54 protein-coding genes are annotated in these 57,671 nt (G+C 68.9%); 24 read left to right on the top strand and 30 right to left on the bottom strand.

Annotated features, from left to right (window positions below; translation table 11 throughout):
• Positions 1 to 45: 45 nt before the first annotated feature.
• From BLU81_RS31210 to BLU81_RS31220, 3 genes are all read right to left on the bottom strand, one after another.
• On the bottom strand, positions 46 to 507 hold the full coding sequence (locus BLU81_RS31210) for an ATP-binding protein (RefSeq protein WP_231953602.1): 462 nt from the start codon (positions 505 to 507) through the stop codon (positions 46 to 48).
• Positions 508 to 611: 104 nt separating this feature from the next.
• On the bottom strand, positions 612 to 1,895 hold the full coding sequence (locus BLU81_RS31215; protein ID WP_092549297.1) for an ABC transporter ATP-binding protein: 1,284 nt from the start codon (positions 1,893 to 1,895) through the stop codon (positions 612 to 614).
• A gap of 493 nt (positions 1,896 to 2,388) precedes the next feature.
• A complete protein-coding gene (locus BLU81_RS31220) occupies positions 2,389 to 4,377 on the bottom strand; it encodes a DUF5941 domain-containing protein (RefSeq protein ID WP_092549300.1) in 1,989 nt (662 codons plus the stop codon).
• A 616-nt stretch (positions 4,378 to 4,993) separates the two neighbouring features.
• Here BLU81_RS31220 and BLU81_RS31225 point away from each other — a divergent pair.
• A complete protein-coding gene (locus BLU81_RS31225; protein WP_373873360.1) occupies positions 4,994 to 5,194 on the top strand; it encodes a PspC domain-containing protein in 201 nt (66 codons plus the stop codon).
• A gap of 139 nt (positions 5,195 to 5,333) precedes the next feature.
• On the top strand, positions 5,334 to 6,530 hold the full coding sequence (locus BLU81_RS31230) for an ISAs1 family transposase (protein ID WP_092541649.1): 1,197 nt from the start codon (positions 5,334 to 5,336) through the stop codon (positions 6,528 to 6,530).
• A gap of 282 nt (positions 6,531 to 6,812) precedes the next feature.
• On the opposite strand, the gene BLU81_RS31235 is transcribed toward BLU81_RS31230, so the two are convergent.
• The 7 genes from BLU81_RS31235 to pdxH form a co-directional block, all read right to left on the bottom strand.
• A complete protein-coding gene (locus BLU81_RS31235; RefSeq protein ID WP_373873289.1) occupies positions 6,813 to 7,682 on the bottom strand; it encodes a DUF4230 domain-containing protein in 870 nt (289 codons plus the stop codon).
• 127 nt (positions 7,683 to 7,809) lie between these two features.
• The gene (locus BLU81_RS31240; RefSeq protein WP_092549306.1) at positions 7,810 to 8,985 is read right to left on the bottom strand and encodes an acyl-CoA dehydrogenase family protein; all 1,176 of its coding nucleotides are present in this window, start codon (positions 8,983 to 8,985) and stop codon (positions 7,810 to 7,812) included.
• A gap of 24 nt (positions 8,986 to 9,009) precedes the next feature.
• Positions 9,010 to 9,306, bottom strand: coding sequence for a type II toxin-antitoxin system VapB family antitoxin (locus BLU81_RS31245; protein ID WP_092549309.1), 297 nt, complete (start codon positions 9,304 to 9,306; stop codon positions 9,010 to 9,012).
• A gap of 52 nt (positions 9,307 to 9,358) precedes the next feature.
• A complete protein-coding gene (locus tag BLU81_RS31250; RefSeq protein ID WP_092549312.1) occupies positions 9,359 to 9,982 on the bottom strand; it encodes a nitroreductase family protein in 624 nt (207 codons plus the stop codon).
• Between the two features lie 13 nt (positions 9,983 to 9,995).
• Positions 9,996 to 10,910 carry an aldose 1-epimerase family protein gene (locus BLU81_RS31255; protein ID WP_092549315.1) on the bottom strand — a complete coding sequence of 305 codons (915 nt, stop codon included), beginning with the start codon at positions 10,908 to 10,910 and terminating at the stop codon, positions 9,996 to 9,998.
• Positions 10,911 to 10,920: 10 nt separating this feature from the next.
• Positions 10,921 to 12,186, bottom strand: coding sequence for an MFS transporter (locus BLU81_RS31260; RefSeq protein WP_092549318.1), 1,266 nt, complete (start codon positions 12,184 to 12,186; stop codon positions 10,921 to 10,923).
• Between the two features lie 29 nt (positions 12,187 to 12,215).
• Positions 12,216 to 12,851 carry a pyridoxamine 5'-phosphate oxidase gene (pdxH, locus tag BLU81_RS31265; RefSeq protein WP_092549321.1) on the bottom strand — a complete coding sequence of 212 codons (636 nt, stop codon included), beginning with the start codon at positions 12,849 to 12,851 and terminating at the stop codon, positions 12,216 to 12,218.
• 216 nt (positions 12,852 to 13,067) lie between these two features.
• Here pdxH and BLU81_RS31270 point away from each other — a divergent pair, with 216 nt between their 5' ends.
• The 5 genes from BLU81_RS31270 to BLU81_RS31290 all read left to right on the top strand — a co-directional run bounded on the left by BLU81_RS31270 (position 13,068) and on the right by BLU81_RS31290 (position 18,021).
• On the top strand, positions 13,068 to 14,174 hold the full coding sequence (locus BLU81_RS31270) for a citrate synthase 2 (protein ID WP_092549323.1): 1,107 nt from the start codon (positions 13,068 to 13,070) through the stop codon (positions 14,172 to 14,174).
• Positions 14,171 to 15,298, top strand: a complete 1,128-nt coding sequence (serC, locus tag BLU81_RS31275) for a phosphoserine transaminase (RefSeq protein WP_092549326.1) — start codon at positions 14,171 to 14,173, stop codon at positions 15,296 to 15,298. Before BLU81_RS31270 ends, serC begins: the two co-directional genes overlap by 4 nt.
• A gap of 220 nt (positions 15,299 to 15,518) precedes the next feature.
• Positions 15,519 to 16,574, top strand: a complete 1,056-nt coding sequence (gene sepH, locus BLU81_RS31280; protein WP_092549329.1) for a septation protein SepH — start codon at positions 15,519 to 15,521, stop codon at positions 16,572 to 16,574.
• On the top strand, positions 16,571 to 17,044 hold the full coding sequence (gene thpR / locus BLU81_RS31285) for an RNA 2',3'-cyclic phosphodiesterase (RefSeq protein ID WP_269461114.1): 474 nt from the start codon (positions 16,571 to 16,573) through the stop codon (positions 17,042 to 17,044). Before sepH ends, thpR begins: the two co-directional genes overlap by 4 nt.
• 29 nt (positions 17,045 to 17,073) lie before the next feature.
• The gene (locus tag BLU81_RS31290) at positions 17,074 to 18,021 is read left to right on the top strand and encodes a calcium-binding protein (protein ID WP_172890654.1); all 948 of its coding nucleotides are present in this window, start codon (positions 17,074 to 17,076) and stop codon (positions 18,019 to 18,021) included.
• Between the two features lie 571 nt (positions 18,022 to 18,592).
• Here BLU81_RS31290 and BLU81_RS31295 read toward each other — a convergent pair.
• The 3 genes from BLU81_RS31295 to BLU81_RS52155 form a co-directional block, all read right to left on the bottom strand.
• On the bottom strand, positions 18,593 to 19,939 hold the full coding sequence (locus BLU81_RS31295) for a DUF6745 domain-containing protein (protein WP_157751848.1): 1,347 nt from the start codon (positions 19,937 to 19,939) through the stop codon (positions 18,593 to 18,595).
• A gap of 136 nt (positions 19,940 to 20,075) precedes the next feature.
• Complete coding sequence (locus tag BLU81_RS31300; RefSeq protein ID WP_092549342.1) at positions 20,076 to 22,211, bottom strand: WD40 repeat domain-containing serine/threonine protein kinase; 2,136 nt, start codon at positions 22,209 to 22,211, stop codon at positions 20,076 to 20,078.
• Between the two features lie 314 nt (positions 22,212 to 22,525).
• Positions 22,526 to 22,750: a DUF6928 family protein gene (locus BLU81_RS52155; protein WP_092549346.1), complete on the bottom strand. Its 225-nt coding sequence runs from the start codon at positions 22,748 to 22,750 to the stop codon at positions 22,526 to 22,528.
• Positions 22,751 to 22,757: 7 nt separating this feature from the next.
• On the opposite strand from BLU81_RS52155, the gene BLU81_RS31310 reads away from it, so the two are divergent.
• Entirely contained in the window at positions 22,758 to 23,177 is a 420-nt protein-coding gene (locus BLU81_RS31310; RefSeq protein WP_092549349.1) for a hypothetical protein, read from the top strand.
• 163 nt (positions 23,178 to 23,340) lie between these two features.
• Positions 23,341 to 23,628 (top strand): hypothetical protein, encoded by a 288-nt coding sequence (locus tag BLU81_RS31315; protein ID WP_157751849.1) that lies wholly within the window; start codon positions 23,341 to 23,343, stop codon positions 23,626 to 23,628.
• Positions 23,629 to 23,712: 84 nt separating this feature from the next.
• Here the strand turns inward: BLU81_RS31315 and BLU81_RS31320 are convergent, their stop codons facing one another.
• The 4 genes from BLU81_RS31320 to BLU81_RS31335 form a co-directional block, all read right to left on the bottom strand.
• Entirely contained in the window at positions 23,713 to 24,255 is a 543-nt protein-coding gene (locus BLU81_RS31320) for a hypothetical protein (protein WP_092549356.1), read from the bottom strand.
• 149 nt (positions 24,256 to 24,404) lie between these two features.
• Positions 24,405 to 25,811, bottom strand: a complete 1,407-nt coding sequence (locus tag BLU81_RS31325; RefSeq protein WP_092549359.1) for an MFS transporter — start codon at positions 25,809 to 25,811, stop codon at positions 24,405 to 24,407.
• Positions 25,812 to 25,876: 65 nt separating this feature from the next.
• On the bottom strand, positions 25,877 to 26,311 hold the full coding sequence (locus tag BLU81_RS31330) for a MarR family winged helix-turn-helix transcriptional regulator (RefSeq protein WP_092557884.1): 435 nt from the start codon (positions 26,309 to 26,311) through the stop codon (positions 25,877 to 25,879).
• A gap of 116 nt (positions 26,312 to 26,427) precedes the next feature.
• On the bottom strand, positions 26,428 to 27,858 hold the full coding sequence (locus BLU81_RS31335) for an NCS2 family permease (protein WP_092549362.1): 1,431 nt from the start codon (positions 27,856 to 27,858) through the stop codon (positions 26,428 to 26,430).
• Between the two features lie 133 nt (positions 27,859 to 27,991).
• Between BLU81_RS31335 and BLU81_RS31340 the strand changes: the two genes are divergently transcribed.
• Positions 27,992 to 28,300, top strand: a complete 309-nt coding sequence (locus BLU81_RS31340; RefSeq protein WP_373873286.1) for a DUF2530 domain-containing protein — start codon at positions 27,992 to 27,994, stop codon at positions 28,298 to 28,300.
• Here the strand turns inward: BLU81_RS31340 and BLU81_RS31345 are convergent.
• Positions 28,297 to 29,118, bottom strand: coding sequence for a DUF3027 domain-containing protein (locus BLU81_RS31345; RefSeq protein ID WP_172890655.1), 822 nt, complete (start codon positions 29,116 to 29,118; stop codon positions 28,297 to 28,299). The genes BLU81_RS31340 and BLU81_RS31345 overlap by 4 nt on opposite strands.
• A 129-nt stretch (positions 29,119 to 29,247) precedes the next feature.
• Between BLU81_RS31345 and BLU81_RS31350 the strand changes: the two genes are divergently transcribed.
• The 6 genes from BLU81_RS31350 (at position 29,248) to BLU81_RS31375 (ending at position 36,653) form a co-directional block, all read left to right on the top strand.
• A complete protein-coding gene (locus BLU81_RS31350; protein ID WP_092557888.1) occupies positions 29,248 to 31,152 on the top strand; it encodes an MFS transporter in 1,905 nt (634 codons plus the stop codon).
• Complete coding sequence (locus tag BLU81_RS31355) at positions 31,149 to 31,781, top strand: futalosine hydrolase (protein WP_092549368.1); 633 nt, start codon at positions 31,149 to 31,151, stop codon at positions 31,779 to 31,781. Before BLU81_RS31350 ends, BLU81_RS31355 begins: the two co-directional genes overlap by 4 nt.
• Before the next feature lie 132 nt (positions 31,782 to 31,913).
• On the top strand, positions 31,914 to 33,083 hold the full coding sequence (locus BLU81_RS31360) for an MFS transporter (RefSeq protein WP_092557890.1): 1,170 nt from the start codon (positions 31,914 to 31,916) through the stop codon (positions 33,081 to 33,083).
• Positions 33,084 to 33,118: 35 nt separating this feature from the next.
• Positions 33,119 to 33,715, top strand: a complete 597-nt coding sequence (locus tag BLU81_RS31365; protein WP_092557892.1) for a TetR/AcrR family transcriptional regulator — start codon at positions 33,119 to 33,121, stop codon at positions 33,713 to 33,715.
• Between the two features lie 150 nt (positions 33,716 to 33,865).
• Entirely contained in the window at positions 33,866 to 35,128 is a 1,263-nt protein-coding gene (locus tag BLU81_RS31370; protein ID WP_092549371.1) for an ATP-binding protein, read from the top strand.
• Between the two features lie 10 nt (positions 35,129 to 35,138).
• On the top strand, positions 35,139 to 36,653 hold the full coding sequence (locus BLU81_RS31375; protein ID WP_092549374.1) for a hypothetical protein: 1,515 nt from the start codon (positions 35,139 to 35,141) through the stop codon (positions 36,651 to 36,653).
• 42 nt (positions 36,654 to 36,695) lie between these two features.
• Here the strand turns inward: BLU81_RS31375 and BLU81_RS31380 are convergent, their stop codons facing one another.
• From BLU81_RS31380 to BLU81_RS31390, 3 genes are read right to left on the bottom strand one after another with little or no spacing between them, the layout of a single operon-like run.
• Entirely contained in the window at positions 36,696 to 38,051 is a 1,356-nt protein-coding gene (locus BLU81_RS31380) for a GH1 family beta-glucosidase (protein WP_092549377.1), read from the bottom strand.
• 11 nt (positions 38,052 to 38,062) lie between these two features.
• Positions 38,063 to 39,238: an MFS transporter gene (locus BLU81_RS31385; protein ID WP_231953604.1), complete on the bottom strand. Its 1,176-nt coding sequence runs from the start codon at positions 39,236 to 39,238 to the stop codon at positions 38,063 to 38,065.
• Complete coding sequence (locus tag BLU81_RS31390; RefSeq protein ID WP_092549380.1) at positions 39,235 to 41,262, bottom strand: amidohydrolase family protein; 2,028 nt, start codon at positions 41,260 to 41,262, stop codon at positions 39,235 to 39,237. The genes BLU81_RS31385 and BLU81_RS31390 overlap by 4 nt, the downstream gene beginning before the upstream one ends.
• Positions 41,263 to 41,425: 163 nt before the next feature.
• Between BLU81_RS31390 and BLU81_RS31395 the strand changes: the two genes are divergently transcribed.
• Positions 41,426 to 42,235 carry a 1,4-dihydroxy-6-naphthoate synthase gene (locus tag BLU81_RS31395; protein ID WP_092549383.1) on the top strand — a complete coding sequence of 270 codons (810 nt, stop codon included), beginning with the start codon at positions 41,426 to 41,428 and terminating at the stop codon, positions 42,233 to 42,235.
• Positions 42,236 to 42,255: 20 nt separating this feature from the next.
• Here the strand turns inward: BLU81_RS31395 and BLU81_RS31400 are convergent, their stop codons facing one another.
• Together BLU81_RS31400 and BLU81_RS31405 are read right to left on the bottom strand one after the other, a co-directional pair.
• Positions 42,256 to 42,642 carry a cold-shock protein gene (locus BLU81_RS31400; RefSeq protein ID WP_092549386.1) on the bottom strand — a complete coding sequence of 129 codons (387 nt, stop codon included), beginning with the start codon at positions 42,640 to 42,642 and terminating at the stop codon, positions 42,256 to 42,258.
• A gap of 165 nt (positions 42,643 to 42,807) precedes the next feature.
• Positions 42,808 to 43,008 (bottom strand): hypothetical protein, encoded by a 201-nt coding sequence (locus BLU81_RS31405; protein WP_092549389.1) that lies wholly within the window; start codon positions 43,006 to 43,008, stop codon positions 42,808 to 42,810.
• Positions 43,009 to 43,086: 78 nt separating this feature from the next.
• Here BLU81_RS31405 and BLU81_RS31410 point away from each other — a divergent pair, with 78 nt between their 5' ends.
• The 4 genes from BLU81_RS31410 to BLU81_RS31425 all read left to right on the top strand — a co-directional run bounded on the left by BLU81_RS31410 (position 43,087) and on the right by BLU81_RS31425 (position 48,865).
• Positions 43,087 to 45,444, top strand: a complete 2,358-nt coding sequence (locus tag BLU81_RS31410) for a helicase-associated domain-containing protein (RefSeq protein WP_092549392.1) — start codon at positions 43,087 to 43,089, stop codon at positions 45,442 to 45,444.
• A gap of 163 nt (positions 45,445 to 45,607) precedes the next feature.
• Positions 45,608 to 46,393: an RpnC/YadD family protein gene (locus BLU81_RS31415; RefSeq protein ID WP_092549395.1), complete on the top strand. Its 786-nt coding sequence runs from the start codon at positions 45,608 to 45,610 to the stop codon at positions 46,391 to 46,393.
• Between the two features lie 331 nt (positions 46,394 to 46,724).
• Positions 46,725 to 48,386, top strand: coding sequence for a DNA repair helicase XPB (locus BLU81_RS31420; protein ID WP_092549398.1), 1,662 nt, complete (start codon positions 46,725 to 46,727; stop codon positions 48,384 to 48,386).
• A 17-nt stretch (positions 48,387 to 48,403) separates the two neighbouring features.
• Positions 48,404 to 48,865 carry a YcxB family protein gene (locus BLU81_RS31425; protein WP_157751850.1) on the top strand — a complete coding sequence of 154 codons (462 nt, stop codon included), beginning with the start codon at positions 48,404 to 48,406 and terminating at the stop codon, positions 48,863 to 48,865.
• 3 nt (positions 48,866 to 48,868) lie between these two features.
• Here the strand turns inward: BLU81_RS31425 and BLU81_RS31430 are convergent, their stop codons facing one another.
• The 6 genes from BLU81_RS31430 to ligD (BLU81_RS31455) form a co-directional block, all read right to left on the bottom strand.
• The gene (locus tag BLU81_RS31430; RefSeq protein ID WP_092549404.1) at positions 48,869 to 49,093 is read right to left on the bottom strand and encodes a hypothetical protein; all 225 of its coding nucleotides are present in this window, start codon (positions 49,091 to 49,093) and stop codon (positions 48,869 to 48,871) included.
• Between the two features lie 370 nt (positions 49,094 to 49,463).
• Positions 49,464 to 50,174, bottom strand: coding sequence for a GntR family transcriptional regulator (locus BLU81_RS31435; RefSeq protein ID WP_092549407.1), 711 nt, complete (start codon positions 50,172 to 50,174; stop codon positions 49,464 to 49,466).
• A complete protein-coding gene (gene trpA, locus BLU81_RS31440) occupies positions 50,137 to 50,934 on the bottom strand; it encodes a tryptophan synthase subunit alpha (protein WP_172890656.1) in 798 nt (265 codons plus the stop codon). Before trpA ends, BLU81_RS31435 begins: the two co-directional genes overlap by 38 nt.
• The gene (trpB, locus tag BLU81_RS31445) at positions 50,931 to 52,076 is read right to left on the bottom strand and encodes a tryptophan synthase subunit beta (protein WP_092549410.1); all 1,146 of its coding nucleotides are present in this window, start codon (positions 52,074 to 52,076) and stop codon (positions 50,931 to 50,933) included. Before trpB ends, trpA begins: the two co-directional genes overlap by 4 nt.
• Positions 52,077 to 52,246: 170 nt before the next feature.
• The gene (gene ligD, locus BLU81_RS31450) at positions 52,247 to 53,155 is read right to left on the bottom strand and encodes a non-homologous end-joining DNA ligase (protein WP_092557898.1); all 909 of its coding nucleotides are present in this window, start codon (positions 53,153 to 53,155) and stop codon (positions 52,247 to 52,249) included.
• Positions 53,145 to 54,086 (bottom strand): non-homologous end-joining DNA ligase, encoded by a 942-nt coding sequence (ligD, locus tag BLU81_RS31455; RefSeq protein WP_092549413.1) that lies wholly within the window; start codon positions 54,084 to 54,086, stop codon positions 53,145 to 53,147. Before ligD (BLU81_RS31455) ends, ligD (BLU81_RS31450) begins: the two co-directional genes overlap by 11 nt.
• A gap of 63 nt (positions 54,087 to 54,149) precedes the next feature.
• Here ligD (BLU81_RS31455) and ku point away from each other — a divergent pair, with 63 nt between their 5' ends.
• Genes ku through BLU81_RS31470 form a run of 3 tightly spaced genes read left to right on the top strand, consistent with a single transcriptional unit; the run spans position 54,150 to position 56,862 of the window.
• Positions 54,150 to 55,013 (top strand): non-homologous end joining protein Ku, encoded by an 864-nt coding sequence (ku, locus tag BLU81_RS31460; RefSeq protein WP_092549416.1) that lies wholly within the window; start codon positions 54,150 to 54,152, stop codon positions 55,011 to 55,013.
• Between the two features lie 39 nt (positions 55,014 to 55,052).
• The gene (locus BLU81_RS31465) at positions 55,053 to 55,538 is read left to right on the top strand and encodes an NUDIX domain-containing protein (protein ID WP_092549419.1); all 486 of its coding nucleotides are present in this window, start codon (positions 55,053 to 55,055) and stop codon (positions 55,536 to 55,538) included.
• Between the two features lie 25 nt (positions 55,539 to 55,563).
• On the top strand, positions 55,564 to 56,862 hold the full coding sequence (locus BLU81_RS31470; protein ID WP_307833790.1) for an MFS transporter: 1,299 nt from the start codon (positions 55,564 to 55,566) through the stop codon (positions 56,860 to 56,862).
• Here BLU81_RS31470 and BLU81_RS31475 read toward each other — a convergent pair.
• Positions 56,849 to 57,610 carry a hypothetical protein gene (locus tag BLU81_RS31475; RefSeq protein WP_092549422.1) on the bottom strand — a complete coding sequence of 254 codons (762 nt, stop codon included), beginning with the start codon at positions 57,608 to 57,610 and terminating at the stop codon, positions 56,849 to 56,851. The genes BLU81_RS31470 and BLU81_RS31475 overlap by 14 nt on opposite strands.
• Between the last annotated feature and the right edge of the window lie 61 nt (positions 57,611 to 57,671).

Below are 57,671 nucleotides of genomic sequence, written 5' to 3' on the forward strand. Positions count from 1 at the left end.
ATCCGCGACGAGACCTGAAGGGCAGCTTCACATTTCCAGGATGTTTCAGCGAGCGGAGCGCCGGACGGCGTCCAAGCTGATCCGCAATCCGATCGAGGTACCGATCGGGCCGGTGGCCGTCGTGACCTCGTCACACAGCTGGTGCGCCAGCCACAGGCCGCGGCCGCCGACCTCGAACGCCTCCGGGGTGTGCGGGCCGTCCAGATAGGCACCCGGGATGCCGGGGCCGGAGTCGGTCACCACGCACCACACCGAACCGTCCTCGATCTTGAGAACGATCCGGCCCTCACCACCGGCGTGCAGCACGACGTTGGTGATCACCTCGTTGACGGCGAGCACGAACCCGTCCAGACGATCTCCGCCGAGACCCGCGGCCACCATCACCCGGGTCGACTCGTGCCGCAGGATGGTGATGTCGTCCGGGCCGAACGCGCGGTCCAGCAGCACCGGCCACTCCCGTGGCGGGGCGGCATCGACCCTCGGCTCCCCGTCGAGAGTCGAGCGCACTCTTTGGCCGATCCTGTCCTCCACCGTGGTGCAGCTTACTCGCTGTGGCCGATCGATGGCAGGAGGCAGACTGGAACCTGCCCGGAAGTGGTGTCCCTCATTCATCAGCGCCACCCCACGTCGATCCGGTCACCGCGTTCGTCGAAAAAGTGCAGAGCGTCCAGCCGGACCGCCACCGCAAGCGAGTGACCAGGAGATACTTGCGGATAAGGGGCTAGCCGGACGGAGAGTTCGGCCGGTTTGCGATGGTGCCGAGCCGGGCCGTTCCGCAGGTCATCCTGGCCCTCCGGGGCCGAATCGGCCGTGGCGTTCGCCCGAGAAAGTCGCTGCAGCGCACGCTTGAAAGCGCCACTGCCCGCCTCCGGCGAGACCGCCGGGGAGCCTGCCTCGTCCACCACGATCGCGGTGGCGCCGATGTCGAGGTAAGCCAGCGACTCGTGCCCGTGGTGCTCCAGATACCGGATCCGGCCCTGGAAGACCGGCCCCTGCGTGTCCGGGGTGACCGGGGTGAGCGCCTCGGCCCGGATCCCGACCACGATCCGCTCGCCGTGATAGCGGGCCACCGCCCGGGCCCGCGGGTCGTTCCACGGCATGTACAGCGCCTGCTCGCCGAACTTCAGCGCGATGTACTGATCCAGGTGCACATAGACCGCGGCTTCCAGCAGGTTCATCTTCGGCGAGCCGAGGAAGGCCGCGACGTAGAGCGTGGCCGGGCGCCGGTAGACCTCGGTCGGCGTGCCGAGATCCTGCAGCACGCCACGGCGCATGATCGCCACCCGGTCCGCCATGGTCAGCGCCTCGGACTGGTCGTGGGTCACATACATCGTCGTCACACCCAGCTCACGGGTCATCCCGGTGATCTCCGCACGCAGCTCGGCACGCAGCCCGCTGTCGAGATTGGACAACGGCTCGTCCATCAGGAAGATACCCGGCCGGCGCACCATCGCCCGCCCCATCGCCACCCGCTGCCGCTGGCCGCCGGAGAGCTGCCCCGGACGGCGCGCCAGCACCTCACCGATGCCGAGCGCCCCCGCGATCGCACCCACTCGATCCTGCCGCGGCGCCGGCTCGACACCGGACAGCTTCAGCGGGAACCCGATGTTCTCCGCGACCGTCATGTGCGGATAGAGCGCGAAGTCCTGAAACACCATGGCGATGCTGCGGTCCCGCGGCGGCAGTTCCAGCACCGGCTCACCATTGAGGAGGATGTCCCCCCGCGTGGGATCCTCCAGCCCGGCGATCATCCGCAGCACGGTCGACTTCCCGCACCCCGAAGGTCCGAGCAGGACCATGAACTCGCCGTCCTTCACCTCCAGGCTGACGTTGTCGACGGCATACGTGCCATCCGGCCAGATCTTGGTGACGTCCTTGAGTGCGACGGTGGACACCGTCAACCTCCCGCATCGAGTGCGATCCCGAAGCCCACGACGGTCGGCGATCGGTCCCTAACTCTGCGAGGGGTGTCAATGCTTCACCATCGGGCGAAAGTGCCATTTGCACATAGTGATCATTCAATTACGGCAAGCTGAACGCCGCAGGTCATCCGTGTGCACGTTCACACCCAAAACCGTATGATCGTACGGTTCACGGCTCCCCACAAGCAGCACACACCGCATGCCCGGTCCCCGCGAGAGGCACCCCACGCAAGGCCGCCGACGCGACCGCCGGGCCGAATGCGGTGCCCACGGCCAACCCCAACGACTGCGTGCCGACTTGGGGTTCGATCCGCACCACAGCTCACCACGCCAGGCGCACCAGCCCACCGCGTGGTGAGTTCGGGTTCGATCCGCACCACAGCTCGGCACGCCGCGTGCGGTCGGCTACGGCGTGGTGAGTTCGGGTTCGGTTCGCACCACGGCTCGGCACGCCGCGTGCGGTCGGCTACCGCGTGGTGAGTTCGGGTTCGGGGCGGCGGGAAGCTTTCCAGTCCCTGACTGCGGTCAGCGTGAACGCGCCGGCCACCAGAGCCGCCAGCACCGCCGTGCCGGCCGTGGCCCAGCCGAGCAGTCCGGCGAGCACCAGGAGCAGTACCCGGCCGTCCCAGCCCAGCCGAGCACCACCCGCACCGGTCACCGGCGCGCCCTTCTCCATCCGGGCGGTCAGGTCGTAGTGCCGCAGCGCGAGCGTGAACAACAACAGGAAGATCAGAGCCGGAGGAACCGAGCCGTAGAGCCCGACCGCGACCACCATCAGGTACTCGGCGGCCCGCAGCGCAGCCGGCACCAGCCAGTCCAGGGCGCCACCGTGCCGGATCCGGGCCGGGAACCCGGTGACCAGCACCGGAATCACCACCAGCGCGAGCAGCCACGGGTAGCGCGACACCTCACCGGTGGCCAGGAGCGCGACCGTGGCCAGGGCGTACACCACGAAGATCGCAGCGAACGGCAACGGCCGCCCAACGTCGACCCGGCTCAGCATGGCCCGCACCAGCGGCCCGTCGTCGCGGTGCCGCAAGGTGTCGACCGTGTGCAGCACCCCGACCCGCATCGACAGCGCCCGCAACGACCGCAGCGCCAGCGTGTAGGCGGCGGCCAGCAACCCGAACCCGACGACCGCGGCCATCGTGACCCGGCCGTTCGAGACCGCCGCGAGCACCGAGATCAGGGCCCAGCGCTCACCGATCGGGAAGACCACGATCCGCTTGGCCCAGTAGATCAGCGAACCACGCTGGCTCTGCGCCTTCACCGAAGCTGCACTCAGCCGAGCGCCGACGCCTCCGACTCGACCACTCGCGGCTCCCCCGCCAGCGACGCCGCCACCAGCTGCGTCTCCGCCGTTTGCCGCACCGCCCGCGATGCCTCCACTTGCGGTGCCCCCGCCCGCTGCGGCCTGAGCCGGGCGGGACGCGGCCTCGTCGTGCAGAGCGCCGTACCAGGTGTCGGTCATGTGCCGGGCGGTCTGCAACACGATCGCGGTGATCGCCAGCGGCCACGCGTAAGGCAGCCCCATCCGGTCGGCACCGGCGGCCAGACCGGCATAGACCGCGTACTCCTTGGCCCGGTCGGCCATCGTGTCCAGCCAGCCGCCGAAGGCGTCGAAGTTCCGGGTGTACCGGGCCAGCTGACCGTCCACACAGTCGAGCACGAACCCGAGGTAGAGCAGGATCCCGCCGAGGATCATCGCGGGCCGGGACGCCTGCCAGAACAGCAGCGCCGCACCGACCGCGAACAGCACCGAGAGCCCTGTCACCCCGGTCGGCGTGAGACGGAGACGGGCGGCCGTCCGGGTCACCAGCGGCGACCAGGAACTCACCGCGTACGTGGTGAAGAAGTCGTCCTGTTCCTTGACGGCCAGCCGGAGTCGCGCGGCGTCCTCGTCGACCGCGGCGATCGCGTCCCGGGCAGCGGCGAGCCGTTCCGGGCCGTCGACCTGTTCGGCGTGCAGCAGCCGAACCCGGGTGGCCACCGGCACGAACCCGTCAGCGAGCATCTGAGCCAGCGGGTCCGGCTCGTCGGCGGCCTTCTCCAGCAGCGGCAGGTCGGCCGGGGCGATACACATCGCACCCAGGTAGCGCACGGTTCCACCGCCCGGCGGCGCGGCGATCACCCGGCCCCGGTCCTCCTTGAGGGCACCCTCCGCGGCGGCGACCACCAGCACCGTGCTGCGGCCGGCCGGCTCGGTGGCCAGCGTCCAGAGCAGGCTGTCGTGGGCGACCAGATTGTCGGCACAGATCAGTAGCGACTCACCGGAGTCGCGAGCACGACGGGCCAGTTCACGGAGATGACCACCCTCGTCGGCGCCGGGGGCGAGCCGGACTGTCGAGGAGACGCCCGCCGCCCGAAGGGCACCGGTGAGATCACCCGCGAGCCGGTCGGCTTCGCTGTCCGGTATGTCGCGGCTGGTCCGGGGAGTCAACACAGCCAGCGTCACCCGAGCACCACCGCTTGCCTCCTCAAAGCCACGCAGGCTTCTCACCAGCCCGGTACCGCCACCAGCGACAGCACCCGGTTCATCAACGATCCCAGCCCCACCGAAGCGATCCCGGCCTCACCAGAGCGTCCCCGGCACCGCCGAAGCGATCCCGATTCACCGATGACACCGGCCTCACAGCACTTCCCGGCAGCACCGGCCGCACAGCGCTCGCCGGTGAAGCACGCGGCCGTGAGACCGACCTCACAGTCGAATCACTCGACCGGCGACCCGGCGAATCGATAGCTCAGCGTGGCCGAAGCCACACCCGACCCCGACGTCAGCGGGCCGGGAAAGTCTCGTCTCCGGGCTCGGTTCCGGCCGGCTCACCGGATCGTCCGCATCATCGATGGCCAGGACTTTCTCCTGACGGAACGGCAAGCGGCCGACCGGGCGGGCCAGCGGGCCCGAAACCGCCTCAGGTTAACAGTGGGCGTCCACCGGGTACGGGAGACCCTTACGGGAGCTTGCCCGCCGGCATCCAACCTCAGAATGAGGGAAGGCCGGGCTCCTGTGCTTACCGTCGAAGTAGTCCGGGAAGAGAAACACCGGACTACCGCCGAAGGAGTGGATGAAAGTGACCAGCCCCCTCAAGAGCCGCACGTTCTCCCGCCCCCGCCACAACCGCATGATCGCCGGTGTCTGCGCCGGTCTGGCGCAGCGTTTCGGGATGCGCCCCGGCACCGTCCGGCTGCTGTTCGTGGTCTCGTGTCTGCTGCCCGGCCCGCAGTTCCTGGCCTACGTGGCCCTCTGGTTCCTGATGCCGAACGAGCGCTGACCCCTCACGTGGTGACCCACGGCCGTTTCAAGATCGATAGTTGCGGTGAGTGATGGTGGCGGCTTCAGCGTGTCGGATATGGACGAAGCTCCGTTGAGACCAGGTCTTTCCACGGAACTGGTTCAAACGGAGCTTCGTCGTGCCGCAGTCTGTCATCCCCACCACCGATCCAGCATCGTCGGCGACCGTCGGCGAGGCCTCGTTCACGCCTTCGTGTCACGGTCTGCTGGAGTTGTTCCTCGCCGTTTCTGACGGCCGTTCGGACCAGGGCCGTGATCATCCGGTCGCGGTCGTGCTCGCGCTGGTCGCGGCGGCCACGGTAGCCGGTTTGAAGGGCTACAGCGCGATGAGCGGCTGGGTCGCCGACGTGCCCTGCCACATCCTCGACGGCCTGTACACGCGGGCCGAAGCCCGCCCGGCAGGGCGGCCATCACGCTCGACACTCTGGCGGGTCTGCACCGACACCGACACCGATGTCCTGGACGCGGTGATCGCCGAGTGGACCACCACCCAGCAGACCGCCACCAGCACCGACACCCCGATCCAGGTGCGCCTGGACGGCAAGACCGTCCGCGGCGCCGTCGACATCGACGGTGAACAACTGCACCTGCTGTCCGCTCTGGCCGGCCCACCGCACCAGGGATCAGCGGCCGTCGTCATCGCCCAAGCGCCGACCGACGGCGCCAAGACCCGCGAACCGGCCACCGCCCGTGCCCTGCTCGAGTCTCTCGACCTACGCGACGTCACGGTCACCGCCGACGCCCTGCACACCGTCAAAGCCACCGCCGAACTCATCCACCAGCAGGGTGGCCACTTCGTCCTACCGGTCAAAGAGAACCGGCACGCCCTGTTCGACGCCCTCGACGCCCTGCCCTGGACCGACACTCCGATCGGCCACGAGAGCACTGACACCGGGCACGGCCGCACCACCCGCCGCACCATCCGGGTCCTACCCACTCCACCCGGCCTGCCGTTCCCGCACGTCAAACAGGTCTGGCTGATCGAACGCTACGTCACCCACAGCAACGGCAAACAGTCCGCAGCCGCACAACTCGGCGTCACCAGCCACCCCGCCGACCAAGCCGGACCCGCCGAACTGGCCGCGTTCAACCGCGGCCACTGGGCCATCGAAACCCTGCACTTCATCAGGGACACCTGCTACCGCGAGGACCACTCCCACGTCCGCACCCGCTCCGGACCCCGCGTCCTCGCATCGCTACGCAACCTCGCCATCAACGCCCTACGCCTGGCAGGCCGCACCGACATCACCGAAGCCACCCGCTGGGCCAACCGCGACATGACCAGGCCATTCACCATCCTCGGTCTCACCAGATGATGTTGAAACGACCGTGCGTGGTGACCTCAGGCGGCCCCCAGCCCCAGGTCACCACTCAAAGCCCTCACCAACCAAGCGTGGTGACCTACGGCGCGAATCGCACCCGAAGTCACCACGCAAGGCGCCGCGAAACGCCGCGTGGTGACTTACGGCGCGATTCGCACCTCAGGTCACCACGCAAGGCTTCTCGACGTCGGGTGCGGATCGCGCCCGACGTCACCACACCAGCACAGGACAGCGTGGGACCGCCGGTTCGGGGGTCCCACGCTGTCCTTACGTGGGTCACGGGGCCGCGAACGTCACCGTGACCGTTGTGTAGCCGAGACGGGCGAACAGGCTCTCCAGCATGCGCTCGGTGTTGTCACGGGCCCGCTCGTCGAGGCCGCTGGCCCGGGCCGCCTCGGTGATCCGGTCCTGGGCGAGCTTGTAGACCTGCTGCTGTTTGCCGGGGTCCTTGCTGAAGGCGTCGCCGATCCGGTTGAACAGGCCACGCTCCTCGGCGACCACATAGCTGCGCTGCATGTCGAGCGCGGCCGTGGACTGTTGCGGTGCCGGCAGGGTCAGCTCGATCGTCTTCTTCTCCTCGTCGATCTTCAGGGCATCACCGGCGAGGGTGCTGAAGTCGACGTAGGTCTCGACGGTGCCGGACCCGACGAACAGCGTGCGCCGGTTGATCAGGAAGTCGGGGATGTTGTCCTTGTTCTCCTGCAGGTCGACGATGACCTGGAAGGTGCCGTCGGCCGCGACGTAACGGTTCAGGTCGCGCATGGACTCCAGAAGCACCGGCTGGCTGCGGTCGGTGGTCTGGGCAGCGAACGGGTTGTCGAAGGTGGGCAGCACGTTGATCGCGCGCAGCCCGAAGCAGCTGAGCACCATCAGCGCGAAGATGAAGAAGACGAAGATCAGCAGCCGGGCGAAGGTGCTCGGCTTGTGCACCACGGCCGGCTCAGCGAACGGCGCGACGGCCGGCCCGGCGAAGGGCGCACCCGGCTCACCACCCGGCTCACCACCGGGTGGAACCGGCCCGGCACCTGACGGGACCAGCGCGGCGCCGGGCGGGACCGGCTCCAGGTCACGCACGGCCGGAAATTCGCTGGTGGGCTCGTGGGGAACGGACCCTGAGGGGTCAGCGGGGGAAGGCGATTCGGCCATGCCCTAAAGGTACGGAGGGGGTGCGACATTCCGCACGCCGAGAGCACACCGAGAGCACACCAAGAAAAACCCCGAGAGCACACCGGAAGAAGCGCTGAGAGCCTCAGAAGACCCCTGCCGCCGACCCTCAGCGCGCAAAAGCGTTCAGACCGGTCAATTTCTGCCCGATCGACAGCTGATGAATCTCCGATGTGCCCTCATATGTCAGCACACTCTCCAGATTGCTGGCATGTCTCATCACCGGATACGAGGCCAGGATCCCGTTCCCACCCATGATCGTCCGGCACTGCCGCGCGATCTTGAGTGCCTCTCGGACGTTGTTCAGCTTCCCGACACTGATCTGTTCGGGTCGCAGTGGCCCACTCATCGAGTCCCGCCGCCGCCCCAGATGCAGTGCGAGCAGGAACCCTTTCTGCAGCTCCAGAGTCATGTCGGCGAGCTTGGCCTGGGTGAGCTGGAACCCGGCGATCGGTCGGCCGAACTGTTCCCGGGTGGCGGCGTAGTCGAGGGCCGTGTCGAGACAGTCCCGGGCCGCTCCGAGCACTCCCCAGATGATGCTGAGCCGTGCCTCGGTCAGGCAGGAGAGCGGCGCCATCAGACTGCGGGCGCCGGGCAGACGGGCACTGTCCGGAAGTCGTACGCCATCAAGAAGGATCTCGCCCGTGCTGGACGCCCGCAGCGACATCTTGTCGCTGATGTCCCGGGTGGTGAAGCCGGCTACATCGGTCGGGACGACAAACCCGACCACACCTTTCTCGGCTTTCGCCCAGATGATCGCCACGTCCGCGATGGGCGCGTTGAAGATCCAGGTCTTGACGCCGTCGAGGATCCAGTCGTCGCCGTCCCGGCCGGCCCGGGTGGACATGCCGGTCGGGTCGGAGCCGTGGTCCGGTTCGGCGAGGCCGAAACAGCCGATCGAGCGGCCGGCTGCCAACTCGGGCAGCCATGCGAGTTTCTGCTCTTCGGAGCCGTACCGCCAGATCGCGTACATCACCAGGGAGCCCTGCACCGAGACGAGCGAGCGGACTCCGGAGTCGGCGGCCTCCAACTCCATGCAGGCCAGCCCGAGCGAGACGGCCGTCGAACCGCCGAGCCCGTAACCGCTCAGTTGCATCCCGAAGAGTCCGGCCTTACCGAACTCGATGGCCAGCTCACGGACGGGAGCACCGCCGGCCTCGAACCACCGGGCCACGTCCGGCCGAACGTGATCGTCAGCCACCCGGCGAGCCAGAGCGCGAGTGTCCCGCTCCTGTTCACTCAATAGGTCGTCAAGATCCAGCAGGTCAAGAGGCCTAACACCCATGGATTCAAGCTAACGGGTGTGGCCTCAGTCCTCCACAACCAATACACGTGCGTGGATCTGGTTGCGTTGCTGCAGGGCCGCGCGGAGGGCCCGGTGCAACCCGTCCTCCAGATAGAGATGGCCCTGATATTCCACGACATGGGGGAAGAGATCGCCGTAGAACGTGGAGTCCTCGGCGAGCAGCTTGTCCAATGCCAGCTCACGCTTGGTGGTGATGAGCTCAGCGAGCCGAATCGGGCGCGGTGGAATCTCCGCCCATGCTTTCAGCGTGGTCTGGTGATCGGGGTACGGGGCTCCGTCCCGGACCGCTTTGAAGATCACGGCGGTTGCCCCTTTCCGTGAGAACCGTGGTGTCAGCCTACCTACGGGCTGATCAGGCCTCGTCCTGCGAAGCCCATCGGCCATGATGCACCACATCGTCCACCGGCCGGTGACCGCGCCGGAGTGACGGTGACCTCTTGTCGGCACCCCGATAGCCGATCGTGAGTGTTCCGACCGGGCTGAACTCGGCCGGAACCCCGAACGCCTCCTTGAACGATTCCACCCCTGCGGCGGGCAGACCGATGAAACAGGAGCCGAGATCCTCGTTGACCGCGGTCAGGTGCATGAGCAGAGCGGCGAAACCGGTGTCGATGTCCCAGAACGGGGCAGACCACCGTGACTCGTCCCGATCCGTCCAGCCCTTGTCGGAATCCGCGTATCGATCAAGATAGGCGGATTTGTTGGAGAGCGCCACGATGATCAATGGCGCGGTCCGCATCCGGGTGAGCCACCCGTCGGAGGAGGACGAGGACGAGGAGAGCGCGGTGCTCTCCCAGTAGCGGGCCCGGTCGGCCGGTTCGGTCAGGACCAGAAAACTCCAGCCCTGGGAGAAACCGGCCGACGGCGCGCGCAGCCCGTGCCGAACGATCTTGTCGACCAGCTCGGGCGGGATCGGGCGGTCCGGGTCGTACCCGCGAACCATCCGCCGCCGGCGGATCACCTCGTCGAATTCCATGAAGTAAAGACCGTCAGAACCGGATGCCCCAGGACGTCGACCAGGTCTGTCCCGGAGTAAGGACGATCAGGTCACGACCGGTCCGGAAGGCGTCCGGCGGGCAGGTCATCGGCTCGACCGCGATCGACCGCCGGTGCCGCTCGCCGTGCAGGGTGTCCGCGGTGAAGACCTGCCAGTAGCGGAACTTGTCGTCGGCCCAGACCACGATGTCCCGGTCCCCGCCGGAGAGGGTGAGCGTGGTGATCCCGTCGGCGTCGAAGTCGATGTCACCGAAGGTGGTGTCGAGCACCAGGTCACCGATGCGGCGCGGCTCGGCGAAGTCGAACTCGGTCCCGGCGATCTTGGTGGCACCGATCGGCAGCAGCCGGCTGTCGGCCATCACCCGGGACTTGGCCGGCACCTGCAGCACGGTCTCGTCCACGGTCACGCCGGGCACCTTCAGGTACGGGTGCACCGAGTAGCCCCACGGCGCGTTCGTCTCGGCCGTGTTGACGACCTCCTGCACGCACTTCAGCCCGTCCGCCGAGACCGACCAGTGGCTGCGCAGGGTCAGCGCCCACGGGTAGCCGGGCTGCGCCGGCAGGTCGAACTCCAGCGTCACCGCGTCCGCCGACTGCGACACGAGGTGCCAGCGGGACCAGTTGACCAGGCCGTGGATGGCGTTGCTCCGCGGCGCCTCGGTGAGCGCGAGCTGGTAGGCACTGCCCTCGAACTCGTACTTGCCGTCCCGGATCCGGTTGGGCCAGGGCGCCAGGATCTGCCCGGCCGAACCGGGGGAGATCTCGTCCGTGCCGAACCCGTCGACGATCTCGACACCGTCGACGGAGTACGACCGGAGCGTCCCGCCGACCTCCACCAGGACGGCCCGGTGACCGTCCGCCTCGATCGACCACTGGACGCCGGACTTGGCGGTTGACTCTGCGCTCATACCCGCGACACTATCGGTCGTCCGTCTCGTCCCGCTCGGGCCGGTAGCGGATCAGTGCCGGCGAGGCGAGACCGAGCACCACTGCCAGTCCGGCGGCCACCAGTCCGCCACCCACCCAGGATGTTCCGACGCTGGTCAGGTCGGCGGTGGCACCGGCCCGCAGGTCGCCGAGACGTGGCCCGCCGGCCACCACGACGGTGAACACCCCCTGGAGCCGCCCGCGCAGGTGGTCGGGCGCGAAGGTCTGCATGATCGTCTGCCGGTAGACCGCGCTGACCAGGTCGGCCATTCCGGCCAGAGCGAGCAGCAGCACCATCAGCCACAGGCTGTGCGCCAGTCCGGCCAGGCCGATCGCCAGGCCCCAGCCGACCACCGCGACGATCAATGCGAGCCCCTGCCGTTTCACCCGGCCGATCCAGCCCGAGGTGAGGCCGCCGATCATCGCGCCGATGGCGATCGCGCTGTACAGCCAGCCGACCGCCGAGCCGCCGCCGAACTGTTCCTCGGCGACCACTGGGAACAGCGCCCGGGGCATCGCGAACACCATGGCGACCAGGTCGATCCCGAAGGAGAGCAGCAACACCGGCTGGGTGACCAGGAACTTCAGCCCGATCGCGATGCCGCGCAGCCCGACGCTCGGCTTCTCCTTCGAGGCGCCGAACGAGGAGGCGCTGGATGCGGCGGGCGGGATGGCCGGAAGACGCCAGGTGGCCCAGAACGTCACGGTGAACAACAGCGCGTCGAACGCATAGGCGACGATCACTCCGCTACCGGTCGACCAGACGCCCATGATCACTCCAGCGGCGAGCGGCCCGAGCACTCCACCGGCCGTGCTGGCGGTGTAGTTCAGCGTGTTCGCGGACGGCACCATCGGCTCCGGCACGATCCGCGGGACGATCGCCTGCCGGGCCGGTGAACTCACCGCGAACCCGGCCGCCTGGATCGCGGTGAGCAGCAGCAACAGGTGCCCGCTGCGTACTCCGAGCACCGCCTGCACCAGCAGCACCACCGTGGTCACCCAGGTCACCACCGAGCTGACCAGCAGCAGCTTGCGGCGGTCGACCACGTCGGCGGCGGCGCCACCCCAGAGACCGAAGATCAGCAGCGGTACGAGCCCGGCCACGCCCAGCAGCCCGACCCAGGTGGCCGACCCGGTGATGGCGAACATCTGCACCGGCACGGCCACCGCGGTGAACTGGAATCCGAAGTAGGACGTGCTGTTCCCGATCCAGGTCCGCCGGAACGTCGGGACGCTCAGCGGACGGGTGTCGATCATCCAGGACCGGGGTTGTCTGGTGCCCTGGCTCAAGGTGCCAGCCTTTCGACGACCCAGTCGCCCTCGGTGCTGCCGAAAGTGTTGCGGAACCGCAGCCGGTCGTGCAGACGGCTGCTACGGCCCTGCCAGAACTCCACCGTGTCCGGGCGTACCAGAAATCCGCCCCAATGCGGCGGAGCCGCGACCGGTCCGTCAGCGAACCTCTCAGCGGCCGCGGCCAGCCCCTGGTCCAGTGCTTCCGGGCCGGGCAGCACGGTCGACTGCGGGCTGGCCCACGCCCCCAACTGGGAGCCGCGGGGGCGGGACCGGAAATACTCCTCGGTCTCGGCCCGGCTCACCCGTTCCACCGCCCCGGACACGATCACCTGGCGTTGCATCGGAAACCAGGGAAAGACCAGGCTTGCGTACGGGTTGAGCGTCGCCTCCGCACCCTTGCGCGACTCATAATTCGTGAAGAAGACAAAACCCTTGCTGTCGTACGCCTTGAGCAGCACCGTCCGCGCCGACGGCCGGGCCTGCCGATCCGCGGTGGCCACGATCATCGCGTTGGGCTCCGGCAGACCGAAGGCCGTCGCATCGGCGAACCAGCTCGCGAACTGCCCGGTCCAGTCGGCGGCCAGGCTGTCCTCGGTCAGTGGCGGCCACTCGGTGTAATCGCGGCGCATTCCGGCAGGTGACGGCGGTTCGGTGACCACACCAGCTCCTTCGCTCAGGTGTCGGCTCTGCCCGTGGGGGCGGAAACGACGGTAAGTCCCGCGCCCGGAAACGTCAGGTGAACCAGGATGGGTGTCATCGAGAGCACAATCGCGGCGGGTCGACCGGGCGGTTACCCGGCGGGCAAGATGAATCACCCACCGCAGTTCGGTTCCACAGGGAGTGCCGTGACCGACTTCAAGCCAGGGCTCGAGGGCGTCATCGCGTTCGAGACTCAGATAGCCGAACCCGACCGCGACGGTGGCGCGCTGCGATACCGCGGCGTCGACATCGAGGATCTGATCGGACAGGTCTCCTTCGGCAACGTCTGGGGCCTGCTGGTCGACGGCAAGTTCGGGCCCGGGCTGCCACCGGCCGAGCCGTTCCCGGTGCCGGTGCACTCCGGAGACATCCGCGTCGACGTGCAGTCCGCCGTGGCCATGCTGGCGCCGTACTGGGGCCTGTCGCAGATGTTCGACATCGACGACAAGCAGGCCCGCAAGGACCTGGCCCGGGTGTCGGTGACCGCGCTCTCGTTCGTCGCGCAGGCGGCCCGCGGGCTGGGCCTGCCGGCCGTCCCGCAGAAGGACATCGACAAGGCCGAGACCATCGTGGAGCGGTTCATGCGCCGGTGGCGTGGCGAGCCCGACCCGCGGCACGTCAAGGCCGTCGACGCCTACTTCATCTCGGCCTGCGAGCACGGTCTCAACGCGTCCACCTTCACCACCCGCATCGTCGCGTCCACCGGCGCCGACGCGGCCGCCTGCATCTCCTCCGGCATCGGCGCGCTCTCCGGCCCGCTGCACGGTGGCGCCCCGACCCGGGTGCTGAGCATGATCGAGGCGGTCGAGCGCAGCGGCGACGCCGAGGCCTATGTGAAGGACGTGCTCGACCGCGGCGACCGCCTGATGGGTTTCGGCCACCGGGTGTACCGGGCCGAGGACCCGCGGGCCCGGGTGCTGCGCCGGATCGCGAAGGAGCTGAACGCGCCCCGGTTCGAGGTGGCCGCCGCGCTGGAGGTGGCCGCCCTGGCCGAGTTGCGCGAGCGCAAGCCCGGTCACGAGCTGTGGACGAACGTGGAGTTCTGGTCCGCCGTGGTGCTCGACTTCGCCGAGGTCCCGTCGCACATGTTCACCTCGATGTTCACCTGCGCCCGGGTCGCCGGGTGGAGCGCGCACATCCTGGAGCAGAAGCGCCTGGACCGGATTCTGCGCCCCGGCCTCCACTATGTGGGACCCGAGCCCCGGAAGCCGCAGGAGGTCGAGGGCTGGGATCAGCTGCCGCATAATGTGTGACCGTGACTGCTGACATCCGGATTCCTGACGCGATCAAGCCCGTCGACGGACGGTTCGGCTCTGGGCCGAGCAAGGTCCGCCCCGAAGGTGTCGAGGCGCTCTCCGCGGTGTCCCGCACGTTCATGGGCACGTCCCACCGGCAGAAGGTGGTCAAGGACCAGGTGGCCCGTCTGCGCCGGGGCCTGGCCGAGTTCTTCGCCGCGCCGGACGGCTACGAGGTGGTCCTGGCCAACGGCGGCACCAGCGCGTTCTGGGAGATCGCGACGTTCGGCCTGGTGCGGGAGAAAGCGCAGTTCGCCGAGTTCGGTGAATTCGGCGCCAAGTTCGTGCAGGCGGTCACGGACGCCCCGTTCCTGGCCGACCCGACGGTGCATCGCGCGCCCGCCGGTCAGGCGGCCTATCTGACCGGCGAGGCCGGTGTCGACGTCTACGCCACCGTGCAGAACGAGACGTCCACCGGGGTGGCCGTGCCGGTCCGCCGGGTCGCGGGCGCCGACCCGGGCGCGCTCGTGCTCACCGACGCCACCTCGGGCGGCGGCAGCCTCGACGTCGACCTGCGCCAGACCGATGTCTACTACCTGGCTCCGCAGAAGGCGCTCGGTTCCGACGGCGGCATCTGGCTGGCCCTGATGTCCCCGGCCGCGATCGAGCGGGCCTTCGAGATCAAGGCCTCGAAGCGCTACATCCCGCAGTTCCTCGACCTGGTCACCGCGATCGAACAGTCCCGCCTGGAGCAGACCTACAACACCCCCGCTCTGGCCACCGTCTTCCTCGCCGCCGAGCAGGTGGACTGGATGAACGCGCAGGGCGGCCTCTCCTGGGCGGTCAAGCGCAGTGCCGAGAGCGCGGCGGCGATCTACGGCTGGGCCGACCGGTCGTCGTTCGCGACCCCGTTCGTGTCCGATCCCGCACTCCGGTCCGCCGCGGTCGCCACGATCGACTTCGCCGAGGAGGTGGACGCGGCGGCGATCGCCAGGGTGCTGCGGGCCAACGACGTGGTCGACACCGAGCCGTACCGCAAGCTCGGCCGGAACCAGCTCCGGGTCGCTCTCTACCCGACGGTCGACCCGTCCGACGTAGCCGCTCTCACCGCCTGTGTGGATTACGTCGTCGAGCGGTTGTAGTCCACGAAAGTGGTTCATCGCAGTTGACTCAGGGGTACTCGTACCCCTAAAAGGTTTGCAGGAACGCGGCGTACGACAGCGAAGATCATCTCCGCTGGTCAGCACTTTGACGGCGTGGCTTACCCCCATTGGGTGACCTGGGCGCGTACCGTGTTCCGAAACGCGCCCCCGTGAATGACTCTCGGGGTCACAGGCCAACGCGACGAGACGGAGGCAACGCATGCGGCCGGTTCGCTTCGTCGCCCTCTCCGAGGACGGACAGGCTCTCGTGCTCGCCGACGAGGTCGGGCGCTTGCTCTCACTCCCCATCGACGACCGGGTCTCCGGGGTCCTGACCGAGGGCCCGCCGGCTCCCGGCACGGCGGTCGCGGTGCTCTCGGAGAACGCGACCCCCTCGCTGTCCCCGCGTGACATCCAGGCGCGGATCCGCTCCGGCGACTCCGCCGAGGAGGTCGCCCGGATCGCCGGTGTCCCCGTCGACCGGGTCCTCCGTTACGCCGGCCCGGTGCTGCAGGAGCGCGCCATGCTGGCGCAGCACGCCCGTCGCACCCGGCTGAAGACGTCCGACTCCGGTCAGCCGCTCGCCGAGGTCGTCGACAGCCGGCTCGCGCAGCACGGCATCGACACCGAGAAGATCTCCTGGGACGCGTTCCGCCGCGACGACGGCACCTGGCGCATCGTCGCCACCTGGCCGTCCGGCAAGGCCACCGCGCAGGCCATCTGGGACCTCGACAAGGGCCGCCAGGTGGTCGCGCCGCACGACGACATGGCGCAATACCTGTGCGCCGAGCGGCCCACTCAGATCCTCGGCCAGGAGCCGGCCCCCGAGCGTGGTGGTCACGGCCTGCCCGGTCCGGTCCGCAGCGCGGAGCCGACCCGTGGTGGTCACGGCCTGCCCAGCGCCGATCCCGCGGTCCGGGGCGCCACCCGCGACTCGATCCGGGCCAGCCGCGACGCTCTGCTCGCTTCGCTGGACCGTCCGCTCGAGGGCTCGTCCGGCCGCAGTCTGGAGAGTCCGGCGGCTCGCCGGGCGGCTTCCGGCGGTGCCGCGGCGCTGCTCGGCGGTGGTTCCGGCTCGGCCTTCGACGACGACAGTGACCTGCCCAAGGAGGTCCCGGCCGTCCCGTCGCTGGCGGTGCTGCGCCCGCGTCGCACGGTCGGTCAGACCCCCTCGACCGGCAACGAGTCCGAGGATGGCAACAAGCCTCGCAAGCGCCTGCCGAGCTGGGACGACGTGCTCTTCGGCGGCGGCCCGGCAGCCCGCGAGTCCTCCTGACCCGCCTTTTCGTCGCGGTCTTCCCGTCCGAGGAAGCCCGCGAGCACCTGCGCCATCGGCTGCGGCCCGTTCCCGCCCGGCGGTCCGAGAAATGGCACGTGACGCTGGTCTTTCTCGGCGACGTGCCCGACGACGCGGCGGTGGTGCGCGCGCTCAGCGAGACGCCTCCACCCGCCCCTTTCAGCCTTCGGCTGTCCGGCGGCGGTCGCTTCGGGCCGGTTGTCTGGGCCGGCCTGGAGGGTGACGTCCCGGCGTTGCACACCTGCCAAGCGGCGGTACGGTCGTCGCTGGCCACTGTCGGCTTCCCGTCCGATCCCCGGCCCTTCCGACCCCATTTGACGGTCTCCTACCGCTTCGACCGCCGGTTGGCCGCCGCTCTGACCGGATACACCGGCCCGCCCTGGACGATCGAAGAGTTCTCCCTGGTCAGCAGCGTTGACGGGGAATACCATCGGTTGTGGACCGGATGAAAGCCGGGCCGCAACCCGTGGGAGGTCCGATGTCACACATGACCCGGTTGTCCCTCATCGGGGCGGTGCTGGCCAGCGGGATGACGATGACCGCCTCCCCCGCTCAGGCCGCGTCCACGGGTCTGGCCCGTGTCTACACCTCCGGCGCGACGCAGTTCGTCGAGTTCACCGCCGGGACAGGCAAGGCCAACCAGGTCGAGGTCTTCCGCGCCGGCAACACGGTCACCTTCGACGACCGGCACCGAATCAGGGCCGGCAAGGGCTGCAAGGCGGTCAAGGGCGACTCGACGAAAGTGCGCTGCCCGGTGCGGTCCGGCAACGCGGTGACCGTCGACGTCCGGCTCGGCGACAAGAACGACGTCTTCGCCAACAAGACCGCGATGTACGCCGAAGTCCGCGGCGGCACCGGCAAGGATCGCCTTTACGGCGGCTCGGGTCCGGACCTGCTGAACGGCGACCGGGGCGCCGACCGGATCTACGGCGGCGTCGGCGACGACTTCCTCCTGGGCGGTGTCGGCGGCGACGACGTCCTACAGGGCGGTGTCGGTGACGACACTCTCCTGGGCAGCCCCGGAAACGACTACCTGAACGCCGGGGACGGCGACGACCTGGTCTTCCCCGGCACCGGCAAGGACTACACCTACGCCGGAGACGGCGACGACACCGTCCTGGACGCCGCGGGGAACGACATCGTCGACGCGGGTCTCGGCAACGACCGGATCTCCGGCGGCCCCGGAGCGGACCTGATCTACGGCGCCGAGGGCGACGACCGGATCCACGGCGGCCCCGGCGCCGACCGCCTCTACGGCGACGACGGCGACGACCTGCTGAACGGTTCAGTCGACCGGGCCGGCGGCACGTCCTACGACACCGTGCCGGACACGCTCGACGGCGGCCCTCACCGCCTCGGCGACACCGCCGAAACCCGGCCCGGCGACACCACGGTCGACTGCGAGACCATCACCCCCGTGCCCTGACAGCCCTACTCCCCCGACCGGCTCTCCCCGAAAAACCAGTCGGCCAACGCCGACGTTCCACGATCCGGCCTACCTCGCGCACCGGATCCCTCTCACGCGAGCATCCTCTGACCCGGTTACACCCCGACCTACCGCGCCCCACCCAACACGGCGTGGTGATTTACGGCCCGATCCACGCCCTGGCCTCCACCGTGCGCCGGAAAGCAGGGGGCGCCCGGTATGGCTACTGGTGGCATACCGACAACTCGCTCATCTTCGGCAGCCACCATAAGCCGATGGGGGCAGTGACCACCACGGCCGCCTTGGGCAGCCAAACCTTACGAGACATGCGTCTCCTCCCCATCACGTCGGGACGATACCGTCCCGTAGCCACAGCAGGGAGCCTGTCCCAGCCTTAAAGAAGCAAATACCTCTCAGCGGACGGAACTGTATCGTCCTGTTCATCAACTCATCAGCGAAGGCCGTTGCCTTGCGTACGCTCGGCGACCTCGGCTGCGAAGGCGAATCCGGCACCATCACCGTCGCGTTCAAGAAATCGAAGAACGGCTGATGACCGAGGCGAAGAGCGGGATCAGCGGAACGGGAAGTCGACGTGAGTGCCGATCCGGTATCCGTCGGGCCATTCGGCGGCGGGCCCATCGGTGCTGTCCAGCCGATTTCGCGAGTCGATGCGCAACACCGACGGCCGTTCGCTGATCACGACGAATCGGGTGTGTGGCCACCACCAGCCCAGCTGCGACGCGACGACGAAATCGCCCACGAGCGCGCCCGCATCGGCTGGTATCGGTGCGCCGGTCGCCACCAGCCAGGACGCCCCGACCAGCCGGTTGAGATCGTGGATGCCGCCGAAGTCGCCGCCGAAGTGACCGACCGGGTATCGCCAGTGGAGCGTGCGCCGGCCGGATCTTCCGGACAGCTCGACGGCGTCCGGCATGCCGGACAGTTTGGCAGCCAGCTCCCCGGCCCGACTTCCGGCCGGCTCGTGGCCTCGCTCGACGTCGGCGCGGCCAGTAAGGACAAAACTGCTGATGACGAGTTCGCTGTCCCGGTGAACGGCGTGTTCGATGGACTGGCTTACGGCGAAGGTCAACTCGCTGACAGATCTCCCAACGCTCGTATGCGCTGGTTTTCGCATTGACCGGCGGGCACAGGCATCGACTGTGATCAGCGCCGTGGCGAGGTTCTGGCGGATAAGGTCGAATGCCGGATCAGTGTGGCCCAGCACGGACCGACGTCTGCGCCACCCGATCACGACGCCGGCCACCGCAGTGAGCGTGGCGGCCGGCGTCAGCGTGGCGGCCAGCAGTGTCACGATCCATACCGACGACGGCGGACCTGCGGCCCGGCCCACGATGACGTCGGCGAGAAGTTCGCAGGGAAGCAATACCGCAAACGGGCCTGCACCCACGATCCCCACGATGTAGGTATTACGTAGCTCAGTGTCTTCCCACACGGACATGGTCATCGACCAGAGGATCGTGATCAGCAGGAGGCCGCCGACCACCCCGCCGATCCACGCGCTGCGCCAGTACTCCGGTCCAGGAGATGCCTCGCGGAGGAACCTGGACCCCACAGGGTTACCCGGCAGGATGAGTAGCTGCACCAGGGCCAGACCGGCGCAGAGCAGCGGCCCGGCCATCGCGAGCTTGACCGAGCTGGTCTGCGGCGGTTTCAAGGTACTTCGGAGAGACGCCTGAAGATCAACCGCGAGTAGTCGCCCGGCTATGGGCGACGGCACCCAGACCACCCGATCAGGCCAGGGCAGGCCCGCGTGCATGTAACAGCGCCGAACGGCACCCACCAACTCGCCCCGCTCGCCATCAGTAAGCGGAGAGGTGCTCAACAGGCGGTCGGCCCAGTCCCGGGCGAATCGATCCGCCTCGGCAGCCGGTCCCTCGGACGGCTTCACAAAGTCCATCGTGGCAGCTTGGTTCAACCAGGGCATTGACCCGGGCCGCCACCCTCATACACTAACGACGGCCATAGCGCGAAATACTCCGTCGACCAGATGATCACGGCATTCGTCCGCTGTTGCGGGCCTGTCGGGATGTCGGTCAGCTCGGTCGGTAGAGTTCGACGCCGCTGTAGCCGATGGGTGCCAGGAAGACGCTGCCGTCGTTATCGACCGCGCCGGCAGCAACCGGGTCTTCTCGGCTTGCCGGTTCGCGTGGGGTGAGCTCACCGGCCAACGTCCAATCGTCGGCGTGGAAGACGTGAATTCTCTGCCAGTCGACGGCCAGCAGGTAGTGGCCGTTCGCTGACCAGCGCAGGTCGAAGACTCTTGTCGGGCCGCGGAGGGTAGCCACCTGCTGCCCGGTGTCCGGATTCCATACCTCCACGCCGGAACCGGCGACCTCCACCGCTACGAGCGTGCCGGCCGGGTTGTAGGTGAGATCACCGGCCGTGCCGCCGCCGTATTTTCGGCCGACGGTGCGGACGATGGAGCTGTCGGCGAATCGGCGGACTTCGAACAATGGGCCGTCCTCGCGGCCGGTGTCGGTCCAATCGACGACGAAGGTGTCCCCCCGGGGTGAGATCGCGACGGATCTGAGGTCACGCCCAGCGGGTGAGACGGCTGACGCCGTGAACAACGACCGGCCGACGGTGCCGTCCTTCGCGACGATCACCAGACCGGCGCGCGCGGAGCGCAAAGCTACCGCCGATCCGGTCGAATCCCAGCTGGGAGCAGTGTACGGAAGGCCGATGGTCACGGGGGCGACGGCGCTCGTGCCGGTGTCTGCGTTGAAGAACCGAAGGTCGTTGGCGATGCCGAAGACGGCCACGGTGCTGCCGGCCGGATCCCAGAGGATGCCGGGCCGGTTGTGTCCGCAGTGTTCGGAGAAGAAGGAGACTTCGAACCGGAACTCGCGGACCGTGGCGCCGGATTTGTCGAAGATGTCCAGTCCGGTCCGGGCTCGGATCACGGCGTACCTCGTACCGGCAGGATTCCAGGCTGCCGAGCAGACCTCCTCACCGGGGAGAAGCGTGCGGACGTGGGCGTAGGTGAGCCGATGTGTCACGGAGGGACTCGGCGATGACACCGCGTTCTTGTCCCGGTCCTGGATTGCCGCCACGCCGAACGCGATCAGCAGGGCCAAGGCGACGACTCCGGCTGCCAGGCCCGGCCACACCCATCGTCGGCGCTCGCGCAGTCGCGCCGGCGCTGCGCGGGTCGATGCGGCGGGCGCCGGGACGGCGGCGGCCTGCGCGTACGGCTGAGGGGATGTAGTCGCGGCGACTGTCGGTGAAGGCGCCGCAACGGTCGCCGGCACGTGATCCGCGTCGGATCTCGTCGGTCGGCGGCGCGGCCGGCGGGCTGGCGTGCCCGGTTCCTGCCGGTCGGTCACCCTGACCAGCAGGTCGCGGGCCTGCTCCGCGGTCAAACGCCGATCAGGGTCCTTGCGCAGGAGTCCATTGATGACCGGCCAGAGCCGACCGGCGTGCGCCGGCGGGGCCGGCTCACTGGTGAGGACCGCGGCGAGAGTGGCCAGGGTGTCCTCGCGGTGAAACGGCGACCGGCCGGTCACCGCGGCGTAAAGAGTGACGCCGAGCGCCCAGAGGTCGGCCGCCGCAGTCGCGGGCCGGCCGTCGATCCGTTCCGGAGAGAGGTAGGCCGGTGAGCCGATCATCTGCCCGGGGGCGGTGAGCGCGGTGGCATCGCTGATGGCGGCGATACCGAAGTCGGTCAGCACGACTCTGTCGTCGTTGTCGAGCAGGATGTTGGCCGGCTTGACGTCCCGGTGCACGACGCCCGCACGGTGCGCGGCCCGGAGCGCGTCGAGCACCTGCAACCCGACCTCCGCGGCCCGTTGCTCGGTGAGCAGACCCCGCTCGCGGATGGCCTCGGCCAGCGAACACCCGCCGACGAGCTCCATCACGATCCACGGCCGCCCGTTGTCGGTAACCACATCGTGAACGGTCACGATGCCGGAGTGCCGCAACGCGGCCGCCGCCTGAGCCTCCCGGACCACCCGCCGTACGCCTGGATCAGCCGGATCGACGGGCCCGTCACCCGCAGCGGGAAACCACACCTCCTTGATCGCGACATCTCGGTCCAGCAGCGTGTCGCGCGCCAGCCACACCGCACCCATCCCGCCCCGGCCCAACACCCGCAGCAGCCGGTACCGCCCAACCAGCACTCGCCCCGCGTCCTCGGTCACCCCCAGGAATCTATCGACCACCACCAACATCCGGCCCCAACCGCCGAACGGCCTACCCGACCTCAGTGTCGTAGAAACCCGAGCAGCAGGTCCCGCCGCAGGCGGCGGCCCTACTGATGCACGTGGTAACCGCCGTGCCGAGCATCGAGCCGGCCAGGTCGTCCTGGGGCGACTTGATCATTGGTCCACCGCGATCCGGCATGTGGAGGGTGAAGGCTTTGACGGTGCGGGTCTCACAGCGGTCGTGACCGCGGTCACGGTTCCGGTCCCGACCGGGATCTGCGCCCAGGGCAGCCGTTTCACGTCGCCCTCACCGAAGAGCCAGCACGCCAGATCCGCCAAGGTCATCGGCCAGTAGGTCCTGCCCTCGCCACGCCACAGGCAGGCCTGTCCACTATGTAACAACTGAAGTTCCACCTTCGAGCCGGGCACCTTGAAACCAGACAGCGGTCTGGGGAAGGATGAAACGGCAACGGATACGGTCCCTGAACAGGAAACATCGAGGTGACCGGATGCTCGCCGGCCAAGTACGGTCGCTCGAACGGGAAAGGCTCGCCGATATCCTCCACGATTCCGGTGTCCGGCGAAGCGCGCTATCGCCAGGAGCGCGGTGAGGAACTGCTCGATACGCTGCTGACCAGTGACGCCGGCCGCCGATGGCCCTCCGCACGGCAGGTCGCCGGGCTACTGCGCGGGGCTATGAGGGTTCGGGCCGGTGGGGCCGGTGGGAATCCCGTCGCGGTGGTCCGCTGGCAGGGTCTGCAGCTGACCGCCGTAGCGGTGACGGCCTACGGCACGGCCCACGCGATCTCGGAGGTCTGGCCCCTGTGGGCTGCGGACGAACAGGTGCCGTGGCGTCTTGCCGACACCGCCACGGCGGGTCTCATGGTTGCCACACTGCTGCTGCTCACGCTCGGGTTTGCCCATAGCGCGCTCGTGGCCGGGTCTCTGGCCGTGATCGTGCCGCTGGCAGCGACGCCGGGGGCCGTCAATTGATCGGACCGGCTCGGCTGTGTGGTGGTCTGCGGTACTGGCGGTGGCACTGATCGCAGCAGGGCTCCGGCGCCCAGCGGCTGTGCCGTCCCTGAGCTGGACGGCCAGAGGCCTGACCACTACGGCGATCAGTGGCATCGTCCTGGCCACCCCAACCGGATTGGTCATGCCGTTCGGGCTGGAGCTGCCCACGGCCGTCGTTCTCGGCGGCGCGGCGGTCGGCCTGCTCGCCCTGTTCTGGTTCGGCGGCGCCGATCCGCGACTGTTGATGGCCGCCGCCGGCTTGTTCGGAGTGAAGGCCCTGAAGGGACTCTGCAGTGCCTATGTGTACAACGTAATCAGCGGCACTTGGCCTTCCTCGGAGGCGCTACCGCAGATCACAGTGTATGTGGCCATCGTGGCGGCCCTGATCATCTCCACAACCGTCCAGACCCGCCGGCTCGCTCAGATCTGACAAGCCTGGCCCGTGCCGGGAGACGTCACGGGCAGTGGCAGGCCGCCCTCCACGCCTATCGGGAGGTCGCGGCATTGAGGTTGGTCAGGGGGCAGGGTCGTGGCGGAAGAGCAGGCCGGCGGCGGTGAGTTCGCATTCGACGCGGAAGCGTTCCGCCTCGCGGTCGAGGCCGGTCAAGGGCTCCAGGAAGTCCTGGATGCCCAGACAGCGGCAGGCCAGGCTGAGCCGGTCGTCGTAGCTGCGCATCGTCGCGGCCAGTAGCACCTCGGAGTGGAACGCCGGGTTGCGGCGCTGGCGGTCGAGGCGGCGCAGTTCGAAGGCGATCTCTTCGATCGCGGGGGGCTTCAGGCCGGCCAGGCGGACCTGGTCCCAGGAGCGCATGCCGCGGTCGAGGCGCCGCCACTTGCCGCGGGGAACCTGGTCGATGTGACGTTGGTTACGGTGGGACCGGACGTGAGTGCCGGACCGGTTTCGGGGTGCGCGGGACCGGAGTTCTTCGCGGCCGTCTCGGGTGAGGACGCGGCGGAGGTCGGACGGATTGCCGCTGAGAAGGATCGTTGCGGCACATGGAAAGATCAGCAGCACGGAGAGCGCTGCGGAGAGCACGGCTATGTGCGCGATCGCCACGGTTAGACGCTAGGCCCTGATCGGCCGGGTCGGAATACCCGTTCGGTGGAGCCGAATGTGCCAACATCACCTGCGCTGACCTCGGGATACACCTCCCACCGCAGTGATCTTGAGCAATGGGAGGCACTTCCCGTCTTTTCCCGGAATGTTCAGACTTTGACGCCGGTCCGGTCCGTGACACGCATTCGGGGAATACCGGCGGCGGAAAGCGGAACATCGGCCAGAACGGGGTCCGTCAGAACAGCGGCGGACAGATCCGGGTCCGCCAGAACCGGGGCGGCCGGAACGGGGCCCGCCGAGGCCGGGCTGATCAGGCTGACCCGGGGGCGAGGGCGTAGCCGCACCCGAATCCGGTCCCCGCTCGCTTTCAGCTCCCAGATCAGGGCGCCGATCGCGGCCAGGAAACTCACCAGGCCCGCCGCCCAGATGCTCGACGACACCCCGAAGTGTTCGCCCCACCAGCCGGACAGGGACGCTCCGATCGGGGTGGTGCCGAGGAAGACCAGCACGTAGAGGGCCATCACCCGGCCCCGGAACTCAGGGGCGACGCCCATCTGGACGCGGTGGTTGCAGCCCTGGGCCAGGTAGATCGAGAAGAAGCCGGTCGGCACCAGCAGCAGTGCGGCGACCACGAAGTTCGGCGCGAACCCGACGGCGATCTCGAAGAGGCCGAAGAGCAGCGCGGCCCCGATGATCAGATAGGGGCCGGGGCGGGAGCTGCGCCGGGTGCCGGCCAGCGCGCCGCCGAGGGAGCCGATGGCCAGAGCCGTGGTGAGCAGGCCGAACGTGGACGGGCCGGCGTTGAAGTCGATCTTCGCGAGGGCGGCCAGGGTGACCGGGAAGTTGAAGCCGATCATGCCGATGACGGCCATCATGCAGATCGGCAGCAGCAGGTCGCGGCGTTTACCGACGTAGCGCAGGCCGTCGATCACCTTCGCGTTGCCGCGGTTCTTGCGCTCGGTCCGGTAGAGGTCGGCGGGCCGCATCCGCACGTAGGTGAAGACCGGGGCGATCGCCAGCACGGTCGAGATCAGGAACACCGCTGGCGTGTTGAGCAGCGCAAGCAACACCCCGGCCAGGGCGGGGCCGCTGATCCGGGCCACGTTGAAGGTGGCCGCGGAGAGGGCCAACGCGTTGGGGAGCAGGTGCAGTTCGACCAGTTCGGAGACGAACGACTGCCGGACCGGGGTCTCGACGGCGTTCGCGATGCCGAGGAACAGCGCGGAGACGAACACGTGCCAGAGTTCGACCACCCCGGCGGCGACGATGATCGCGAAGATGATGGCGAACAGTGCGAACGCCGCGTTCGCCCCGATCAGTAGCTTGCGCTTGTCGTACCGGTCAGCGAGGCGACCGGACCAGAGCGTCAGGACCATGACCGGTACGAACTGGAGCGCGGTCACCATGCCCAGCGCGGCCGGGGAGTCGCCGGAGAGTTCGAGGACCAGCCAGTCCTGTGCGGTGAACATCATCCACACGCCGACCAGCTTGACCAGCTGCCCGATCGTGAAGAGCCGGTAGTTCGGAACCCCTAAGGATCGGAAGGTGGTACCCAAGATCGCCCCTCTTCGTCGTACGCGTCATCGTCGTGTGACGAAGCGGAACGGCGGGGGGCTCGGTGTCAGCCGCGGGCGACCCGCTGCAGGATTTCCGCAGCGTGTGCCAGTGTCTCCCGTTCCTCAGGGGTGAGCCGGGCCAGCTCGACGGCCAGCCACTCGTTGCGGGCTCGCTCGTGGAACGCGTAGACGGCCCGGCCCTCGTCGGTGGGGGCCAGGATGACCTGGCGACCATCGGTGGGGTGGGGGGTCCGCGCGACGAGACCGCGCTCCTCCAGCTTGCCGACGATCTTGGTCATCGTCGGGGGCTGGACCCGCTCCATGTCGGCGAGCTCACGAGGAGTCAGCGCACCGGCCAGTTGGAGGCTGGTCAGCGCGGAGAGCTGACTGAACGTCAGATCGCCGACGGGGCGGGCCTGCCGGACTCGCCGGCTGAACCGGATGATCGCATCCCGCAGCGTTTTGGCCAGCGTGTCGGCCGTGGTGCGCTCCGTCGTCATCACCCGCTCCATCACGGTCCTTAGCCTAGCTAATGAGCATGGCTAACGACATCTGTTTACTCGTATGACAGCCGTCACCGGGCTTGAGCACCCGGTGACGGCTGATAGATCAAAACTCAGAGGATCCAGGATTCCAGGGGGCCCCGGGCGAAGTACAGGACGAACAGGGCGGCGATGCCGTACATCAGGGGGTGGATCTCCTTGATCCGGCCGGTCGCCAGTTTCAGGATGACGTACGTGATGATCCCGGCCCCGATGCCGTTCGAGATCGAATATGTGAACGGCATCAGCGTGACCGTCAGGAACGCCGGCACCGCGATCATGTAGTCCGTCCAGTCGATCTGCCGGACCGTGGTGATCATCAGGAAGCCGACCACCACCAGCGCGGTCGACGCCGCCTCGAACGGAACCACCTTCACCAGCGGCGCGAAGAACATCGCCACCAGGAACAACACACCGGTCACCAGGCTGGCGACACCGGTCCGGGCGCCCTCGCCGACACCGGAGGCACTCTCCACGTACGACGTGTTGCTCGACACGCTCGCCACGCCACCGGCAGCCGCGGCGACCGAGTCGACGAGCAGGATCTCCCGGGTACGCGGGGGCATGCCCTCGGCGTCCAGCAGCTCACCCTCCTGCCCGACCGCGACCATCGTGCCCATCGTGTCGAAGAAGTCCGTCACCAGCAGCGTGAAGATGAACATCAGCACGACCAGCGGACCGGCCGTCGACCACGAGTCGAGCACGTTGAACTCACCCAGCAGCGACAGGTCCGGGGTGTCGATGATCCGGTCGGGCAGCGCCGGTGTGTTCAGCGACCAGCCGCCCGGCTTCGCGACCGCCTCGACGATCATCGCAATCACCGTGGTGCCGAGGATGCCGATCAGGATCGCGCCCTTGACCTTGCGGACGAACAGCACCAGCGTGATCAGCAGACCGATCACGAAGACCACGATCGGCCAGGTCATCAGCTTGCCGCCGGAGCCCAGCTCGACCGGGACGGTGGTGTTGGCGGCGTCCGGCACCCGGTGCACGAAACCCGCGTCGACCAGACCGATGATCATCAGGAAGAGGCCGATGCCCACCCCGATCGCGGTCTTCAACTGGGTCGGTACCGCTTTGAAGACAGCCGTCCGCAGACCGGTCAGCACCAGGATCCCGATCAGCACACCCTCGATGACGACCAGGCCCATCGCGTCGGCCCAGGTCATCTCGGGAGCGATCTCGTAGGCGACCAGCGCGTTCACGCCGAGACCCGCGGCCAGCGCCAGCGGGAACCGGCCCACCACGCCCATCAGGATCGTCATCAGGCCGGCCACCAGCGCGGTTCCCGCGGCCAGGGCCGTGATCGGCAGCTGCGCCCCGGTCTTGTCGGCACCACCGGCCAGGATCAGCGGGTTCAGGACCACGATGTAGGCCATCGTGAAGAACGTGACGACACCGCCACGGACCTCGCGGCTCAGGGTCGAGCCGCGCTGGGATATCTCGAAGTACCTGTCGAAGGCGTTCTTCGCTGAAGAGGCGTCGGTGGAGGCGTTAGTGGACATGAGACCCTTCCGGGTTATGCGCGAGGGAACGCGCGCATGTTGTCAGACCCGGCTGACCTCGGCAAAAACGGGACGATGTTACAACTCTCACGTGCTGCTCGGATGCGATGCGTAGTGGCCGTACCCTGACGGAGTGACTGACCTGTCTCCCGCCACGCAAACCGGGCATACGCTGCCGGCGGCTCTCGCCGTGGTGACCGGGACGAAACCGCGCCCCGCACCACTCGACCCGCCGATGGTCCCGTTCGCACTGACCGGGGCCGCCGCCTTCGCCGTGGCCCTGCTGTCCACCTGGCTGGGCGGGGCGCCGGACTCCATCGTTCAGATCTGCCTGGCCGGCCTGCTCTGGGGCATTCCGGGCACGCTGACGATGGTCGTGCACGATCGGAACCGGAAACGCCGCCGGGCTCTGACCCACCCGGAGTTCCACACCACCGACTAGCTGTGGCCGTAATCCTCGGCCGGCTCGCCCGACTCCACTGAGCCGTGCCCGCGACTGACCGCGACCGCCTCGACCTCGCTGTCGTCATAGACCGTGGGCAGCTCGTCGACCGGCTGCTCGGCCGCGCTGAGCAGCGCCTCCGAGTGGGCGCCGCAACCGTGGTCGGCGGCGACCGCACGACCGTCGTCGGGCGCGTAGAGGTTGCCGCAGACACCGAACATCAGCCGCATCGAACCGGCCAGCGGAAGATAGAAGCCGCAGGCGCCGCAGCGCGCGTTCCGCGGGGCCGCCGTCGAGATCGGGGCCTCGGGGCCGGCGTCGCCGTCATACCACCGCTGGGCGGTCTCCATCCGGCCGTCCTGCGACATCACCCGGGACCGGCCCAGGCCCAGCTCCCAGGAGACCTCCTCGACCGCGGCGTCGTCGCTGAGCACGTAACCCGGGGCCAGCCGGTCGTCGTCGGCCGCGGTCGGCATGAGATCGCCGACACCGAGGTCACCGGGCTGGACCCGCTCGTTCCACGGCACCCAGCCGGGCGCGAGCAGCGCGTCGGAGCCGGGCAGCAGCACCGTCTCGCAGACCGTGACGTGCCGGCTGCGCGGGACACGGGTCACCGTGACCGCCCACCGCCAGCCCTTGTATCCGTCGAGGTGACTTTCAAAGAAGTGAGTGACCACACGGTCACCCTCGGCAACGACTTCCAGATGGTCACCGATGTCGGTGGGGTCCACTTCGGTGATGGCTCCACGGGCCACCCCGACAGCATCGGCACAGACCTGGTCGAGTCGGGCGGCGCGGGCGGCGGTCCTCAGAGTCACCCACCCATTGTTGCCTACCGAACCCCGGAGCCCGCAACGACTCCCCAGATAACCCGGACAGCCAGGGCCTTGCGGATCGCCGGGCCCCGGAACGGGACGCGGGTCGCCCACATCAGTCAGGATGGTTCCATGCCGCTGCTTCCCACGCTCGGACGCACCGTCGGCACCGGCGTCAAAGCCGCCCGGCTGCTGGTGCGCGGCTCGGTGCGCGGTGGCGCCTGGGCCACCCGCCGGGTCGGCTCCGCCCGGGCCCGCGGAGCCGCCAACGAGGTCGGCATGATCCGCCTCTTCGACCTGCACGCGGTCTCCTGCGCCGGTGACGCGCTCATCGCGATCGGCCTCGCCGGGACGATCTTCAGCGTCCCGCTCGGTGAGGCCCGCAGCCAGGTCGCGCTCTATCTGCTGATCACGATGGTGCCGTTCGCCCTGCTCGCGCCGGTGGTCGGTCCGCTGCTCGACCACTTCCGGCACGGCCGGCGGTACGCGCTCGCCGCCACGTTCCTCGGGCGGGCCTTCCTCGCCTACGTGATGGCCGACAACCTGCTCGGCTGGGGGCTCTATCCGGCGGCCTTCGGCGTGCTGGCCCTGTCCCGGGCCTACGGGGTGGCCCGCTCCGCCGCCGTCCCCCGCCTGCTGCCCGAGGGGGTCGGACTGTCCCAGGTCGGCGCCCGCGCCAGTGTCTACGGCACCTTCGCCGGCATCCTGGTCGCCCCGATCGGCCTGCTCGCCTTCAAGTTCGGGCCACAGTGGCCGCTGCGTGTCGCCGCCCTCATCTTCCTGGCCGGCATGATCGTGGCGCTGCGCCTGCCACCTCGCGCCGACTCGGATCCGCCGGAAGCCCTGCCCCTCGCCTGGCGCACCCTGCTGGGCATCGGCCGCGGCACCGACCGCCCCCTCTCCGGCAAGCTGGTCGTCGCCACCCTGATCGGCAGCACCAGCCTCCGGCTCCTCTACGGCTTCCTGCTGCTCTTTCTCACCTTCGCGATCATGGGTGGCCAGCTGGACACCTCCCTCGCGGGCTGGGAACCGGGCCGGGGCACCGCGGTCGGCCTGGTCGGCGGCGCCCTCGTCCTCGGCACGTTCCTGTCCACCGCGGCCGGCACCAGCCTGCGCATCCGCCGCCCGCTGGCCCTCCAGTCCGGCGGCATCGTCGTCACCGCCGCCGTGGCCGTCCTCACCACGATCTTCTTCAACCTGGCGATGGTGACAGTGCTCGCGCTGGTCACCGCGATCTTCAGCGGCATCGCCAAACTGGCCGTCGACGCCAGCATCCAGGAACGCGTCAGCGAACGGCAGCGGGCCACCGCGTTCGCCCACTCGGAAACCGCCCTGATGCTGGCGTGGGTGGCCGGCGGCGGGCTCGGCCTCATCCCTGTCGCCGGGCGGCTCGGCATCGGCTTTGCGGCCCTGCTGGCCGTCCTCGCGGCAGCCCGGGCCGTCTGGTCCGCCACCCGCCTGCACAACGAGCGCCTGGCTGGCCGCCCCGGAGCCGCCCCCACCGACGACCTCCTCTCCGAGGACACTTCTGCCGGTACGACGGAAGCCCACCCGTCCACACCCCAGGCCCAGCCCCGCGACCAGCACTCCGGCCCCGCTTCCCCCGCCGTCGACCCCTGGGCCACCGACCCCTGGGACGCCCCCGACGATCCGGGCTTCGCGACCCCGCCCCGAGCCGCCGACCCGCCACCCGCGCAGCGGGCCCGCACCGACGCCGAACGCACGCAGCGGCTGGACACCGAGCCGGAGCCCACCGAAAAGCGCTGGTGGCGAAGCAAGCGCAAGAGCACTGCCACCTCGCGACCGGGGATCGTCCGCGAACGACGTTCAGCAGAACGCGCAGCCGACGAGCCGACCTCCAGCCCCGAATCCGGCAGACGTGCCGGTGGCCGCGGTGCGGAGCCCGACACAGCGACCAGCCGGCCCGAGCCCGGCGGACCAGGCGGACCCGGCGGGCCGGCGGCGCCTCCCGGGTACCACGTCTACCGGCCCTCCTCCGTCGGCTCCGAAGACTCCGCGAAGGGCGAGGACCTGTGAGCCCGTACCCGATCCTGGTAGTGACCGCGGTGAACGCCGAGGCCGAAGCCTTCCGGGCCCTCCTCGACCCGGAGAAGATCGTGGTCGAGGCCGCCGGCGTCGGCCCGGCCGCGGCCGCCGCGGGAACCGCGCGCCTGCTCGCCTCCCGCCCGTACCGTGCGGTGCTGAGCGCCGGGATCGCCGGCGGTTTCCCGGGCCGCGCCGACGTCGGCAGCCTGGTGATCGGCGTCCGCAGTATCGCCGCCGATCTGGGCGCGGAATCCCCGGACGGTTTCCTGCCGATCGAGGAACTCGGCTTCGGCAGCAGCGTTCTGGAAGCCGATCCGTCCCTGGTCAAGGCCCTGTGTGCGGCTCTCCCCGAGGCGGCCCCCGGCGACATCCTCACCCTGGCCACCGTCACCGGCACAGCCGGGACCACCGACCGTCTGGCGGCCCGCTTCCCGCACGCGGTCGCCGAAGCCATGGAGGGTTACGGCGTGGCGGTGGCAGCCGAGGGCGCCGGAGTTCCGTTCGCCGAACTACGCGCGATCTCCAACCCGGTGGGCCCCCGCAACCGAGCCGCCTGGCGCATGGCCGACGCCTTCGCCGCTCTCCGAACCGCGGCCCCGGCCCTGAACACCCTCCCCTGACTTCTCGTCCCGGATTTGACGCGGGAAGCGTTTACACGGAAGTTGTTGCTGTTGACGATCTATGCCGTCATGCTGCGCTGAACGCGTGTGATCGGGGCCACCTTTCACCGCTCGTATCGGAGCGAGGCATCGATGGCAGACGTGAGCGCCGGCACCCGGGCTCGACTGATCGGCGCGGGTTACGCGGCGCAGGGCCTCGGTTATGCGGCTGTGGTCACGGCGTTGCCGACGTTCAAGGACCGGCAGGGTATCGACGACACGTTCGTCTCGGTGATCCTGCTGCTGGTGGTGCTGGCGGCGGCCGGTGGTTCAGTGCTGGCCGATCAGGTGGCCGCCCGCTGGGGCAGCCGGTACGCCCTGTCGTCCGGACTGTTCCTGGTCGGTGCGGGACTGGCGGGCACCACGTTCTGGTCACCCAACGCGGTCTTCGCGGCGATCTTTCTGGCGTACGGCGTGGGCCTGGGCGCGGTCGACGCGTCGCTGAGCATGCAGGGGGTGCTGGTGCAGGCCCAGCTGGGCCGCAGTGTGATGAGCCGGTTGTTCGCCGCGTACACGGCCGCCGCGATCGCCGCCGCACTACTGATGTCGGGCGCGCTGGAGACGGGTGCGGGCGCGTCGGTGGCGGTCGGTGTGGCTGCGATCTTCGCGGTGCTGGTGGGGCTGGTGGGCTGGCGATCGTTCGTACCCGGTCGTACCGAACGGTCCAGTGTGGTGCATGCCGAGGGTGGCCGCGCCGTACGGCCGATCGTCCTGATCTGTGGGATGTTGATCTTCACGGCGTTCCTGGTGGACTCGGCGATCAGCACGTGGAGTTCGGTCTACCTGCACGACTCACTGTCGGCGGCGGCCTCGGTGGCGCCACTGGGCTACGCCGCCTATCAGGGCGCCGTGCTGGTCAGCCGCCTGGTCGCCGACCACGTGGTGCCCCGAGCCGGCCGGGTGCCGGTCGCGATCGGCGCGCTGGTGGCGTGCGGCATCGGCTGCGCACTGGTGGTGACCCTGCCGGTGCTGGGCGCCGCGATGGCCGGTTTCACGATCGCCGGAATCGGGGTCGGCGTGCTGGTGCCACTGGCGTTCAGTGCGGCCGGCGAGGCGGCTCAGGGCAGCAGCGACGAGGTGATCGCGAAGGTGAACCTGTTCAACTACGGCGGGGCGCTGCTCGGCGCGGTGCTGCTGGGCGCCCTGTCCGAACCGATCGGCCTCCGGTGGGCGTTCCTGATCCCGGTGGTGGCGGTGATCGCGACGTTGCCGCTGGCCCGCCGCCTGCGAAACCTGACCGCACCCCAGCCCGCCGTGAGCTGACCGGCCGACTGGTCCGCGGTGGCTAAGCTGTGGCCGTGCCGAAGCTGGTGGATCACGACCTGAGACGGGCGGAGCTACTGGCGGCCGCCTGGCGGGTGGTCCGCTCACGCGGCGTCGAAGGCACCACGACCCGGGCGATCGCCGACGAGGCCGGCTGCTCGCTGAGTGTGCTGGCCCATTTCCTGGGCGGCAAGGACGACATACTGGTCGCGGCGCAGAAGGCGGTCTACGACCGAATAGTGGAGCGGGCCTTCGAGATCGGCGGCGACCTGTTCGGCCTGGACGGTCTGCGGGCAGCGCTGGAGGCGGTGCTCCCCCTGGACGAGGAGCGCGCCGCCGACGCCCATGTGAACGTGGCGTTCGCCGGCGCCGCCCTGTCCCATCCCCGGCTGGCCGAGTCCCGCCGCGACTCCCACCGCTCGATAAGGGTCCACCTGCTGAACTGCCTCCGCGAGGCCCGCGAGTTGGGCGAGCTGCGCTCCGGCGTGGACGACGAGGTGGTGATCGACGACTTCATCATCCTGGTCGAGGGCAGCACCCTGCTGAGCCTGGTGGACGGCTGGGCCGAGGAGGGCCGCTCCGAACGCCTCTCCCACCTGGCCGACCAGTTCACCGACCAGCTACGCACCTGACCGTCCCGCCCCCGGCCTCCGGCTCCCGTCACCCACCGGTTCCCCACGCCGCAAACCGAACACGGAACCCCACGCAAACCGAAAGCCATGTGCCCCGCAAACCGAAAGCCTAAGTTCCCGCAGATCGAAAGCCGACGGCTATCATGATGCGTGGCCACACCGCGCATCATTCCCCGCCGCGCCGCTGCCCAGGTGAACGCCGCGCTGGCTGATACCCGCGTGGTTCTGGTCAGTGGCGCACGCCAGGCAGGCAAGAGCACCCTCGTCCGCATCGTCGCCGGAGACCGGCTCGCCGAGCGTCGCGACCTGGACCGAGCACAGGACCGGGCTGCGGCATCCGCCGACCCGATCGGCTTCGTCGATGCTCCCGAGTTGCTGGTCATCGATGAGATTCAGCGTGACCCGGGGCTGCTGTTGGCGATCAAAGCCGCCGTCGACGAAGATCCTCGCCCCGGCCGGTACCTGCTCACCGGATCATCTCGGCTGTTCGGTCTGGCGGCAGCTCCGGACGCGCTACCCGGCCGGATGGAAACGGTCGAACTCTGGCCGTTCTCGCAGGGCGAACTCGACGACGAACCGGACGGTTTCATCGATGCGGTCTTCTCCGCCGGTCCTGGCCTAAGGCACGAGTCACAGGTCACCCGGGCCGACTATGCGGCCAGAATAGTGCGGGGTGGCCTACCCGAAGCCACGGTCCGCAACGATCCTCGACGGCGCCAACGGTTCTTCGATTCGTACATCCAGGCGCTCATCGATCGTGATGTCCGGCAGCTCTCCGACATCCAGCACAAAGGCGAGATGCGCAAGCTGGTACGGATACTGGCGGCACGCTCGGCGACCGTCATCGGCGCCAACTCACTCGAGTCCGCACTCGGACTGAGCAGGCCGACGATCGCGCGCTACCTTCAGGCACTCGAGGAGATCTTCCTCGTCAAACGGATCCCCGGCTGGTCACGCAATCTCGGCACCAGAGCCACCGCCGCCTCGAAGTTGATATTCGTCGACTCGGGCATCGCCGCCGGTGAACTCGCGACCGACGCGCGGGCCCTGCTTCGACCCGGAGCACCGTTCGGTCCGTTGCTCGAGTCGTTCGTGCTGTCCGAGTTGGCCCGTCAACTCACCTGGTCCGAACAGCTGGTGGATCTGTCGCACTACCGCGACCAGGCCAAGTACGAGGTCGACGCGGTACTCGAGAACAGATCGGGTCAGGTCGTGGGCATCGAGGTCAAAGCAGCCACCACCGTCGGTCCCGACGACTTCCGCGGGCTGCGCCGCCTCGCCGAACGCCTCGGCGACGACTTCATCACCGGCATCGTCCTCTACACGGGTTCCGCCACCCTGCCGTTCGGCGACAAACTCCGCGCCATGCCGGTCAGTTCCCTCTGGCAGATCCCCGCTCCGGCGACAGGCTGAGTAGTTGCTCATGGAGCTAAGTCGGGAACATCCCCTGGACGGGCTGGAGAACGTCCCATGGGCGGACCTCCTCGGCCCGGACGATGCGGCGGAGCTGGTAGCGGCGCTGCGTGAGCTGGCCGAGGAGGGCGGCAGCGACCACCGGATCTACGACGTCCTGGAGGACGGCGACAACTTCGACCACTACTGGTTCGCGACAGTGGCCGCCAAACCCGAAGGTCTCCGGCCCGCAGCCGTGCCCGCGCTCCGCTTTCTGGCCCGGATCGCGGCACAGCCGTCCGGAGTCGGGAGCTGGTCAGCGCTGGATCTGGTCGAGACCATCGTGGACGCGGCTCTGGACCGTCCGACCATGACCGGCGACGAGCTCGACGCGTTGGTCGACGGTCTGCGCGCGGAGTTCGACACGGCCCGGCCCGCGCTGGCCGAAGCGGACCGGCAGAGCCACGGTGAAGTGTCCATTCCCCGGCTGGTGGCCGAGGTGGACGCCGGGGTCCGGCTGGGGGGCGCCTACGAGCCGCGCTGGCGCGGGGTGGCCCGGCCGCTGGTGGAGAGCCCCACCGGCCGGCTTGTCACGGCTGGCGGGATGCTCGTCACCCAGGAGAAGGGCGGCCTGGTCTTCCGTTCGCTGGACGACGGCACGCCGATCCACGTGTTCGACTACCCCGGGGCCGAGAAGGCCTGGCCGTTCGCCGGTTCCCGTTCCGACCCGGGCCTGCGGGACGCCGAGACCGAACTCTGGGCCACGCCGTTCGCGGACGCCGACGGCCCCGGTGTGCTCACTGTGGAAGCCCGCGGTCGCGACGCCCTTCTGTGGCGGCTGGACGGCACCGGCTGGCGTGCGATTCCCCTGGTCCGCTCCGGTTGGCGGCTACGGTCACCGGCCCGGCGGGTGGACGTGGTCGCCGCGTACGGCGGCACCTGTTTTGTCGGTTACGCCGACAACGTGGTCCTCAGTTTCGACGCCCGCTCCGGCATGCTGTCCGGCGAGCCGATCACGCTGCCCCGAGGTGCGCGGCATCTGGCCGCCGACGGCACGCACATGACGGTTCTGCTCCACCATAGCGGGAGCGGGCCGAACCTGATCCGGATCGACCTCGCCACCGGCCGGCTCGTGGAACCTACGGCCGGCCCGGCCGACACGCTCCCCTTCGGCTATCACTCGCAGGGCCGTCCGCACCTGGTCTTCAAGAACGGGTTCACCCCCGGACCGCAGCTGCATCGGGTCGACGCAGGGTCGAATGCCGAGGTCGGGCAGCCGATCAGAGTCGGTGACCTGAACGGGTTCTGTGTCTACGAGGTGGGTGGACGGCCCTGCCTCGCGGTGGCGGGGCTCCGGCAGGTGCACCGGTTCGACGCAGAGACCGGGGAGCCGATCGGCCGGCCGCTGTTCGGGCATCGGCGGATCGTGCTGGACGTGGTGTCCGCGGTGGTGGACGGGCGGCCGACGCTCTATTCGGCGGACGGTGCGACCGTGCGCCGCTGGGACGCCGAGACCGGCATCCCCTGGCCCGCGCCGATCCCGTGACGACGTTCCGGGGCGCGGGCTGACGGTCCGCGCCCCGGCCGGTCAGCTGCCGGCCGACTGGGCGGTGATCAGGTCGCGGTACCAGAAGTAGGAGTCCTTCGGGGTTCGTTTCAGGGTGTCGAAGTCGACGTGGATCAGGCCGAAACGTTCGTCGAAGCCGGCTGCCCACTCGAAATTGTCGAGGGCCGACCACACGTAGTAGCCGTCCACTCGTACCCCGGCGGTGATGGCATCGGCCACCGCCCGCAAGTGGGCGTCCAGGTAGGCGATCCGCCGCTCGTCGTGGACCCGGCCGTCGGGGCCGGGGTCGGCGTCGTGGAACGACGCACCGTTCTCGGTGATGAACACCGGCGGCAGCCCGGGATAACGATCGCGCAGCGTCACCAGGATCTCGGTCAGGCCGGCCGGCACGATCGCCCAGCCGAAGTCGGTGCGCTCGTCGCTCTTCACCGGGACCGGCGAGAACGGCATGTCGGTCGGAATGTCCACTTCGAGCACACCGCTGTAGTCCTTGCCGGCCCGCGGTGCCTCGATCATCGTCGGCTCGTAGTAGTTCACGCCGTAGAAGTCGAGTCGCGCTTTGATCAGCTCCAGGTCCCGATCCAACTGGGCGCCCTCGGTCCCGACCCCGGCCCGGATCATCTCGTTCGGATAGTCACCGAGCAGGATCGGGTCGGAGAAGGTCCAGTTCGTCAGCTCGGAGAAGAGCGTCGCCGCGGCGACGTCCTCGGGGGCGTCGGTGGCGGGCGAGACCGGGAAGTGCTGGCTGGCGACGCCGACGGTCCGAGCGCCGTGGGTACGAAGGACCTGCACCGCCAATCCGTGGGCCAGCAGCTGGTGGTGCCCGGCCGGAAGCGCGCCGAGACCGAGGCCGCGAGCGGGGGCGTGGTCGGCGAGCGCGTACCCGTACAGGGTGTGCACGTTCATCTCGTTCATGGTGATCCAGTCGCGCACCCGATCACCGAGCCGCAGCACCAGCGTGCTGGTGTAGTCGGCGAGCCGGTGGGCGGTGTCCCGGTTCATCCAGCCGCCGGTGTCCTCCAGTTCCTGCGGGAGGTCCCAGTGGTAGAGCGTCGGCACGGGCCGCAGCCCGGCTTCGATGATCGTGTCGACGAGCCGGTCGTAGAAGCCGAGGTCACCGGCGAGCACCCGAGGCCACGAGAAGGAGAACCGGTAGTCCTGCACCCCGGCGCCGGCGATGAGCTGGATGTCCTCGGCGAACCGGTGGTAGTGGTCGATCGCCACCCGGCCGTCCTGCCCGTGCCGGACCGTACCGCCACCAGAGGTGAAGGTGTCCCAGATACTCGGGCCCTTGCCGGCGAGAGAAGCCGCGCCTTCGATCTGGTAGGCCGACGTCGACATGCCGAACCGGAAGCCGGGTGGAAACTGGGGGTACACAGTGGATCCTTTCAGCGGAGCGTTTTCAAGCGAGGGAGCAAGATCAGCGCGACCAGCGCAAAGGCAGCGGTGACCAGGTACAACGTCCGGTACCCGCCGAGTCCGGTGACGATCGGCGCGGCGAGGACCGGGGCGAGCAGCTGGGGCAGGGTGCCGGCGATGTTGGCGACGCCGAGCATGGTGGCCCGGGTCTCGGCGTCCGGCAGGACTCCAGTGATCACCGCCATGTCGACCGCGATGTAGGCGCCCCAGCCCACCCCGACCAGCGCCGAGGCCACCAGCACCACGGGCACGGTCGGGGCGAGTGCCATCAGGGTGGTCCCGGCGGCCAGGAGGATCGCCCCGGCCACCACGAAGACCTTCCGGCGTTCCCAGCGGTCCGACAGCATGCCCCCGACGAAGCCGCAGATGCCGGCGAAGAGCACGTTCACCACGGTCAGGACGAGCACCCAGGTCGCCGCGTCCGTCACCTGCACCTGGTCGGACAAGAAGTAAAGGAGGTAGACCAGGACCAGGGCGTTGACCAGGTTGAGCAGGAACCGGATGACCCAGGCCCAGACGAACTGCCCGCCCGGCCAGCGCAGCCGTGTTTTGGACGACCGGACAACCGCACCCTCCCGGTTGATGATCAGGAGGGTGGCGCCGAGGGCCGGCACCGCGACGGCCACCGCGATGTAGCCGAGGGTCTCGTCACCGACCGCTACCGCGACGGCGGTGCCGAGGATGACGCCGACGATCTGGGCGACTCCGAAGAGCGCCCCGACCGTGCCGCGCTGCTGTTCGGGCACCCGGTCGCCGATCAGCGCGGCCAATGCGGCGAGTGGCCCGTTGAGCCCGACCTGGACCAGGATCCAGCCGGTCACCATGACCGGTGTGGTGTTCGCGGCCGAGAGGGTGAGCAGGCCGGCGACGCCGACCACGGTGCCGGCCACGAAGATCGGCCGGCGGGAGCCCAGCCGGTCGGAGAGCATCCCCCACAGCGGATTGGCCACCATGGACGCTGCCGCGCCCCAGGCGGTGACCACGGCGAGCAGTGCTTCCTTGCCGCCGTCACCGGCCAGCCGGGCCGCCTGCTCGGGGAGCAGGATCTGAATCGGCCCGAACCAGCCGGCGGCGACGCCGATCATGGCGAGCGCGTACGCCACCATCCATCGGCGCCGCACCGGCGCTGCGGCGAGCAGGGTCACGCACGTGCCCTTTCCCACATCACCGTGTAGGCCTCAGCGCCGCTGAGCAGTTGCTTCTTCAGTGCCGGGCCGTCGGTTCCGGCCTGGTTGATCAGGTCGGTGACCCAGTCGGTGTAGAGGCCGTACTGGGCGACGCCGTCGGTGTTGAGGTCGAAGGTCCGGGTCCCCATCACCTGCTTGTTGACGGTGGTGCCGTTGACGGCGGTGAACGGGTAGGTGAGCGGGCTGGACCCGGCATTCAGGCGGGGGGCTGCCTGCGGGCCCAGCCCGTTCACGTCGGTGCCGACCCCGTACCCGGTGATCTTCGAGCCGTTGGCGAGAGCCCGGTGGGTCCGCCACTCGTCCAGGAAGGTCGGCGTGCCCTGGCCGTCGTCGCTGGCCGAGAACGCGTAGCTGGCGACGAAGCCGCCGATGCCGAGCATCCGGTTGATCAGGGCCGGGTCGGCCCAGGTGTGCACCGAGGCGACACCCGGGTAGTTCGCCTGGGCGGCGATGTCGAGGACCGCGGACGCGGTCTTCACTCCCATGTGGTCCAGGTGGATGATCATGCCCCGGTCGATCATTTGATTGATCAGGTACGAACCGAGCGAGGTCAAGCCACGGGTGTTGCAGATCTGCCCGCTCGGGTAGACCGGCAGGATCGTGCCGGCCGGCAGGCCCACCCCGAGTTGCAGCAGCCGCGCGATGTCGTCACTGACCAGCGGCTGCTCATTGTCGGACGGGCCGGTGCAGCTGGTCGCCTGCCACCAGTGACCGGTGGAGATCAGGTTGCCGACGTTGATCGCGGCGCCGGTGACGCCCTCGTCGAAGCGGGTGCCGCCGAACGCGTTGTCGAACTTGTGCACCGGGTAGAGCCCGCTGACTCCCAGGGCCTGCAGTTCGTTGAGCCCGGCGTCGATGTCGGCGGTGGTGCACTGCGCGACACCGTTGATCTCACGGCAGCCGAAGAGTTCGGAGTTCTCCACCCCGATCGTGACGGCCAGTTTGCCCTGGGCCGCGATCGATCGTACGTCCGCAGGGGTTTTCGCCAGGCGGAAGAAGCCCTTGCCCGGACCGCCGCTGCGGGCGTCGATGTAGTCCTGCATCTTCTGCAGGTAGACGGCCTGCGCGCGGATCTGGTCCATCTCGTCGCAGGAGGTGTGCTCAGGCGTCAACTCGCAGATCACCCGGTTGGCGACCAGCAGCACGTTGAGTACCCGCTGGCCGGACTTCCAGGTCCGCTCCAGGCTGCGGAAATAGGACGCCTGGTGCAGCAGCGTGTCGTTCTGCGGCCAGTCGGTGAAGGTGGGCCAGCCGTCCTCGGCCGAGTTGATCGGGTCGGTGCCGGCGATGATGGCTTCCAGCAGGGCGCCCCAGCCGAGGGTCCCGTGCGAGGCGCAACCTTTGAGGGCGACAGCGACACCCCCGGGGGCGTACGCGTCACCGCAGCTCAGTGACCCGCCGAAGGCCTCACCGGCGGTGACGTGCGCGTGTGCGTCGATCCAGCCGACCAGTTTGCCGCTGGAGTCGACACCGGCGGCCGGGGTGCCGCTGACGCCGGTGGCGATGTCCGGGATCGCGGCGCACCCGGTGGCCGGCGCGAGCTTGAAGGTGGCGCTGCCGCTGCCGAGGCCGCCCAGGTAGGAACCCATCTGCTGGCTGGTCTCGGTGCTGACGAACTTGTAGGAGCTGCCGTCGGTGCTGACCGTCCAGTCAGCGCGGGGCCCGTAGTCGGCGCCGGCCCACACCCAGTTCGCCACGCTCTGGTACGGAGGTGCACCGTCGCCGTCGCGGAGCAGGTATCGCCCGAGTTGGGTGGCCTCCAGCCGGAACGGTTCGGCGCTGGCCACCGCGCTCTTGAAGCCGTAGCCGACCGAGTCCTTCCAGACGTAGCCGAGGGAGTTCGATCCGTTGAAAGCCTGGAGGGTGACGCAAGCGCCCTCCAGGTCGTAGGCGGGTGTCCAGCTAGCGGCGGCGCGGGCGGGCACGGGGAGCCCACCGACGAGGCCGATCACCAGGACACCCGCGACCAGCGAACGCGGCACGAGGCACCCCCTTTGGTCGATCACTTGATCCAACAAAACGGAGTGTAAGAAGCGCCACACCTCCGAGGCCAGAGGTGGACGTGAATATTTTTGGGGAGAGGCCTTCTGTGGCGTACGCCGCGCTACCGAGCACCCGGCACAAACCGGCACTAGCGTGGGAGTCGTGGCGCTCTCCCTGGCGGTTTCCCCATGCCCCAATGACACCTTCGTGTTCCACGCGCTCGCGCACGGGCTGGTCCCCGGCGCACCGCCGGTCGACCTGACCTTCGCTGACGTCGACGTCACCAACACGGCAGCCCTCGACGGCGCGTTCGACCTGGTCAAAGTCAGTTACGCGGCACTGCCCTGGCTGCTTGACGACTACGAGCTGCTGCCCTGCGGGGGTGCGCTCGGCCGGGGCTGCGGGCCGCTCGTGCTGACCCGGGACCGCACCGACCTCAACGGCGCGACGGTCGCCGTGCCCGGCGACCGGACCACCGCCTACCTGCTCTTCCGGCTCTGGGCCGCGGATCAGCGCCCGGCTCGCATCGAGGTGGTCCCGTTCCACCAGATCATGCCCGGGGTCGCCGACGGACGCTTCGACGCCGGCCTGGTGATCCACGAGGCCCGGTTCACCTACCCGAGGTATGGGCTGAACGCCCTCGTCGACCTCGGTGAATGGTGGGAACGCGACACCGGCCTGCCGATCCCGCTCGGTGCGATCCTCGCCAAACGCGGCACCGTCGACCCGGCTGCCGCCACTGAGTGGATCCGTGAGTCGCTGCGGCACGGCTGGCGCGACACGGCCGCCAGCCAGAAGTTCATCCTCGCCAACGCGCAGGAGATGGAACCCGCGGTGGTGAGACAGCACATCGAGCTCTACGTCAACGAATTCACCCTGGACCTGGGCAAAGACGGACTCGCCGCCGCCGATGCCCTGCTGGGGCGTGCGGCGGCGGCGGGTTTGACGCCGGCTGTTCCGTCGTTCTTATAGGGCTTACCAGAGATGCTTGCTCAGATCTCGAACTCGCGGGCGACCGCGTGCACCAGCTGCGCGATCTTCAGCGAGGTCTTCTTGTCCGGGTAGCGCCCGCTCTGCAGGGACGGCTGGACCGAGCTCTCCAGGACTTTGATCATGTCTTCGATCATGCTGGCCAGCTCGTCCGCCGGCCGGCGGCGCAACTCGGCCAAGGACGGCGGGACGTCCAGCAGCTTCACACCCATGGCCTGCGCGCCTTTTCGGCTGTCGACGACGCCGAACTCGACCCGCTGGCCAGTTTTCAGTTCCGTGACCCCCGCCGGCAGCGCACCCTTGGGAAGGAAAACGTCTCCGCCCTCATCACTGGTGACGAAGCCGAACCCCTTCGTAGCGTCGTACCACTTCACTCGACCCGTGGGCACCGCTGACCTCAACTTCACTCAATGGAAACAACCGATCACGCCAAGGCTATCCAGCGGACGGCTCGGACCCAACTGCAATCTCATCGAGTAACGCGGGGCGCACGGCCGGATCCGGCAAGGGGCACGAAGTCGCCACCCTGCCGGGATCGGATCGACCAGGTCAGATCACGGGTGGCGGCTGGACGCCCGGTAACTCAGGCTCTCCACCGGAAGAGGGAACGTCAGATCGTCACCGAAGGGGGACGGGGCGGCCGCACGGTCGGAGATGATCTCGGACACATGCATCTGGCCCTTCATGTCCACACCACGGGGCCCGGAGTGCTCACTCACCGGGCTCGGGGTGCCGGCGGTCTTGGGCTTCGCCACTTTCGGTCCTCCTCAGATCCAGGTCCGGCCACGCCCGGACCCGACACCATCGTCCCATGAACGTTAGCGTTGAAGACGATGGCCACCACATTCGCCGATCAACTCCGGTCGCTGCCCGACGAGGCACTGGGCGCACTCATACAGTTGCGCCCCGACCTCGTCGTTCCGGTGCCCGCCGACATCTCGGCCCTCGCCGTACGCGCCCAGTCCCGTAACTCCGTCGCCCGCTGTCTCGACAGCCTCGACGAGTTCACTCTCACCATCCTCGACGCGGCTCGTCTGAGCCGGGCCGCCGACACCGCCCTGACCTCGGTCGACGCCATCGTGCAACTGGCCGGCTCCGAAGGCGTGCCGGAGGCGATCGACCGCCTGCGCGTCCGGTTCCTGCTGTTCGGCCCGCCGGAGGCCCTGCACGTGCCGGGGGCCGTCGACGAGGTCACCTCGCCGTACCCCGCCGGGCTCGGCCGGCCCGCCGACTTCCTGGACCCGCAGGCCGCCGCGCTCTGCGCCGACCGGGCCAAACTCCGCCGCACCGTGCTGGCCGCGCCGCCCGGGGCCCGCGCGGTCCTCGACCGGCTGGCCGCCGGGCCCCCGGTCGGTGCCCTCAACCGGGACGCCGTCGCCGAGCCGGTCCGCTGGCTCGTCGACCAGCACGTGCTGGTGCCGGTCTCGGAGGCCGGGCGGGCCCCGCGCCCCGACGGCGAACTCGTCGAGCTGCCCCGCGAGGTGGGCATGCTGCTGCGCCGCGACACCGGGCCGTTAGGCGTGCTGCGCCCGGCCGCGCCGGTCCTCGACGGCCCGGTCCGGGACCCGCGGTCCACCGACTCCGCCGGAGCCGGTCAGACCATGGAGGCGGTACGCGCCACCGAGGCACTGCTGGAGGCCCTGGCGGCCGAGCCGGCTCCCGTGCTGCGTACCGGCGGTCTCGGCGTCCGTGACCTGAAACGGCTGGCCAAGGCGGCCGGCATCGAGGAGGCCGCCGCGGCGCTGCTGATCGAGACGACGTACGCGGCCGGGCTGCTCGGCGAGTCCGAATCCGGCTCGAATCAGGACCTCTTCCTGCCGACCGGAGCGTACGACCTGTGGCGCTCGACCGGCATCGCCCACCGCTGGGCCGCCCTCGCCCGCACCTGGCTCGCGATGACCCGGCAGCCCGGACTGATCGGCCGCCGCGACGACCGGGACCGGCCGATCAACGCTCTCGCCCCCGACGCCGAACGCGCCGGTGCACCGCAGGCCCGCCGAGAAGCCCTCAGCGTGCTGAGCGACCTCGCCCCCGGCACCGCCCCGCCGGTCGACGAGCTACTTGCCCTGCTCGCCTGGCAGGCGCCCCGCCGGTCCCGTGGCCGGGAACCGGCACACCGGGACGCGTGGACCGGCGCCGCGCTGCTGGGCGTCACCGGACTCGGGGCTCTCACGTCGTACGCCCGCCTGCTCCTGACCGACCCCGACGACGGCGGCGGCGACCCGCTCGGGGTGCATCCGGAGGACAGCCACGCCGACGCGGTCCGCGCCCTGGACCAGCTGCTGCCCGATCCCGTCGACCACATCCTGGTGCAGGCCGACCTGACCGTGATCGTGCCCGGCCCGCCCGAACCCGAACTGGCCGGCGAACTCGACGTCCTCGCCGAACCCGAGTCGGCCGGCGGCGCCAGCGTCTTCCGGGTCACCCCGGCCAGCGTGCGGCGTGCGCTCGACATCGGTTACCAGGCCGCCGACCTGCACGATCTGTTCCGTCAGCGGTCCCGCACCCCGGTGCCGCAGGCGCTCACCTACCTGATCGACGACACCGCCCGGCGACACGGCGGCCTGCGCAGCGGCTCAGCCGGGTCCTACCTGCGCAGCGACGACGAGGCCCTGCTCGCCGAAGTGGTCGCCGACAAGCGGCTCCTCACCCTGGACATGCGCCGGATCGCACCGACCGTCCTGGTCAGCCCCCGCCCGGTGGCCCGACTGCTGGGCGCGCTGCGCGAAGCCGGCTACGCCCCGGTGGCCGAGGACGCCGTCGGCGCCACCGTCCTGACCAGGCCGAAGACCCGCCGCGCACCGAGCCGTTCGGCCCGGGTCCCGGAACCGTCCGCGCCCCTGCTCTTCGGCCCCCGCCTGGCCGGCGTGGTCGAGCAGCTGCGCCGCGGCGACATCGCCACCCGGGCCGCCACGCGCGCCCCGGTGACCGTCCGGGCGGCCCACGGCCAGGCCATTCCCGGCTTGACCGTGGTCCAGCAGCACACCCAGGCGATGGCGGTCCTGCAGCAGGCGGTCCGCGACAAGGCCCGCGTCTGGGTCGGTTACGTCGACACCCACGGCGCCACCCTGTCCCGCCTGGTCCGCCCACTCTCGATGAGCGCGGGCTACTTACGAGCGGAAGACGAACGAGGCGAGTCCCTGCACACCTTCGCCCTGCACCGAATAACCGCGGCGGTCCCCGAAGAGTAGTCCCGAACCTAGTATCTTGCGACTACCTGCTCCGCACATATAGATTCGGAGCAGGTAGTCGCATGCTTTCAACGGGGAGGGCAGTGCAATCGCATCTGCAGCAAATCAGTACGACACCGCTTCCAAACGGATCGTCATAGCGAATCCGGAAGCCTTCGGCCGGGTGTTCGGCATCGACATGTCGGGCGATCTCAAGCCCGGCCCCACCGAACTGAACCTGGGCATCATCCACGCCGATCGCCGCAACGCCGACCTGATCATGACGGGACCCCACCGCGTGGTCCATCTGGAGTTCCAGAGCCGGGCCGATCCGGCCATGGCGAACCGGATGTTGATCTACCAGGGCATGTTGCGGGGTGAACCGGACCACGCCGACAAACGCCTCCATCAGCACGTCATCGTCCTGGGCAAGGGAACATCCCCCACCAGGATCTACGAACCACCCAATCTGTTTTTCAGGTTCGAGACCCACTACGCGCGCACCCTCGATCCGGACATTCTGCTCGACGATCCGGAGTGCGCGCCGTGGGCCGTGCTCGCCGCCACCACCGACGACAAAGAACGGGCGGCTCGCCTAGTGGCCATTTTCCAGGCCGTGACGTTCGCCAACGAGAAGTCCGAGGCCGTGCGGCGAGACCTCATCCAGACCGCACTGACCTTTGCCACCCTGGTGATGAAGCGCGAGAATATCGAGAGAGCCTTGAAGGAGGTCAACATGCCTGTCGACATGATCCACGACACCGTGTGGGCGCAGGAGCTGATCGAGGAAGGCCGCGTCGAGTCGAACCGGACCAACACGGTGAGAATCCTTGAGCGCCGAGGCATCGACCATCACCAGGCGGAACTGATCGCCAAGGCACTCCTCGACCAGAACCTCGAGACACCTGTCGAGCGGGCCGCCTTCGACGACCTTGAACAACTGAGGGCCCTCGTCGATCAGAACGACTGAGCGTACCGGCGACTTCGACAGCAAACTCAAGGCACTCGGCTTCGATCCCCCCTGGCTCAGAGACCAGCGAAAGGGCTGACCGGAGCACGACCGGGGCGGCGGGTGGTGCACCCCCGATAAGTGGCACCACCCGCACCTCGTCGCCTGATACACGCGCTAGAGAGCCCGTAGGTTGCATGAGATCTGGGTCACATGATCTCTGCTGAGCCGCGCACCCCCGATAGCGACACGGCCCACCCCTCTATACGACGCAAGTTTGGGTGGGAAAGGTTGTAGACGAAATCCGTGGCACACTTGAGGGTCGACTTTTAGCTCTTCGGAGGGTGTGCGCGTGAGCAGCGGACCACTGATCGTGCAGTCGGATAAGACTCTGCTCCTGGAGGTTGATCACCCTGATTCGAAGGCCTGCCGGATGGCGATCGCGCCGTTCGCGGAGTTGGAGCGTTCCCCGGAGCATGTGCACACCTATCGGCTGACGCCGTTGGGGCTGTGGAACAGCAGGGCGGCGGGGCATGACGCGGAGAGTGTCGTGGACGCTCTGATCAAGTTCTCTCGGTACCCGGTTCCGCACGCGCTGCTGGTGGACGTCGCCGAGACGATGGATCGGTACGGGCGGTTGCAGCTGCTCAACGACCCGGTGCATGGCCTGGTCCTGCGTGGGCTGGACCGGATCGTGCTGGTCGAGGTGGCGAAGTCGAAGAAGCTGGCGGGCATGCTCGGCGCCTATGTCGACGACGACACGATCCTGGTGCACGGTTCGGAGCGTGGCCGGCTCAAGCAGGCACTGTTGAAGCTGGGCTGGCCGGCCGAGGACCTGGCGGGTTACGTCGACGGGGAAGCCCACCCGATCGAGCTGAGGCAGGACGGCTGGACTCTCCGGTCGTACCAGCAAGAGGCTGTTGATGGTTTTTGGGCCGGTGGGTCCGGGGTCGTGGTGCTGCCATGTGGCGCGGGGAAGACCCTGGTCGGGGCGGCCGCCATGGCGACGGCGAAGGCGACGACGCTGATCCTGGTGACGAACACGGTGGCCGGCCGGCAGTGGAAGCGTGAGCTGCTGGCGCGGACGACGCTGACCGAGGACGAGATCGGGGAGTACAGCGGCGAGCGCAAGGAGATCCGCGCGGTCACGATCGCGACGTATCAGGTGCTCACTTCGCGGCGGGGTGGCGCGTTCACGCATCTGGACCTGTTCGGGGCCCGGGACTGGGGTCTGGTCGTCTACGACGAGGTGCACCTGCTGCCGGCGCCGATCTTCCGGTTCACCGCCGATCTGCAGGCCCGCCGCCGGTTGGGGCTGACCGCGACGCTGGTCCGGGAGGACGGGCGGGAGGGTGACGTCTTCTCGCTGATCGGCCCGAAGCGTTACGACGCCCCGTGGAAGGACATCGAGGCGCAGGGTTGGATCGCCCCGGCGGAGTGCGTCGAGGTCCGGGTCACTTTGACCGATGCCGAGCGGATGTCGTACGCGGTGACCGAAGCCGAGGAGCGTTACCGGGTCGCGGCCACTGCCCGTACCAAGCTGCCGGTGGTGAAAGCCCTGGTCGACAAGCATCCGACCGAGCAGGTGCTGGTGATCGGCGGGTTCCTGGATCAGCTGCACGAACTGGGCGAGTTCCTGGACGCGCCGATCGTGCAGGGCTCGACGACGAACAAGGAGCGGGAGCGGCTGTTCGACGCGTTCCGGGACGGTTCGTTGCGGACCCTGGTGCTGTCGAAGGTCGGCAACTTCTCGATCGACCTGCCGGAGGCGGCGGTGGCGATCCAGGTGTCGGGGACGTTCGGTTCCCGCCAGGAGGAGGCCCAGCGTCTGGGCCGGGTGCTGCGCCCGAAGGGTGACGGGCGGCAGGCGCACTTCTACACGGTGGTGTCCCGGGACACGATCGACACCGATTACGCCGCACACCGCCAGCGTTTCCTGGCCGAACAGGGTTACGCGTACACAATCGTCGACGCCGGCGACGTCCTCGGCCCGCCCCTGCCAAAGATCGACTAGCTGGCATGATTCCAGCCGTGAATATCACGGGGACCTTCCAGCACAGCTATTCCTCGTTCCGCCGGCTGAGCATGGCCGCGCTCGGCAAGGCCCGCTTCGGGATGTGGATCAGTGGCGGCCTGATCCTTCTGCTGGCGGTGACCACGGACGCGTTTCAGGACAGCCCGGTCCTGTACGCCGCCCCACTGGTGATCGTCTTTCCGGAGCTGATCGCTTACCTGAGCTGGCGGCAGCAGCGCAAGATCCTCACCGAGCCGGTGCACTACGAGATCAACGAGACGGAGCTGTACACCCGGGCGGCCCACAGTGAATCCCGGCTCGCCTGGTCCGGGCTGACCTGGGTGAAGAGCACCAAACACGGATGGCTGTTGAAGACCGGCGTCATGCAGGTCGTGCTCCCCCGGCCCGCGTTCAGCCCGGAGGAGCAGGCCACCATCGAAGCCTTTCTCAAGACGGCGCCGGTGAAGGTCAAGTCCTGACGTCTATCGCGTCCAGATGCGGGCGGCGGTGGTGCGGACGTTGCCCGCACGGTCGTACGCCCGCAGTTGGACCTTGATCTTCGCCTTGTTCTTCGGCGCCTTGGTCACCGCGAGTGTCGGCTTGGTGTGGTCGACTGTCACATATCGCGTGACCATCGTCGATTGCCCGAAAACGTCCCAGGCATACCAGACGAGCGGATGCCTGCCGTCGCTGAGCGAGACCGTCATGGTGCAGACGACACACCCGACGACCTCGGTATTCGGGCCTGCCAGGATCGCCGTGGTGTCCGGGCTGACGTCGGTGAGGCGTCCCCGCCGACGTCACCGAGGTGGCCCTGGTCTCCGGCGGTACCGCCGTGGCCGTGGCCGTGGCCGCGCCGTGGGCTTTCGCCTGGGACAGCAGCGCGCACAGCGACGCCCTGGTTCGCGGCCCGAAGGCCACCAGCACGGGACGTCCGAGATCACGAGGTCGATCACGCCGTGCTGAATGGTCCCGCCCGGCGGCGCGTAGGTGAAGGCCGGTGCCGTGGTGTCTACCCGCACCCGGGTGCTGGCCTCACCGGCGTTGCCGGCCGCGTCGATCGCCCGGATCGTCAGGTCATACGTTCGGACGGGACCGTACCGTCCCCCACTGGACCGAGACCCGGGTCGCGGCTCGTTCGGCTCGGATCTCCATCAGGTCGCCGAGGATCACCGCGCGGTCGGTGACCACCGGCTCGTCGTCCATGGCGTACGTGGTGCGTTCGCTGACGAAGACCGGACTGCCCGCCGGGCGGCTCAGCCGGGCGGCGCTCGCCACGTCGAGCAGACCCGGGACGATTCGTTCCGAGGCCCGCGTGATCGTCACGCCCGCTTCGGCCAGCGCCACGTAGAGCGAGATCCGCCGGAAGTCCTCGTCGCTCACCCGGGAGCCGTGCGGTTCCGGGACCCACGAGGTCTGGTGGATGACCGGCTGGTCGCCGAGGTACCGCACCCGCTCCAGCCGGAGACCGTCGGTGACGGCGGCCGACACCACCTCGGTCGTCACGTCGTGGCCTTGTTCGCGCAGGTCCTCGACGAAACTGCGGAGCGTGTCGACCCGGTAGGTGGCCTGCACCGGTGCGACGAACGTGCCGCGTCCGGCGTGCTGCACGATCAGCCCGTCGTCGCGCAACGACGACAGGGCCTGGCGCAGGGTCATCAGCGTCACGCCGTACCGCGCGCTGAGTTCCCGTTGCGCGGGCAGCGCCTCGCCGGGCCGGTAGACCCCTGTCCGGATCTTGTCGGTCAGATCAAGAGCGATTTGCCGGTACGCCGGAACCCTGGTCACGAGGCATGACGCTATCGTCCAGCGCCCTCCGGAACGATGCCAGCACGTCGCCGAGTTGCTCCGGCGTCCCGCCGTCGAGGATCCGGCGCATCAGGGCGGCCCCGATCACCACCCCGTCGGAGTGCGCGGCGGCGGTGACGGCGTGTTCGGTCGTGGCGATACCGAAGGCGAGCAGCACCGGCCGGTCGGTGAGCGCCCGGACCGCCTCCGCGACCCGCCCGCCGGACTCGGCGAACATGGTTCCGGTGGTGCCCATGACCGAAACCGTATAGACGAAGCCGCGGGACTCCCGGGCGATCACGGCGAGCCGCGCGGCTGGGGTGGCGGGCGACACCAACAGGGTCAGGGCGACCCCGGCGGCGCGCGCCTGCGCGGACAGCGCGGCGGCCTCGTCGACCGGCAGGTCCGGCACGATCAGCCCGGTGATCCCGGCCGCGGCCAGGTCCCGGCAGAAGTCCGGGCTCTGCTGCACCAGGTTGTAGTAGGTCATCGCGATCAGCGGCACACCGACGTCCACGCCGGCTACCTCGGCGAGCAGGTCACCGACCGTGACGCCACGCCGCAGAGCCCGGTCGGAGGCCTCCTGGACGACCGGGCCGTCCAGAATCGGGTCGGAGAAGGGCAGTCCGATCTCGATCGCGTCGGCGCCGGCCCGGGCGTACTCGGTCAGGTATCGGGTCCAGTCGGTGCTGATGCCACCGGTCAGGTAGGGCACCAGCAGCGGACGGCCCGCCGACCGCAGATGATCCTCGACGTTCACGATGCCTCCATCAGGGTCGCCATGTCCTTGTCACCGCGCCCGGAGAGCGTCACCAACACGGTCGAGCCGGGCGGCAACTCCCCGCTCCCGGCCGCCCGGATGACCCAGGCGATCGCGTGCGCGGATTCCAGAGCGCAAAGAATTCCTTCGGTACGAGCGAGAAGCCGGACGGCCGGGACGACCTCACTGTCGGAGACCACCACGTACCGGGCTCGGCCGATGTCGTTGAGGTACGCGTGTTCCGGGCCGATCCCGGGGTAGTCGAGGCCGGGCGCGATCGAATGGGCCTCGCTGACCTGTCCGTGCTCGTCCTGGAGCAGGTAGGACCGGAATCCGTGCAGGACACCGGCCCGCCCGAACGCGACCGCCGCGCCGCCTTCCGCCTCGACCCCGATCAGCTTCGCGCCGGTGTCGGCGAACCCGGCGAAGGTGCCGGCCGCGTTGGAGCCGCCGCCGACACAGGCGACCACGAAATCCGGGGTCTTGTCGGCGCACTGGACCCGGGCCTCGTCCCCGATGACCCGCTGAAACTCCCGGACCATCCATGGGTACGGGTGGGGGCCCATCACCGAGCCCAGGCAGTAGTGGGCCTCGTCCACACAGGTCACCCACTGCCGCATGGCCTCGCTGGTGGCGTCCTTGAGAGTGCGGGTGCCGCCGGTGACCGGGACGACCTCGGCGCCGAGCATCCGCATCCGGAAGACGTTGAAGGCCTGCCGCTCGATGTCGACCTCGCCCATGAAGACGGTGGCGTCCAGCCCTAGCAGGGCGGCGGCGGTCGCGGTGGCGACTCCGTGCTGCCCGGCTCCGGTCTCGGCGAGCAGCCGGGTCTTGCCCATCCGCTTCGCGAGCAGCGCCTGTCCCAGCACATTGTTGATCTTGTGGGAGCCGGTGTGCGCCAGGTCCTCCCGCTTGAGCAGCACGTCGACACCGAGTTCGGCGGAGAGCCGCCGGGCCGGGGTGAGCGCGGTGGGCCGCCCGGCCTGCACGGCGAGCAGGTCCGCCAGCTCACCACGGAACCCCGGATCCGCCCAGGCCTCCCGGAACGCCTCCTCGACCGCGGCGCAGGCCGGGATCAGGGACTCGGGCACAAAACGCCCGCCGTACTCCCCGAACCGGCCGGTCACACTCGGCTCCCGCATGACGCCTCCACTGTTCTAGAACTGAGTTCTATAACAGTTATACACATGCCCTGTGGACGGAGCAAACACCAGTCGGCCCGACTCCCCTGGACGGGGAGCCGGGCCGATTGGAGTGGTTCAGGTCAGCGGTACCAGGGTGGCGATACGGATGAGTATCCGACGCTGTCGATCTACTTCGGAAGCTTCGGGCCGGGGGTGAGCAGACCGGCGAGCAGGTCGCCGTGCCGGTCGGTGCGGGTGAGCGCCTCAGCCGGGGAGAACTGCCTCGCCGGGCGGGTGCCGGTGGCCATCGACAGGACCTCGTCCCAGGTCAGCGGGGTGGACGCGGTGGGGGAGTCGCCAGCTCGCAGCGAGTACGGAGTGACCGTCGTCTTGGCGGCCGCGTTCTGGCTCCAGTCGATGAAGACCTTGCCGGGGCGGACCTGCTTGGCCATCTTCGCGGTGATCGAGGCGGGCACCAGCGTGGCCAGTTCCTCGGCGACCCGATGGATGTACTCCGTGACCAGGGCCGACGACTGGGTGCCGGAGATCGGGCAGCACAGCTGCATGCCCTTGCGGCCGGAGGTCTTCGGGAACGCGGCGATCCCGTCGGCGGCCAGCCGGTCGCGGATCAGGACCGCCACCGCGCAGCATTCCTTCAGTCCGGCCGGGGCGCCCGGGTCCAGGTCGACGACCAGCAGGTCCGGGTCGGCACCGATCCGCCACTGCGGGGTGTGCAGTTCGATCGCCGCCAGGTTCGCCAGCCAGACCAGGGTGGCCAGCTCGTCGACGACCACGAAGTCGATGGTCTCCCGGCTCTTCGTGGACCCGGGGACAGGCAGCGTCTCCAGGTGCACCCAGGGTGGCGTACCGCCGGGTCTGTTCTTCTCGAAGAAGTGCGGCGCGCCGACCCCGTGCGGATAGCGGATCCGGGTGACCGGACGGCCCTTGAGGTGCGGCAACATCACCGGGGCGATCCGCGTGTAGTAGTCGATCAGCTCGCCCTTGGTGAAGCCGGTCGACGGGTACATCACCTTGTCCAGGTTGGAGAGCTCGACCTCCCGGCCCTCGATGGTCACCAGAATCCGGTCACGAGGCATCGTCGGCACACTCCCCCGGTGGCTTGTCGGCGCGCAGGCGCAGGAAGCGGGGGAAACGCAGCCGGAGGTCGGGTGTCTGATTGCCGTAGCGGATCTCGGCGACCAGCTCCGGTCGTACCCAATGGGCGCCTTTGGCATCCTCGCGCGACACCGCACCGGGAGCGAACGGTGAATCCGGGGTGGCGAGCGGCGCCAGCCGCGAGAGAAGGTCACGCTCAGCGACCGCGCCGATCCCGCCGCCGACCCGTCCCCGAAAGGCCAGCCCGGCCGGTGTCGGCACCCCGATCAAAAGCCCACCCAGCTTGCGTACGCCGGGACGCCAGCCGCCGATCACGTAGTCACCGGTCTGATCGAATTTGATCTTCACCCAGTCCGCTGACCTGCGTCCGGGCAGGTAAACCGAGTCGGAGCGTTTGGCCATCACGCCTTCGAGACGGTTCTCCCGGGCGGCCGCCTCGGTGGCCGGCCCGTCCCCGAACGACGGCGGCACCATCCAGTGCGCACCGGCCGGGGCGAGTTCTTCCAGGCGCTCCCGACGGGCCAAGTACGGTAACCCGGTGTAGTCGATCCCGTCGAGAAACAGCAGATCGAAGATCAGATAGGTGACCGGCAGGGCCGCGGCCAACTGGGCGGCCCGGCGCTTGTCCCGAACGTGCATCCGCTCGGCGAGCGCGGTGAACGACGGCCGTCCCGAAGCGTCCAGCACGACCATCTCCCCGTCGAGCAGCGTCCCCTCGGGCAGGTGCAGCGCGGCGATCTCCGGGTAGGCCGCGGTGACCACGGCGCCGGAGCGGGCGAACAGGTCGGGCGGCCCGCCACCGAACCGGGCCAGGACCCGGACGCCGTCCCACTTGAACTCGAAGCTCCAGTCCGGGCCCAGCGGCAACCCGCCCGCGGTCGCGAGCATCGGGGACAGGGGTGAACCCGGCACCCGATCACCATAGGCAAAATCGTTCACCTGACGCAGGCGTCTCAGTGATGCCATTCTGAGGTCATGCGAGCGATCTGGAAGGGCGCTGTCTCGTTCGGCCTGGTGTCGATCGCCGTCAAGCTCTATTCGGCGACCGAGGAGAAGGACATCCGCTTCCACCAGGTGCACCGCACCGACGGTGGCCGGATCAAGTACCAGCGAACCTGCTCGGTCGACGGCGAGGCGGTCAGTTACGACGACATCGCCAAGGGGTTCGACATCGGCGGCGGCGAAATGGTGATCCTGACCGATGAGGATTTCGCCGAACTGCCCCTCAGCACGTCAAGGGCCATTGACGTGCTCGAATTTGTTCCATCTGAACAGATCGATCCGATTCTCTTCGCCAAGTCGTACTATCTGGAACCCGAGGGGCAGGCCGCGAAACCGTACGTACTGCTGCGCGACGCCCTCCGCGACGCCGAGCGGGTGGCCATCGTCAAGATCGCGATCCGGCAGCGGGAACAGCTCGCCACCCTGCGGGTCCGCGACGACGTGCTGGTCCTCAACACCATGCTCTGGCCGGACGAGGTGCGCGCCCCTGAGTTCGGTTTCCTCGACGACGACATCGAGACCCGGCCGGCCGAGCTGGCGATGGCCAGTTCCCTGATCGACTCGATGGCCGGCAGTTTCGAACCGGACGAGTTCACCGACAACTACCGGGCCGCGTTGCAGGAGGTCATCGACGCCAAGGTCGAGGGCCGCCAGGTCGTCCAGGCCGACGAGCCGGACGAGGCCGCGCCTGCCGCGATCGACCTGATGGCGGCGCTCAAGGCCTCCGTCGAGCGCGCGCAGAAGGCCCGGTCCGCGCCGGTCGCCCCACCCGCCAAGAAAACCACGCGCGCGAGAAAAACCACGTCCACGGCCAAGACCACGAAGAAGTCGGCGTGACTACTCTTCTCCCATGGCTGTGGGATATGGGGAGGTTCGATGGCACTGACGTGGGCGGAGTCGTACCTGGGGAAGGTCCGCGCGAGCGTCGGTGACGGCGACACGATCTTCTTCGTCGGGGCTCGCACGGTGGTGCTCGACGATCAGGGCAGGTTGTTGCTGATCCAGCGGTCCGACAACCGGCGCTGGGCGATCCCGGCCGGGGCGATGGAGCTGGGCGAGAGCATGCAGGACTGCGCCGTCCGCGAGTTGTGGGAGGAGACCGGGCTGCGGGCCACTTCCCTGACTCCGTACGCGTTCTACACCGCGTACACGTACACGAACGAGTACCGGCACACGTACCAGCAGGTGTTGATGACCTTCGTGGTGCACTCCTGGGAGGGCGAGCTGCTGCGCGAGACCGACGAGAGTGTCGATGCCGGCTTCTTCCCGCTGGACGCGCTGCCCCAGGACTCGTTCGTCATCGACGAGGCGCTGGCTGACCTGGCGAAGTTCCGTGAGACGGGAATTCTGGTGATGAAATAACGGCTGCCTGGCAGTATGGCGGTTCGTGATCAGAAAACACCGCTTCGGACTGGATCTGTCCCCGTTACGCACCTCCCGGGACTTCCGGCTCGTCTTCATCGGCGGCGTGGTCACCGCGTTCGGTTCGTTCATCAGCTACGTCACCATCCCGTACCAGGTGGCGAAGCTGACCGACGACCCGCTGATGGTCGGCCTGATCGGCGTCTGTGAGCTGCTCCCGCTGCTGATCATGTCGTTCGTCGGTGGCGCGCTCGCCGACTACATCGACCGCCGGATCCTGGTCCGGGGCAGTGAGCTGGCCCTCGCCGCGATCTGCGGCATCCTGCTGGTCAACTCGCTCTCCGACGAACCGCACCTGTGGCTGCTGTACGTCGCCGCGTTCCTCACCGCCGCCGTCGCCGGTCTGCAACGGCCCGCCCTGGAAGCGATGATCCCGCGGCTGGTGAAACCGGAGCAGGTGCCGGCCACCATGGCGGTCCAGTCGATCGGTATGCAGTTCGCCCAGCTTCTCGGCATGCCGCTGGCCGGTGTCCTGCTGGCCAGCTTCGACCTGCACTGGGTGTACCTGTTCGACCTGGGCACCTTCGTCGTCTCGCTGATCTGCCTGAGCCTGGTGAAGGCGGTCCCGCCGCCGGTGGCCGCCGACCGCCCGTCGCTGAACAGTGTGGTCATCGGCCTGAAGTACGCCCGGTCCCGCCCCGAACTGCTCGGCACCTACCTGGTCGACATCAACGCGATGTTCTTCGGCATGCCGGCCGCGCTGTACCCGTTCCTCGCCAACGACCTGGGCGGCCCGAAGGTGCTGGGCCTGCTCTACGCCGCCCCCGCGGTCGGTTCGCTGCTGGCCACGCTCGGCTCCGGCTGGACCGCACGGGTGCACCGGCACGGCCTGATGGTGCTGGTGGCGGCTGGCCTGTGGGGTGTCGGCATCATCGGCGTGGGCCTGTCGGACACGCTCTGGCTCACCCTGTTCTGCCTGGCCTTCGCGGGCGCCGCCGACATGGTCTCCGGCCTGTTCCGCATGATCATATGGAATCAGACGATTCCCGACCATCTCCGCGGGCGCCTGGCCGGCATCGAGATGCTCTCCTACACGACCGGCCCGCTCCTCGGCCAGCTCCGCTCCGGCGCGATGGCCCGCACCGGCCTCGGCATCACCGGCGCCATCTGGGCCGGCGGTGTCCTCTGCGTCGTCGGCACCGTGGCCCTGGCCGCCGCCCTGCCGAAACTGGTCGCCTACAACGGCAAGGACGGCATGGCCCTGAAGAAGGCCGCCGACGACGAGTGGAACGCCACGGCGGCCTCCCGCACTACTTCACCTTGACGGCGTCGTACTTCGTCTGCGGCTGCCGGGCACCACTGCCCGCGTAGACGACCTTCCACGTACCCGACTTGGTGGCCTTGATCTTCTTGCTGTACTTGCCGCCCGTACCGGTGACGGTCTGACCTTTGTAGACGTACGCCGCGGTGCCGTTGGCCTTGAAGTAGAACTTCAAAACCGCACCCTTCAAGCCCTTCTTCGCGCCGTACGACACCGGATCGGCCTTCAACACGCCACGATGAGTCAGAGCACTGTTCTTCTTCACCGGCTCCGGCGTCGCGTCATAGGTCAGCGACGTCGGCCGCTTCACCGAGAACCGGTCGACCCGCTCGACGACGTAATCGTCGTAGTTCTCGTCCCACCACTTCAGCTCGGTCTGCACCCGGTAGGCACCCGGGGCGTAGATGTTTCCGCAGAGGAAGACCCAGTCGGTGAAGTAGGCGTAGTCGCCACTGCGGGACGCCTGCGACGGGAACAGGAAGTCGACGATGTCGCCGTCCGGACCGGTGACGTCGGCCGACAGCGACAGCACCTCGTCCTCGTCACCCTGCGGGTCGTACACCTTGAAGGTCACTTTCACCCGGTTCGCGCAACCGGCGTCACCGTCGAGCACCACCGTGCCCGTCGACAGCGTGACACCGGCGAGCTTCACATCGGCCCGGGCCGGCGAGGCCCCCAGGGCGAGAGTGGTGAGCCCGGTGAAAACGGCCAGAGCCGCCGCGGCACCGCGACGAACGAGCGACTTACGCATGAGATCCCTTCCAACGAGCGAACGGGTCCGTTCCGTCGCTCCGCCGACCGAGTCTCCCTGT

Source organism: Actinoplanes derwentensis, from assembly GCF_900104725.1.
GTDB lineage: Bacteria > Actinomycetota > Actinomycetes > Mycobacteriales > Micromonosporaceae > Actinoplanes > Actinoplanes derwentensis.

What these genes read in the sequence shown, in the direction of transcription:
- BLU81_RS31235 (WP_373873289.1), bottom strand. Translation starts at nt 7,682, where the DNA reads ATGGCCGAATCGCCTTCCCCCGCTGACCCCTCAGGGTCCGTTCCCCAC.
- BLU81_RS31240 (WP_092549306.1), bottom strand. Translation starts at nt 8,985, where the DNA reads ATGGGTGTTAGGCCTCTTGACCTGCTGGATCTTGACGACCTATTGAGT.
- BLU81_RS31250 (WP_092549312.1), bottom strand. Translation starts at nt 9,982, where the DNA reads ATGGAATTCGACGAGGTGATCCGCCGGCGGCGGATGGTTCGCGGGTAC.
- BLU81_RS31255 (WP_092549315.1), bottom strand. Translation starts at nt 10,910, where the DNA reads ATGAGCGCAGAGTCAACCGCCAAGTCCGGCGTCCAGTGGTCGATCGAG.
- BLU81_RS31260 (WP_092549318.1), bottom strand. Translation starts at nt 12,186, where the DNA reads ATGATCGACACCCGTCCGCTGAGCGTCCCGACGTTCCGGCGGACCTGG.
- pdxH (WP_092549321.1), bottom strand. Translation starts at nt 12,851, where the DNA reads ATGCGCCGCGATTACACCGAGTGGCCGCCACTGACCGAGGACAGCCTG.
- sepH (WP_092549329.1), top strand. Translation starts at nt 15,519, where the DNA reads ATGCGGCCGGTTCGCTTCGTCGCCCTCTCCGAGGACGGACAGGCTCTC.
- BLU81_RS31290 (WP_172890654.1), top strand. Translation starts at nt 17,074, where the DNA reads ATGTCACACATGACCCGGTTGTCCCTCATCGGGGCGGTGCTGGCCAGC.
- BLU81_RS31295 (WP_157751848.1), bottom strand. Translation starts at nt 19,939, where the DNA reads ATGGACTTTGTGAAGCCGTCCGAGGGACCGGCTGCCGAGGCGGATCGA.
- BLU81_RS31300 (WP_092549342.1), bottom strand. Translation starts at nt 22,211, where the DNA reads ATGTTGGTGGTGGTCGATAGATTCCTGGGGGTGACCGAGGACGCGGGG.
- BLU81_RS31315 (WP_157751849.1), top strand. Translation starts at nt 23,341, where the DNA reads ATGCCGTTCGGGCTGGAGCTGCCCACGGCCGTCGTTCTCGGCGGCGCG.
- BLU81_RS31330 (WP_092557884.1), bottom strand. Translation starts at nt 26,311, where the DNA reads ATGACGACGGAGCGCACCACGGCCGACACGCTGGCCAAAACGCTGCGG.
- BLU81_RS31335 (WP_092549362.1), bottom strand. Translation starts at nt 27,858, where the DNA reads ATGTCCACTAACGCCTCCACCGACGCCTCTTCAGCGAAGAACGCCTTC.
- BLU81_RS31350 (WP_092557888.1), top strand. Translation starts at nt 29,248, where the DNA reads ATGCCGCTGCTTCCCACGCTCGGACGCACCGTCGGCACCGGCGTCAAA.
- BLU81_RS31360 (WP_092557890.1), top strand. Translation starts at nt 31,914, where the DNA reads ATGGCAGACGTGAGCGCCGGCACCCGGGCTCGACTGATCGGCGCGGGT.
- BLU81_RS31375 (WP_092549374.1), top strand. Translation starts at nt 35,139, where the DNA reads ATGGAGCTAAGTCGGGAACATCCCCTGGACGGGCTGGAGAACGTCCCA.
- BLU81_RS31410 (WP_092549392.1), top strand. Translation starts at nt 43,087, where the DNA reads ATGGCCACCACATTCGCCGATCAACTCCGGTCGCTGCCCGACGAGGCA.
- BLU81_RS31430 (WP_092549404.1), bottom strand. Translation starts at nt 49,093, where the DNA reads ATGACGGTCTCGCTCAGCGACGGCAGGCATCCGCTCGTCTGGTATGCC.
- trpB (WP_092549410.1), bottom strand. Translation starts at nt 52,076, where the DNA reads ATGCGGGAGCCGAGTGTGACCGGCCGGTTCGGGGAGTACGGCGGGCGT.
- ligD (WP_092557898.1), bottom strand. Translation starts at nt 53,155, where the DNA reads ATGCCTCGTGACCGGATTCTGGTGACCATCGAGGGCCGGGAGGTCGAG.
- ku (WP_092549416.1), top strand. Translation starts at nt 54,150, where the DNA reads ATGCGAGCGATCTGGAAGGGCGCTGTCTCGTTCGGCCTGGTGTCGATC.
- BLU81_RS31465 (WP_092549419.1), top strand. Translation starts at nt 55,053, where the DNA reads ATGGCACTGACGTGGGCGGAGTCGTACCTGGGGAAGGTCCGCGCGAGC.
- BLU81_RS31475 (WP_092549422.1), bottom strand. Translation starts at nt 57,610, where the DNA reads ATGCGTAAGTCGCTCGTTCGTCGCGGTGCCGCGGCGGCTCTGGCCGTT.